The organism is Arcticibacterium sp. SM2516 (assembly GCF_057914865.1).
In genome coordinates this window covers 3,805,339-3,863,009 of record NZ_CP195290.1, presented here as the reverse complement: position 1 = coordinate 3,863,009, position 57,671 = coordinate 3,805,339, and the positions used below count along the sequence as shown (strand labels likewise).

The 57,671-nt window shown below is 38.2% G+C and carries 48 protein-coding genes and 1 tRNA gene (2 of these 49 only partly in view); 16 read left to right on the top strand and 33 right to left on the bottom strand.

Annotated elements, in window-relative coordinates; genetic code table 11:
• Window positions 1–460, top strand: the 3' end of a protein-coding gene (locus ACSBFT_RS16090; protein WP_489601441.1) for a DUF8578 domain-containing protein. 3,143 nt of this gene lie to the left of the window's left edge; 460 of the gene's 3,603 nt are visible here — the last part of the coding sequence; the start codon falls outside the window, past its left edge; it ends in the stop codon at window positions 458–460.
• Here ACSBFT_RS16090 and ACSBFT_RS16085 read toward each other — a convergent pair.
• From ACSBFT_RS16085 to ACSBFT_RS16055, 7 genes are all read right to left on the bottom strand, one after another.
• Window positions 457–1,353 (bottom strand): hypothetical protein, encoded by an 897-nt coding sequence (locus tag ACSBFT_RS16085; protein ID WP_489601440.1) that lies wholly within the window; start codon window positions 1,351–1,353, stop codon window positions 457–459. The genes ACSBFT_RS16090 and ACSBFT_RS16085 overlap by 4 nt on opposite strands.
• A gap of 78 nt (window positions 1,354–1,431) precedes the next feature.
• Window positions 1,432–2,742: a ribosome biogenesis GTPase Der gene (gene der, locus ACSBFT_RS16080; protein WP_489601438.1), complete on the bottom strand. Its 1,311-nt coding sequence runs from the start codon at window positions 2,740–2,742 to the stop codon at window positions 1,432–1,434.
• Between the two features lie 164 nt (window positions 2,743–2,906).
• Window positions 2,907–3,806 (bottom strand): EamA/RhaT family transporter, encoded by a 900-nt coding sequence (locus tag ACSBFT_RS16075; RefSeq protein WP_489601437.1) that lies wholly within the window; start codon window positions 3,804–3,806, stop codon window positions 2,907–2,909.
• A 90-nt stretch (window positions 3,807–3,896) separates the two neighbouring features.
• On the bottom strand, window positions 3,897–4,787 hold the full coding sequence (era, locus tag ACSBFT_RS16070) for a GTPase Era (protein WP_463048289.1): 891 nt from the start codon (window positions 4,785–4,787) through the stop codon (window positions 3,897–3,899).
• 207 nt (window positions 4,788–4,994) lie between these two features.
• Window positions 4,995–6,500, bottom strand: coding sequence for a DUF1501 domain-containing protein (locus ACSBFT_RS16065; RefSeq protein ID WP_489601436.1), 1,506 nt, complete (start codon window positions 6,498–6,500; stop codon window positions 4,995–4,997).
• On the bottom strand, window positions 6,500–8,182 hold the full coding sequence (locus ACSBFT_RS16060) for a DUF1800 domain-containing protein (RefSeq protein WP_489601435.1): 1,683 nt from the start codon (window positions 8,180–8,182) through the stop codon (window positions 6,500–6,502). The genes ACSBFT_RS16065 and ACSBFT_RS16060 overlap by 1 nt, the downstream gene beginning before the upstream one ends.
• Before the next feature lie 384 nt (window positions 8,183–8,566).
• A tRNA-Met gene (locus ACSBFT_RS16055) sits at window positions 8,567–8,639 on the bottom strand.
• A gap of 136 nt (window positions 8,640–8,775) precedes the next feature.
• On the opposite strand from ACSBFT_RS16055, the gene ACSBFT_RS16050 reads away from it, so the two are divergent.
• From ACSBFT_RS16050 to ACSBFT_RS16025, 6 genes are all read left to right on the top strand, one after another.
• Window positions 8,776–10,242 carry an acyl-CoA synthetase gene (locus tag ACSBFT_RS16050; RefSeq protein ID WP_489601433.1) on the top strand — a complete coding sequence of 489 codons (1,467 nt, stop codon included), beginning with the start codon at window positions 8,776–8,778 and terminating at the stop codon, window positions 10,240–10,242.
• 13 nt (window positions 10,243–10,255) lie between these two features.
• On the top strand, window positions 10,256–10,618 hold the full coding sequence (gene madL / locus ACSBFT_RS16045; protein WP_489601432.1) for a malonate transporter subunit MadL: 363 nt from the start codon (window positions 10,256–10,258) through the stop codon (window positions 10,616–10,618).
• Window positions 10,619–10,620: 2 nt separating this feature from the next.
• Window positions 10,621–11,364 (top strand): malonate transporter subunit MadM, encoded by a 744-nt coding sequence (gene madM / locus ACSBFT_RS16040; protein WP_489601431.1) that lies wholly within the window; start codon window positions 10,621–10,623, stop codon window positions 11,362–11,364.
• 81 nt (window positions 11,365–11,445) lie between these two features.
• Window positions 11,446–13,050, top strand: coding sequence for a sodium/sugar symporter (locus ACSBFT_RS16035; protein WP_489601429.1), 1,605 nt, complete (start codon window positions 11,446–11,448; stop codon window positions 13,048–13,050).
• Between the two features lie 364 nt (window positions 13,051–13,414).
• Window positions 13,415–13,873, top strand: a complete 459-nt coding sequence (locus tag ACSBFT_RS16030) for a hypothetical protein (RefSeq protein ID WP_489601428.1) — start codon at window positions 13,415–13,417, stop codon at window positions 13,871–13,873.
• Window positions 13,874–13,945: 72 nt separating this feature from the next.
• Window positions 13,946–14,104, top strand: coding sequence for a hypothetical protein (locus tag ACSBFT_RS16025; protein WP_489601427.1), 159 nt, complete (start codon window positions 13,946–13,948; stop codon window positions 14,102–14,104).
• Between the two features lie 75 nt (window positions 14,105–14,179).
• Here the strand turns inward: ACSBFT_RS16025 and ACSBFT_RS16020 are convergent, their stop codons facing one another.
• From ACSBFT_RS16020 to ACSBFT_RS15990, 7 genes are all read right to left on the bottom strand, one after another.
• Window positions 14,180–15,091 carry a carboxylesterase family protein gene (locus ACSBFT_RS16020; protein WP_489601425.1) on the bottom strand — a complete coding sequence of 304 codons (912 nt, stop codon included), beginning with the start codon at window positions 15,089–15,091 and terminating at the stop codon, window positions 14,180–14,182.
• Window positions 15,092–15,416: 325 nt separating this feature from the next.
• Window positions 15,417–16,964: a long-chain-fatty-acid--CoA ligase gene (locus tag ACSBFT_RS16015; protein ID WP_489601424.1), complete on the bottom strand. Its 1,548-nt coding sequence runs from the start codon at window positions 16,962–16,964 to the stop codon at window positions 15,417–15,419.
• Window positions 16,965–16,968: 4 nt separating this feature from the next.
• The gene (locus ACSBFT_RS16010) at window positions 16,969–18,396 is read right to left on the bottom strand and encodes an aldehyde dehydrogenase family protein (protein ID WP_489601423.1); all 1,428 of its coding nucleotides are present in this window, start codon (window positions 18,394–18,396) and stop codon (window positions 16,969–16,971) included.
• Between the two features lie 26 nt (window positions 18,397–18,422).
• Window positions 18,423–19,487 carry a 3-oxoacyl-ACP synthase III family protein gene (locus ACSBFT_RS16005; RefSeq protein WP_489601420.1) on the bottom strand — a complete coding sequence of 355 codons (1,065 nt, stop codon included), beginning with the start codon at window positions 19,485–19,487 and terminating at the stop codon, window positions 18,423–18,425.
• A 6-nt stretch (window positions 19,488–19,493) separates the two neighbouring features.
• Complete coding sequence (locus tag ACSBFT_RS16000) at window positions 19,494–20,336, bottom strand: sterol desaturase family protein (protein ID WP_463044701.1); 843 nt, start codon at window positions 20,334–20,336, stop codon at window positions 19,494–19,496.
• 122 nt (window positions 20,337–20,458) lie between these two features.
• Window positions 20,459–22,063, bottom strand: coding sequence for a GMC family oxidoreductase (locus ACSBFT_RS15995; RefSeq protein WP_489601418.1), 1,605 nt, complete (start codon window positions 22,061–22,063; stop codon window positions 20,459–20,461).
• 45 nt (window positions 22,064–22,108) lie between these two features.
• The gene (locus ACSBFT_RS15990; RefSeq protein WP_489601416.1) at window positions 22,109–22,561 is read right to left on the bottom strand and encodes a regulatory protein RecX; all 453 of its coding nucleotides are present in this window, start codon (window positions 22,559–22,561) and stop codon (window positions 22,109–22,111) included.
• Window positions 22,562–22,689: 128 nt separating this feature from the next.
• On the opposite strand from ACSBFT_RS15990, the gene sppA reads away from it, so the two are divergent.
• Window positions 22,690–24,444 carry a signal peptide peptidase SppA gene (sppA, locus tag ACSBFT_RS15985; protein ID WP_489601415.1) on the top strand — a complete coding sequence of 585 codons (1,755 nt, stop codon included), beginning with the start codon at window positions 22,690–22,692 and terminating at the stop codon, window positions 24,442–24,444.
• 12 nt (window positions 24,445–24,456) lie between these two features.
• On the opposite strand, the gene ACSBFT_RS15980 is transcribed toward sppA, so the two are convergent.
• From ACSBFT_RS15980 to ACSBFT_RS15955, 6 genes are all read right to left on the bottom strand, one after another.
• Window positions 24,457–25,134 (bottom strand): response regulator transcription factor, encoded by a 678-nt coding sequence (locus ACSBFT_RS15980; RefSeq protein WP_489601414.1) that lies wholly within the window; start codon window positions 25,132–25,134, stop codon window positions 24,457–24,459.
• Between the two features lies 1 nt (window position 25,135).
• Complete coding sequence (locus ACSBFT_RS15975; RefSeq protein ID WP_489601412.1) at window positions 25,136–25,897, bottom strand: sensor histidine kinase; 762 nt, start codon at window positions 25,895–25,897, stop codon at window positions 25,136–25,138.
• The gene (locus ACSBFT_RS15970) at window positions 25,876–26,523 is read right to left on the bottom strand and encodes a hypothetical protein (protein WP_489601410.1); all 648 of its coding nucleotides are present in this window, start codon (window positions 26,521–26,523) and stop codon (window positions 25,876–25,878) included. The genes ACSBFT_RS15975 and ACSBFT_RS15970 overlap by 22 nt, the downstream gene beginning before the upstream one ends.
• Window positions 26,524–26,538: 15 nt before the next feature.
• Window positions 26,539–26,976, bottom strand: coding sequence for a hypothetical protein (locus tag ACSBFT_RS15965; protein ID WP_489601409.1), 438 nt, complete (start codon window positions 26,974–26,976; stop codon window positions 26,539–26,541).
• Window positions 26,977–27,062: 86 nt separating this feature from the next.
• Window positions 27,063–28,391 carry a hypothetical protein gene (locus tag ACSBFT_RS15960; RefSeq protein WP_489601407.1) on the bottom strand — a complete coding sequence of 443 codons (1,329 nt, stop codon included), beginning with the start codon at window positions 28,389–28,391 and terminating at the stop codon, window positions 27,063–27,065.
• 350 nt (window positions 28,392–28,741) lie between these two features.
• Window positions 28,742–29,923 (bottom strand): acyltransferase family protein, encoded by a 1,182-nt coding sequence (locus ACSBFT_RS15955; protein ID WP_489601405.1) that lies wholly within the window; start codon window positions 29,921–29,923, stop codon window positions 28,742–28,744.
• A gap of 162 nt (window positions 29,924–30,085) precedes the next feature.
• Here ACSBFT_RS15955 and gyrB point away from each other — a divergent pair, with 162 nt between their 5' ends.
• Both gyrB and ACSBFT_RS15945 read left to right on the top strand, forming a co-directional pair.
• Window positions 30,086–32,041 carry a DNA topoisomerase (ATP-hydrolyzing) subunit B gene (gene gyrB / locus ACSBFT_RS15950; RefSeq protein ID WP_463044711.1) on the top strand — a complete coding sequence of 652 codons (1,956 nt, stop codon included), beginning with the start codon at window positions 30,086–30,088 and terminating at the stop codon, window positions 32,039–32,041.
• A 234-nt stretch (window positions 32,042–32,275) separates the two neighbouring features.
• Complete coding sequence (locus ACSBFT_RS15945; protein WP_489601403.1) at window positions 32,276–33,988, top strand: AMP-binding protein; 1,713 nt, start codon at window positions 32,276–32,278, stop codon at window positions 33,986–33,988.
• Window positions 33,989–34,067: 79 nt separating this feature from the next.
• Here ACSBFT_RS15945 and ACSBFT_RS15940 read toward each other — a convergent pair whose 3' ends face one another.
• From ACSBFT_RS15940 to fmt, 9 genes are all read right to left on the bottom strand, one after another.
• The gene (locus tag ACSBFT_RS15940) at window positions 34,068–35,585 is read right to left on the bottom strand and encodes a hypothetical protein (RefSeq protein ID WP_489601402.1); all 1,518 of its coding nucleotides are present in this window, start codon (window positions 35,583–35,585) and stop codon (window positions 34,068–34,070) included.
• Window positions 35,586–35,588: 3 nt separating this feature from the next.
• On the bottom strand, window positions 35,589–36,155 hold the full coding sequence (locus ACSBFT_RS15935) for an RNA polymerase sigma factor (RefSeq protein WP_463044714.1): 567 nt from the start codon (window positions 36,153–36,155) through the stop codon (window positions 35,589–35,591).
• Between the two features lie 93 nt (window positions 36,156–36,248).
• Window positions 36,249–37,292 carry a bifunctional diaminohydroxyphosphoribosylaminopyrimidine deaminase/5-amino-6-(5-phosphoribosylamino)uracil reductase RibD gene (gene ribD, locus ACSBFT_RS15930; RefSeq protein ID WP_489601400.1) on the bottom strand — a complete coding sequence of 348 codons (1,044 nt, stop codon included), beginning with the start codon at window positions 37,290–37,292 and terminating at the stop codon, window positions 36,249–36,251.
• A 38-nt stretch (window positions 37,293–37,330) separates the two neighbouring features.
• Window positions 37,331–38,332, bottom strand: a complete 1,002-nt coding sequence (locus tag ACSBFT_RS15925; RefSeq protein WP_463044716.1) for a glycosyltransferase — start codon at window positions 38,330–38,332, stop codon at window positions 37,331–37,333.
• Window positions 38,333–38,340: 8 nt separating this feature from the next.
• Window positions 38,341–39,237: a glycosyltransferase family 2 protein gene (locus ACSBFT_RS15920; RefSeq protein WP_489601399.1), complete on the bottom strand. Its 897-nt coding sequence runs from the start codon at window positions 39,235–39,237 to the stop codon at window positions 38,341–38,343.
• 104 nt (window positions 39,238–39,341) lie between these two features.
• Window positions 39,342–40,574 (bottom strand): glycosyltransferase, encoded by a 1,233-nt coding sequence (locus ACSBFT_RS15915; RefSeq protein WP_489601398.1) that lies wholly within the window; start codon window positions 40,572–40,574, stop codon window positions 39,342–39,344.
• An 8-nt stretch (window positions 40,575–40,582) separates the two neighbouring features.
• Window positions 40,583–41,578, bottom strand: a complete 996-nt coding sequence (locus ACSBFT_RS15910) for a glycosyl transferase (RefSeq protein ID WP_489601396.1) — start codon at window positions 41,576–41,578, stop codon at window positions 40,583–40,585.
• A gap of 152 nt (window positions 41,579–41,730) precedes the next feature.
• Window positions 41,731–43,545 carry a translational GTPase TypA gene (typA, locus tag ACSBFT_RS15905; RefSeq protein WP_463044720.1) on the bottom strand — a complete coding sequence of 605 codons (1,815 nt, stop codon included), beginning with the start codon at window positions 43,543–43,545 and terminating at the stop codon, window positions 41,731–41,733.
• 191 nt (window positions 43,546–43,736) lie between these two features.
• Window positions 43,737–44,681, bottom strand: coding sequence for a methionyl-tRNA formyltransferase (gene fmt / locus ACSBFT_RS15900; RefSeq protein WP_489601395.1), 945 nt, complete (start codon window positions 44,679–44,681; stop codon window positions 43,737–43,739).
• Between the two features lie 279 nt (window positions 44,682–44,960).
• Here fmt and greA point away from each other — a divergent pair, with 279 nt between their 5' ends.
• The 3 genes from greA to ACSBFT_RS15885 all read left to right on the top strand — a co-directional run bounded on the left by greA (window position 44,961) and on the right by ACSBFT_RS15885 (window position 46,108).
• On the top strand, window positions 44,961–45,434 hold the full coding sequence (gene greA / locus ACSBFT_RS15895) for a transcription elongation factor GreA (protein ID WP_463044722.1): 474 nt from the start codon (window positions 44,961–44,963) through the stop codon (window positions 45,432–45,434).
• Window positions 45,435–45,448: 14 nt separating this feature from the next.
• Entirely contained in the window at window positions 45,449–45,838 is a 390-nt protein-coding gene (locus ACSBFT_RS15890; RefSeq protein WP_463044723.1) for an HIT family protein, read from the top strand.
• Window positions 45,839–45,904: 66 nt separating this feature from the next.
• Window positions 45,905–46,108, top strand: coding sequence for a dodecin family protein (locus ACSBFT_RS15885; RefSeq protein ID WP_463044724.1), 204 nt, complete (start codon window positions 45,905–45,907; stop codon window positions 46,106–46,108).
• Window positions 46,109–46,111: 3 nt separating this feature from the next.
• On the opposite strand, the gene ACSBFT_RS15880 is transcribed toward ACSBFT_RS15885, so the two are convergent.
• From ACSBFT_RS15880 to ACSBFT_RS15870, 3 genes are all read right to left on the bottom strand, one after another.
• Complete coding sequence (locus tag ACSBFT_RS15880; RefSeq protein ID WP_489601394.1) at window positions 46,112–47,101, bottom strand: NAD(P)H-dependent glycerol-3-phosphate dehydrogenase; 990 nt, start codon at window positions 47,099–47,101, stop codon at window positions 46,112–46,114.
• A gap of 81 nt (window positions 47,102–47,182) precedes the next feature.
• Entirely contained in the window at window positions 47,183–48,568 is a 1,386-nt protein-coding gene (locus ACSBFT_RS15875) for an efflux RND transporter periplasmic adaptor subunit (RefSeq protein WP_463044726.1), read from the bottom strand.
• A gap of 17 nt (window positions 48,569–48,585) precedes the next feature.
• Window positions 48,586–50,037, bottom strand: coding sequence for a TolC family protein (locus ACSBFT_RS15870; RefSeq protein WP_489601392.1), 1,452 nt, complete (start codon window positions 50,035–50,037; stop codon window positions 48,586–48,588).
• Between the two features lie 197 nt (window positions 50,038–50,234).
• Here ACSBFT_RS15870 and nhaD point away from each other — a divergent pair, with 197 nt between their 5' ends.
• The 3 genes from nhaD (at window position 50,235) to ACSBFT_RS15855 (ending at window position 56,568) form a co-directional block, all read left to right on the top strand.
• Window positions 50,235–51,500, top strand: coding sequence for a sodium:proton antiporter NhaD (gene nhaD / locus ACSBFT_RS15865; protein WP_463044728.1), 1,266 nt, complete (start codon window positions 50,235–50,237; stop codon window positions 51,498–51,500).
• A gap of 335 nt (window positions 51,501–51,835) precedes the next feature.
• On the top strand, window positions 51,836–54,997 hold the full coding sequence (locus ACSBFT_RS15860; RefSeq protein ID WP_489601390.1) for a SusC/RagA family TonB-linked outer membrane protein: 3,162 nt from the start codon (window positions 51,836–51,838) through the stop codon (window positions 54,995–54,997).
• A 20-nt stretch (window positions 54,998–55,017) separates the two neighbouring features.
• Window positions 55,018–56,568, top strand: a complete 1,551-nt coding sequence (locus ACSBFT_RS15855; protein WP_489601389.1) for a SusD/RagB family nutrient-binding outer membrane lipoprotein — start codon at window positions 55,018–55,020, stop codon at window positions 56,566–56,568.
• Between the two features lie 407 nt (window positions 56,569–56,975).
• Here the strand turns inward: ACSBFT_RS15855 and ACSBFT_RS15850 are convergent, their stop codons facing one another.
• Window positions 56,976–57,671 carry the 3' portion of a VCBS repeat-containing protein gene (locus ACSBFT_RS15850; RefSeq protein WP_489601388.1) on the bottom strand. It continues 2,568 nt past the right edge of the window, so only the last 696 of its 3,264 coding nucleotides appear in the window; its start codon lies beyond the right edge, outside the window; the stop codon is at window positions 56,976–56,978.

Below are 57,671 nucleotides of genomic sequence, written 5' to 3'. Positions count from 1 at the left end.
GAAAGATGATGGCATAGGGAAAATGAAGAAGGTGGCAGGTTCAGATAGCAAATGGGAAATCACGATAACACCCAATAAGTATTTTGCAGCAGTGCCTACAAGTGCTACTTGGTATAGAATAGGCATGGTTTTTAGAAATGGAGCTGGAACGCTAGAAGGGAAGAGCAGAGAGAATGCAGATATCTTCATCAATTTCGCAGAAATGGAGAAGGAGTTAATTTTAGCGGCAGAGCCAATTATCCAGAAAATTCTCATTTATCCGAATCCAACCAATGGGGTACTGAAAATAGAATCTAAAGAGAGCATTTACGGGGTCTCATTATATACCTTATCCGGTAATTTGGTAAAGAAGTTTAGCAATACATCAGATTTAAGAATAGACGGTTTAGGAGCGGGAAGCTATCTTTTGGAGGTGTATTCAAAGAGCGGAAAAACGACGAAGAGGATATTTTTGCGTTAGTATTTTTCGTAAAAATATTCGAAAGAAAGATTTCTATAAAGCGGCTTAGTGGTTTCTTGATTGATATGTTCGTATCCAATATTTTTAACTAAAAAGCCATCCGAGTTAAAGCTATTGGTGAGCATTTTCTTGTCAGATAAGATTCTTTCACCGTTGATTGTTTTGTAGGTGACTATCAGTTTTTCTATCCCTTTTCTGTAATCAAAAGCCTTGATTTTTGGAAAGCCCTTGAATTTTGGAAGGGCAGATTGTGGCAAGCCGTTTTTCTCCAGCTTATAATCTTGCTCAAAAACCAATTGGCCATCTTGAAACTTTTCATATCTTTTTAGAAGGAGATTCTGATCTAAATAGGTCTTTTCGTTTTCTTGTGTAAAGATGTATCCATCACTGATTTTTACCAGTTGTTCCGGAACTTCGTCATCGTAGTTTACCACTGTTTTATTTCCGGAGCTTAGGGAAAAGAAAATGGTGGTTAGGAGTCTTCCAGCATTGTCGTATCTATATTCTCTGACATTATTTCCTTGGTTTTCTAAGGATAAAAGGCCGTTCCTATATTCATATGTAGTCGTTGTGGTGGCCGTGAGTCTTATACTTAGAGCGTCTTGTATTTTCTTGATAAGGTAGCCTTCTTTGTCGTAGCTATAAGAAATAGTTGTTTTTACAGGTATTATCTGATTTGAGCTCAAAAGATAGGTCGTATCATTTTGTTTTTCCGCTACTAAATGGTTGGCATCGTTGTATATGTAGGTGCCCGTGTAGACTTCTATTTTATCTGCCTCAGAATGCACATACCTATAGCTTTTAAGTCTTGTGGATTCCCTTTGAGGTACCTCTGATTTCTCACAGGCCCAAAGTGCACAAAGCAATAGAAAAAATGGTAGCGGTCGGCTCATAAAGATGTTGATTATCTCTAAGTTACGTCTTTATGAGCAACAGCTATCTAAAACAATAAAAAATACTAGATCGTCTTCTTACTTCTTTCTAAAAAGAACGGTAATCGTTACACCTTCAAAACCGAAATGCTCTCTAATCTGATTCTTTAAGAATCGTTCGTAAGCCTCACGGATATACTGAGGTAAATTACAGAAGAAAACGAAGGTAGGCGAAGGCGTAGGTAACTGCATCACATATTTAATCTTGATGTATTTACCTTTCAATGCTGGAGGGGGTGTTCTTTCTATAATAGGAAGCATGACCTCATTGATCTTAGAAGTTGGAATTTTCATTCCTCTACCTTCATGAACTTCCATCGCTTTTTCAATCACTTGAAAAATACGCTGTTTGTTTAGTGCCGAGGCAAAAACCATAGGCATATAGTTCATAGGTGCTAACCTTTCCAGAATTTCTTTCTTCATCTGGTCAGCGGTTTTAGAGCTTTTCTCCACCAAATCCCATTTGTTCATCATCAGCACTATGCCTTTCTTGGCATTATGTGCATGAGAAATAATGTGCATATCCTGAGCTTCTAAACCTCTTTCTGCATCCAAAAGAATAATACAAACCTGAGCACTCTCCATGGCCTTCAAGCTTCGAAGGACAGAGTAGAATTCAATACTTTCTTGCACCTTTGCTTTTTTACGAATTCCAGCCGTATCTGTTAAGATAAAGTGGTTTCCATAAAGTTTGTAATGCGTGTCTATGGCGTCTCTGGTAGTTCCAGCAATATCAGTAACTATACTCCTGTCTTTTCCCAAAAGAGCATTCAAGAAAGAAGATTTTCCTGCATTTGGTCGACCTAGAATGGCTATTCTCGGAATGCCTTCATCTGGATTCTCTACGCCGTCATCTTCAAAATGCTTGACCACTTCGTCCAATAACTCACCGGTTCCCGATCCATCTGTAGAAGAGATTGGAAAAACCTCTCCCATACCCAGAGAATAAAATTCAGGGGCTACCAATGATTGTCTTTCAAAAGTTTCCGCTTTGTTGGCGACCACAATGATTGGCTTTTTAGAACGACGTAGCACATTGGCAAAGTCATTGTCTAAGTCTATCAAACCAGTCATGGTATCTACTACAAAAAGCACCACAGTGGCTTCGTCTAATGCTAAGGCTACTTGATCTCTAATGGCTCCTTCGAAAGTATCTTCAGAGCCTACCACGTACCCACCTGTATCTATTACTGTAAAATATTTTTCTGTCCATACAGACTCACCATAATGGCGGTCTCTTGTAACCCCCGATTCGTTATCGGTGATGGCCATACGTTGCTCTATTAACCTGTTGAATAAGGTTGATTTGCCTACATTTGGGCGTCCAACTATTGCTACGATATTTGCCATAATAATTCCTTTACTTTTCTAAAATTAACCCCTTTTTCTCAAAAGGGCTGCAAAGATACTGAAAGAAAGAGTATTATGCTTGGCAATGTCCTTTTTTCGGTATATGGAGCGAATAAAGGTGCAGTGCTATCATCTAATAGTGCAATAAAACCCTTTGTGTTTTCTTAAAACATACTGGAAATCTCTTGGTAAGAGATTAGAAACAAGGCTACTAGGGCCAATACAAAGCCTATTTTGTTGATTTGTTTCAGTTTTTCCTTAAAAAAGAGGGCTGCCACCACGGCAGATAAAACAATGACCCCAATGTTGTAAATAGGGTAAACAAAAGCACCACTATTGCCAAAAGAGGTAAGTGCGAGTATGATCAAGTAAAATGACAGGAAGTTAGGAATGCCCAGAGAAACGGCAGCTAAAGCGTTTTTCCATTGCCACTTTTCTTTGTGTTTTATTAAGCTAAATATCAATAGAATAACGCCTGCTATGGCGGCTCCCAAAACCATAACCAAAGTGACAGGAATCGTTAATTCAGGATTTGGGATAAATGCTAAATTCAGGTAATTGATGGCCGAATTGGTGATTCCATACATCAGAAACACTCCTAATGGCAAATACCAGCTAGATAAAGAAGAACTTAATCCACTTTCAGATTTTTGATAAGTGGCTAAGCCCACCGCCACAATGGCCAAGAAAAGTCCAAAATAATTAAAAATGTCAAAAGCCTTTCCGTAGGTTTCTAAAAGTAGTAAACTGACGAGTACGGGTATAACTAGAGAAACATTATTTGCTAAAGAAGTAATGGTAATTCCTGCTTTCTGCGTAGATAAGCCAGATAAAACAAAAGTAATGATAAAACCGACCCCTAGTGCTAAGCAATACCATGTCCAGTTTTGAGACAAGTCTAGGGTGAAAGATTGACCTTCTGGCATGAGCAACATTCCTGTTGCAAAACAAACGATGTAGTTTAAACAAATGGCATGCAGGGTATTGACTTCAAACCTTGGGAATAGTCTGAAATTAACCAATAACAAAACCGAGAATAGAATGCTTAGAAGAAGGTAAATCATTTTTTAATACTATTGTGTTTCTTTCAGGTTGTAATTGAAATTTTATGACTCCTAAAGACCTACAAGGATATAATTTGGTCATGCCATCTCTTAATACCCAAATCGCTTTATTTTGTCTTTTTTTAGACGCCAGTCTGGTTCCACTTTGATGTACTGCTGAAGGAATACTTTCTTTTCGAAGAATGCCTCCATCTCTTCTCTCCCCTCTGTACCTACTTTCTTAATTCTCTCCCCTTTATGTCCAAGTAAAATTGCTCTCTGTGAAGCTCGCTCCACATAAATCTCGGCATAGATTCTTATGATATCATCGTCTTCCTTAAATTCCGTTATGACCACCTCGCAACTATAAGGAATCTCTTTTTTGTAGTTGGTGAAAATTTTCTCACGCAGTATTTCGGCTGCAAAAAACCTTTCAGGTTTGTCTGTAAGGGCATCTTTTGGGAAATATGGCGGATGAATAGGCAGTAGTTTTACAACCGTTTCAAAAAGTCCTTCCACGCCAATGTTTTCAAGAGCAGAAATACTCAGAATTTCTCTTGGGTTTAGAATGGATTTCCAATGCTCTATTTTCTCTTCTACCTGCTCTTGGGTAGCCAAGTCAATCTTATTGATGATTAAAAGCAGTGGAGCGTCAGATTTTCCTAGTTTTTGGATAACATCTTCTTCGTCGTATTTCTCAAAAATATCTGTGACAAAAAGTACTACGTCTGCGTCTTCTAGCGAGCCATGCACAAATTCCATCATGGTGTTGTGCAGTTCGTACATCGGTTTAATGATACCAGGGGTATCAGAATAAACCAGCTGAAACTCATCGCCATCCATTTCGCCATTAACAATACCCATTATTCTATGACGGGTAGTTTGAGCCTTGGAAGTTATGATAGATAGCTTCTCGCCCACCAATTGGTTCATCAAAGTAGATTTCCCCACGTTTGGTTTACCAATAATACTTATAAAACCAGCTTTGTGTTTTTTTGTCATAGGGCAAAGATAAGGGGTTAAATGCATTATTGGCTTAATAGGAGCCAAGGTAATGCTTGTCAATTTTCTATATATAGTTTTAGATATATCCCAAATCTCCTCTAATCTATAGTTCCATTGTATAAGTTTGCTTAGAATTGTTGTCTTTTACTTAATCCTGTTCGCAGAGTAAGTTGGCTTAGGTGTTTCGGTTCTACGTATTTTAAACTATGGATTACTCGAATTAAAAACAGCACCTGGTTCCGTATCAAAGCCGCCTAAGATTTCAACAAATCCGCAAGTGATATGGTCTGCTGACCTAACGGTGACCGTGTGTTCATTTTGAATGAGAACCTTTTCGGTTAAGTTTGGAACACGACCAAGGTTCCAGGTTGTTGGATTCATCCAGTCGCCAGACTGAATACTTTTTATCGTATCATTTAATACCCTAGTAGGCTCAAAACTGCCATAGGTTATTGGGTCGGCTACACTTGGGCTCAGTCCAAACCAATCTTGTAAAATGTCTTGGTAAACGCGACGGAAATCTATCTGCATTTTCAGGTTGTATTGGCCAGACTCTACAGAAAGATCTGAAAGGTTTGGGTTGGTGCCTATTATCCTTTTCTTTATGGCATTTCCAAAAATAAACATGGGAGCAGCTACACCATGATCGGTGCCCTTGCTTGCATTAGAGTTTACTCTTCTTCCAAACTCCGAATAAGTCATGCCTATTACTTTGTCTGCTATATTTTGTTGTTCAATGTCAGATTGAAAAGCGGCAATAGCATCTGATAATTCACCTAATAGTTTATTGTGAACGCCGGTTGTTGGGTCGTTTTCTACCTGACCACTATGTGTGTCGTAACCACCCTGAGTTACCATGTATACTTTGGTTTTTAAACCTCCGTGAATTAGTCTCGAAACTATTTTTAGTTGGTCTGCCACAGAATTATTGCTGGGATACGTGGCCATATTGGTACCTGCAAGTGCCGCATTCTTTATTTCTGAAGCGTAGGCGATGGAGAGCGTTTGCTGTTTTCTAATAAATGTGACCAAATCTCCTGCTTCGCAACAGGGCAAATCTGCAGGAGGTAAAATACCGCCTTCGCCAATTAACGTTGCGAATTCCTCAGGGTTGCTTACCGCCACAGCCATGGATTGACTTGGCCCAGCCAATAATGTGGAAGTTAAGTATCCTATCTGTAAGGCTATTGGATCTTCCATGGCGGCAGTGGGATAACCATTTGGGTAATTAGGGTATTTCCCATCCAGATATCGACCAATCCAACCCGTGTTTCCTGTGACGTTTGAAGGTGTTCCGGTAATCATTATTTCATCAGACCGATAATGCGAAAAGTTCGGATTAGGATAGGATACCGAGTTTATGATGGACAGTTTACCATTATTGTACAATTGTTGCATGCCGGTCATTGCTGGATGGAAACCCGTAGCAAAGGTGTCATTGAGCGGCAGTACATTGTTTTGTGGAATAGCAATATTACTTCTGAAGCCTTGATACAGGCCGTATTGATCTAATGGAATAACGGTGTTTAACCCGTCGTTTCCTCCATTCATGTTGATAATTACCAAAACCCGGTCTTCCGTTAAAGCATTGTTTTGGAGTAGGTTTTGGACAAATTGAGAATGGTTAGCAAAAGCATGAAAACCTTGACCTTCTAGCATTAAAGGAATTGAAAATAAGCTAGCCTTTTTTATAAAATTTCTTCTTTTCATCAAGTTAGTTGGAATTCAGCCATGCGTAGTAAATATTTCATTAAGTCAGTGATACGAGCGTTCACTGCTGCCAGTTTTGTGGTATTTGCTCCCGGTGGATATTCAAAGGTCCAGTCATTTCGAGGCAAACTCTTCATCATAATGATGTCGGTTAAGAAGTCCTTTTGGCTGGTGTTTAGAGGAATGGCAAATAAATTATCTGTGAATTTTTCAACTACCAGAAGCGGGCTTCCGGAAGTGTTATTCATGGCTTCATGTGTAAGTGCTAATAAGTCTATGCCGAGAAAGTAATTTGAATTGATTTCAAATGTTCCATTGGCTATGTCATCCGTAAATGAACTTCGCTGTGCCAATGATGTGGAGTTAATCCAGTTCCTACCTAAGCCTGTTTGATAGTAAGGTTCATAACCAAAGACGGTTGGCTGTTGGAGAATGGCCATTTGCATATCATTGGTTTTCTCATAAATGTAATTCACATAGTTGTAGAAACTCGTGGAATCGCTAGAGCTGACAAAGGGAGCGGGAAGTTCAAAGAAACGCAATGCTCCAATTATTAAATCTACGGGCGACTTGACAAGAGAGCCAATATTGGAAACATCATAAAAGTGCTGTGATTTTAGCAGTTTTTTAATCACAGGATTGATTTCAAAGTTGCTATTTACAAATAGCGTTGCCAATGGTATAATTACATTGGTTTCAATATCGAGAGTTACGTCTGTGTGAACAAACCATCGGTAAAGTTTACGACATATAAATTTTGGTGATTCTGGATGACTGACCAGCATATCTATCAAGCTATCCAGTTCTATTTGAGCATTGGAATTGCCCGTGATTGATGTGTTTCCGTAGTGTGAAGAAAAAGTTTTGTTCGTAATGTCGTGATTACTTGAGTTGAATAGGTATGAATGGCCATAGTTGGTGAAATTGTCTTTCCAGCCCGTTAAAACCTTTGCCGCTTCTTTAATGTCGTCCTCCACATAATTAGGCTGGTTATTATAGTCTGTTGCCCCTACTACAAATAATTCCTGTAACTCGCGTGCATAGTTTTCGTTGGGTGCTCCTACTATATTTTCGTTGCCATTCAGATACCGTAGCATGGCGGGCGATTTGGTGATACTGTCCACGAATGTTTTGAAGTTACCCAAGGCGTTCTCTCGTATTATTTTCAAATAGTAATAAGTGCCACGGTATTCGTCGACCGTTTCTGTATTGGTAACAAAGTGATTTTGCCAGAACAGGCTCATTTTCTCCAAAATAGAAGGAGCTACAGAGGTGTCAACCATTTTAGCTATCCACCAATATTTGACATATTTCCAGTAGCGAAAATTGTTGCTCAAATCAACCCAGATCTCTACAAATGGTAAGCCGCTTGTGTCAGGAATAGGTTCTGGGCTATATCTGACCGGCCAGATGCTTGCAGGATTCCTAGGCGTGGCATAATTGGTAGGGTCGTTTTCGCATACCGGAGGAGCCTCGCTATAATGATTGTAAGTACAGGCATTGCCTGGAGGGCGGGAAGGTCCAATATTACAGTTGCTAATTAGTAGGTCTACTGCTGCATTGGCCGTCATTCCTGTGAATTGGGTAATCTCGGCTTGTGTGGGGCCCATCGTTGCCCTTCTTAATAAATGAGCAGCTTGCTGGCTACTTAATGTACCAGTGAATAAGTCTAAGTAAGGCATTATTGATTGTATGGATTTAAAAAAATTGCTAAGACGTCGGAAATGTAGGTGAATAGAAAGAAAGGAAAAAATTAAATTATTTTACGGTCAACCCTGCTTTGGGTAAGATATGAGCTACTAGAATACTCCAAACGACAAATATTTAAATTTATACTTTGGCTTATTTATAGTTTTCAGAAAGCTTTGGGCTATATAGATCTTAAGGGGTATAGGAATTTAACCCAGTGTGAAGTGTAAGTACTTTTTGATAAAAATGAAGTTGTGAAGGTGCTTTTGTGGGTTAAGGCTTTTGTGTTCAGTTGGTTATATGCAAGTTGTCTGATTCTGTGAGCCTAAGAATTGGACATAAAAAAAGAGGTCAGAAGACCTCTTTTTCGTTTCGAGTAGCGGGAGTAGGACTCGAACCTACGACCTTTGGGTTATGAGCCCAACGAGCTGCCAACTGCTCCATCCCGCGATATTGGATTGCAAAAGTACAACTTAATTATTAAGATACAAGGGTTGGGGTGTAAAATATTAAAGATTTATTTTCTTTTGGTTTAAATACCCTTCCCATTCCTATATTGCTATACAAACCTATATTGAAAATAGACTTGATTAACATCGTAGAACGAGCTCAGGCTCATTTAGACAGAATAGCTGTCCGCAGTGAAGAGAAAGATTACGCTTATCAGGATCTTTTAAACTCTTCTGAACAAATTTCTTTGGCTTTGCTGAAAGGCAGAGAAGACTTAAATGAAGCTAGAATTGCATTTATTATAAATCCAGGATTTGAATATGTGGCCATACAATGGGGTATTTGGCGAGCCGGCGGAATAGCTGTTCCGCTTTGCATTAAGCATCCTTACGAGTCTTTGAAATATGTGATTGAAGATACGCAAGCGGAAACCATTATTTATTCAGATGAATATGAGCTTTTAGTTTCCAAGTTTGATAAGGACCTATTGTTGAATTTAAATGATATTTCATCAAGCATTGGTATTTTGCCTACAGTAGATGAAAGCCGAAGTGCCATGATCCTTTATACCAGCGGAACTACAGGTTCTCCTAAAGGTGTGGTGAGCACACATGCCAATATTGAAGCCCAGGTTACCTCTTTAGTGGAGGCTTGGGAGTGGAAAAAGGAGGACAGGATTTTGAATGTGCTGCCTTTGCATCATGTGCATGGTATTATAAATGCCACTTGCTGTCCACTGTGGAGCGGAGCTTGTGTGGCGTTTTTATCAAAGTTTAGCCCGGAAGGAATTTTTGATGTTTTCTGTGAAGGAAAGGTGAACCTTTTTATGGCGGTGCCTACCATCTATTATAAGTTGATTACATATTATAATGACATGGAGGAGACTAGGCAAAAGCAAGTTTCTGAAGCCTTACAGAAATTTAGATTTATGGTTTCTGGTTCTGCGGCTTTACCAATTTCTGTTTTGGAACAATGGAGGGTCATTAGTGGTCAAACACTTTTAGAAAGGTACGGCATGACAGAAATGGGGATGGCCATCTCTAATCCATATAAAGGGGAGCGGAAGCCAGGTTATATCGGTCAAGCTCTGCCAAATGTTACGGTTAGGCTTGCCGATGAAAAGGATGAGGAGATTTTAGACGGAACACAAGGAGAAATTCAGATAAAAGGAGCCAACGTCTTCAAGGAATACTGGCAAAAACCAGAAGCTACCACGGAGGCTTTTACGACAGATGGCTGGTTTAAAACCGGCGATATTGCTGTTTTTGAAGACGGTGCTTACAGGATTCTTGGAAGAAATTCGGTGGATATCATTAAGTCGGGAGGTTATAAGATTTCTGCTTTGGAGATTGAGGAGGTTTTAAGAAAGTACCCTGGAATAAAGGATTGTGGCGTAGTGGGCATCCCTGACGATGAGTGGGGAGAGATTATCGCTGCTAGCCTAATTGCTAACGAATATCAAATTGACTTAAAAGCACTTCATACTTGGTTAAAAGAAAAACTACCGAACTATAAAATGCCACGTAAGTATATTTTTCAAGACGACTTGCCTAGAAATGTAATGGGCAAGGTGACCAAAAATGAATTGAAGAAGCTGTTTTAAACCTAATTATCATATGAAGATTTACGGTGTTGCTTTATTGGCATTTTGTTATTTGATGGGCAAGTTAGTGGGCTCTTTTTTAGGTGAAATGATAGGCGTAAATGGTGATGTAGGCGGTGTGGGTTTTGCCATGTTGCTGCTCATTCTGCTTAATGCTTATATGAAAAAGAAAGGTTGGCTGGAAGCAGAAACAGAGAATGGGATTTTGTTTTGGAGCTCTATGTACATTCCCGTCGTGGTGGCTATGGCGTCTATTTTAAATGTAAAAGCAGCCCTTTCGGGTGGCTGGGTTGCGGTGATGGTAGGCGTATTGGTCACCTTGGCTTCGTTTTTTTTAGTCCCTGTCATCTCTAAAATAGGGAAACCGAAAGCCTAATCATGGATTTAATAAAAACCCTAATTGACAAGAATGGATTAGTCTTCGCCTTTTTACTGGTCGGCATCATCATGCTGTTTTCGTTCTGGTTTTCTGGAAAGTTTTTGAGAAAAAAGATACCAGGAGTAGCTATAGCCGTTCTGATAGGCCTTTGGTTGGCCACCTTTGGCGGTGAAAATGGGATTTCTGATGTGCCTTATTTTGCAGGAATGGCTCTTCTTGGTGGTTCTATGCTTAGAGACTTTAGTGTAGTGGCCACAGCCATGGGAGCAGATCTGAACAAAATTAAACACGCTGGCTTGGCAGGGGTGGTGGCACTTTTTGTTGGCGTTATATTTTCATTCTTTCTTGGTGTTATCATAGCGATGGCAATGGGCTACAGCGATGTGATAAGTTTAACCACTATAGGTGCTGGGGCCTGTACTTATATTGTAGGGCCAGTTACCGGTTCGGCTTTAGGGGCAAGCTCTGATGTTATAGCCATAAGTATTGCTATTGGCGTCATAAAAACCGTGGTGACCACCATTTTAACGCCTTTGATTGCGAAAAGAATTGGTTTAGATAATCCACATGCTGCCATCGTTTTTGGAGGTTTATTAGGAACATCAAGTGGTGTTACCGCGGGTTTGGCAGCTACAGATCCTAAACTTGTGCCATACGGAGCTTTAACGGCTACTTTTTACACTGGTTTGGGTTGTTTGCTGTGTCCTTCTTTATTTTATATTATCCTCAACGCACTTGTTTAAGGCTTTTAAATGCATTTTTCCATTGACAATCTTATATTTGTCGCAGTTTGAATTATTACTCTAATCTATATAAATAATTTTATGAATTTCTCAACCTTAGATTATGTCATCTTTGGAGCTTATGCTGTCTTAATCCTTGGGGTTGGACTCTGGGTTTCAAGAAAAGGTGAAAAAACATCTGAAGACTACTTCCTCGCCAGTAAATCACTCCCTTGGTGGGCTATTGGAGCTTCTTTGATAGCAGCCAATATTTCTGCCGAGCAATTTATTGGAATGTCGGGTTCTGGTTTTGCAGGTGGTCTAGCTATTGCTTCTTATGAGTGGATGGCTGCCATTACTTTGCTTATTGTAGGTAAGTATTTCTTGCCTATTTTTATTGAAAAGGGGCTTTATACAATTCCTGAGTTTGTTGAAAAGAGATTTAGCACGCAGCTAAAAACCATTTTAGCCATCTTCTGGATTGGTCTTTACGTTTTCGTTAATCTTAGTTCTGTGCTTTATTTGGGTGCCTTGGCACTGGAGACCATTATGGGTGTACCTATGATGTACGGAGTTGCTGGTTTGGCTCTTTTTGCTACCGCCTATTCTTTATATGGTGGTCTTTCTGCTGTGGCTTGGACAGACGTGGTTCAGGTGGTATTCTTGGTACTTGGTGGTTTATGTACAACATATTTGGCTTTGGATACGCTTTCAGATGGTGCTGGAATAATTGTTGGTTTCAAGCAGGTTTTTGCTGCCGTACCAGAGAATTTTCATATGATTTTAGACCAATCGAATCCGGAGTATCAGAACTTGCCAGGTATTTGGGTATTGGTAGGTGGGCTTTGGGTAGCCAATCTATACTATTGGGGTTTTAATCAATATATCATTCAAAGAACATTGGCAGCAAAGTCGCTTAAAGAGGCTCAAAAAGGTATTGTTTTAGCGGCAGGCTTGAAGTTGTTGATTCCTTTTATTGTGGTCATTCCGGGTATTGCGGCTTACGTTATGGTCAATGACCCAGAGGTGATGGCAAGATTAGGAGCCTTAGGCCAAACGAATTTGCCAAGTTTAAGTCAGGCAGATAAAGCTTACCCATGGTTATTACAATTATTGCCTTCAGGTCTTAAAGGGATAGCTTTTGCAGCTTTAACAGCGGCCATTGTTTCATCATTGGCATCTATGCTTAACTCTACATCTACCATTTTTACAATGGATATTTATAAAGAGTATATCAACAAAAATGCTTCTGAGGGGAAATTGGTTAACGTGGGTAGAATGTCTGCATTTGCCGCTTTAGTTATTGCCTGTATTATGGCTCCACTTTTAGGTGGAATAGACCAAGCATTCCAATTTATTCAGAAATACACAGGAATGGTGAGTCCAGGTATTTTAGCGGTATTTATGTTAGGTCTTTTTTATAAGAAAACGACAAACAAAGGTGCAATTTGGGGAGCTTTATTGTCCATTGTGATTACGGCTTCTTTCAATATCTTTACAGATTTACCATTTATGCATCAAATGGGATTATCTGCCGTATTGGCTGCTTTAGTTATCGTGATTATTAGCCATCTTGATGGCAATGGTGAAGAAGATCCAAAAGGTATAGAATTGACAAAGAAAACTTTTGAAACCAGTGCTACTTTCAATATTTCTGCTTTTGCAATTGGAATAGTGGTGATAGCACTTTATGCCTTGTTCTGGTAGGACTATCTAATTGACGGAAGGATAATTAAATCCGTGTCAGCCGATAGGCTGGCGTGTCAAATCCAAAAAAACCGTGTTCCATCATTAAGATAGAACACGGTTTTTGTTTTTAGATAAGTAGGATTAGATTTCTTTATGAATTAAAACCATTTTCTAAATTGCCGAAGAACTCTTAAGTTTGAATTCTTATAGTAAATTTAAAATGAAACACACCTTTAAATACCTTCTATTGTTTAGTTCAAGCATTTTGATATCAAGTTGTTTAAGTCAAAAGAAGCGGAATTTGAAGAATTATGGTTCCCTTGGTTAGCGTGCTCCCAATACTGTTCTTGTTAATGATACTTTGTTTTGTGACCAAACGGAAATGTCAAATATTGATTGGCTGTTTTATGAGTGGGGAGTTAAGAAGGTTTATGGAGATTCATTAATTCAGCACAAGTTGCTTAAACTTGACAACGATGGAATAGATGGAGCTGAGAAGGGTTATCTAAGAAATCCAATGGTCAGACTTTTTCCTTTAGTTTCAGTTAGTTTAGAACAAGCTAAAGAATTTGCAAAATGGAGGACTAGAGCACTTTTTACGTCCTATACCGAAGCAAGAGGTTTAATACCAAAGGGAACTCTTACTGGAGGAAGGTTAGTAGAAATAAACGAGTTCTTTAATTCACATCCAGAATTGAAGGATAAGCTATACTATTTTGAGTACCGAATACCCACAGAGGAGGAGTGGAGGCTTTCCTTCAAATATGCCATTGAAATAGATTCAAAATATAGGAAAAAGCACAGACAACTTCGTGGCAGAAAGTCAAAGTTGGACGCTTAGGAAATAGAGAACGGATTGTCTAATGTATTAATTGGCAATCAGGTATCTAAGCGAAAAAATCCAATTCTTAAAATGAAGGATAATGTTTCCGAAATTATCCTAGAAGAAGGCTATTCTATGGGAGGTAATTATTATGTGAAAAACGATCAAGGCATTAAGAGTAAGTTTGAAAGCCCTAACGCATGGACGGGTTTCAGATGTGTAGGTTCTTGGAAGAAATGGTGTGAATGAGGACCTTTCAAACTCAATTTACCCTGTATGTGAAGGCGAATAACTGAAAAGTATTCTGGAGTTGTCTAAAATGACCTACTTCTTTTTGTACTGTAACATCCAGTCATAAATGTTCATATCGAATTTGCTATAATTAACGCCAGTCACTGCGAATTGGTTTTCATAGGGTCTTGTCCAGGCGTTATGCCCTGTGTTTAAGAATAGCGTTACTTTTGCTGGAATTATTGGGTTTTGAGCATTTATAGCTTCTACCATGGTTACAGAACCATAATTATTAAATGGGTGCACCAGGCCATCAGTGTCTCCATGAAATGCCCAAATGGGCACGGTTTTAAGGTTTTTAACAAGGTGAATATCCCCGCTAGCACTAATGGGTACTATGGCCGCAGCATAATGATTATCAATTTCACCTACATAATACCAGCTGCCACCACCACCTTGACTTAATCCTGTAACGTAAATTCGTTTCTTGTTGATACGGTATTTTTTAAGCAGATATTTAATGAAATCATGGACTTCATTTGGAGCCCAATATTCAGTTACTAGTTGTGGCGAAGCCACAATGAATGGATAGGAAGGATTCCACCTACCAGCTTCTATTAATTTGGGTGGTCCCCAAGTTTTTACCCTATTTAAGATGCTGGAATCAATCCTACTGTCTCCTCTTTCTCCATAACCGTGCATAAATAATATGAGAGGATAATTAGAGGTATCACTATCATAGCCACTTGGTGTGTAGAGATAATGGCCAAATACAGCGTCTGTCTTACCTAAGGGATATGCCGCATGTTGACCTCCCAGATCTTTAGGTAAATAGAATAAATCTGTAGTGTCAATATTGGCCTTAGGTAATTCAGTACTTATTTCACCTTCAAAAACTTTTTTCGGAATTGCTTCTTGTTTTTCAGTACAAGAAAAAACAATCGCAATTAAAGTTATAAAGAAAGCTGTAAGGGAGCTCGTTGAAATGGATTTTCTAAAATTCATTAAATACAAATTTCGTTTTTTTAGTGTGGTTCTTCAACCCGCTTTATGCATTAGAAAATCTCCCGATAGCTATCGGAACCATAACTAAATTACTTCAAATCAGTTCGTAAACCCATTTAAACGCAATCACCATAGCCCTTCGGCATAAGCTCAGGGTAAACGCTATGCTAATCTCATTTAAATGTCTGATTTATTACACTTTAGCTACTCATTACAATTCTCCAATGCATAAACCGGGTTCAAGCGAATTTAAAATGGCAAATCTGAAAAGAAAAAATCCGTGTTCCATAAATTAATAGCACAAGCATGAGACAGGGATTTTTGCTTAATCCCTAGAAATCTCTTTTTTCAATATTTTACCCGTAGCACTCATAGGAAGTGCATCCATAAATCTGATTTGTCTTGGATATTTATAGGCAGCAATTCGCTCTTTAGTCCAAGCTATTAAAGCCTCTTCGCTGATAGATTGACCAGGTTTTAAAACCACACAAGCTCTTATTTCTTCACCTCTTCTTTCATTTGGTATTCCTATTACGGCTACCATAGAAACCATATCATGCTGCATAATTACTTCCTCCACCTCTCTTGGATAAACATTTAGTCCACCTCTGATAATCATTTCTTTGGTTCGGTCTACAATGAAAAAGAATCCGTCTTCATCTTTTACGGCCACATCTCCAGAGTAAAGCCAGCCATCTTTTAGCGTTTTGGCGTTGGCTTCTGGTTTTTTATAGTAGCCTTTCATGACATTATGACCCCTGTAAATCAGTTCTCCCTTTTCGCCAATTGGCACTTCATTATCTTCGGTATCCACAATTTTGACATCAATTCCCCAAACGGGTTTCCCTACGGAGCCTGGTTTTCTTCCTAATTCTAGTTGATTAAATGTGACCACCGGAGATCCTTCCGACATGCCGTAACCTTCTAAAATATCCACTTTAAATCTGGCTTCAAATTCTTCTAGCACATTAACAGGCAGTGCAGCTCCTCCTGAAGCACAAATCTTCAAATTCGCCGCTATCTGGGGATAGTCAAATTTATTTTCTGTGTAATTTAATAGACCCCAATACATACTCGGGACACCAGCAAAAACGCTCACCTTGTGTTTTTGTAAAAGTGAGAAAACTGCTTCTGCGTCAAATTTTGGTAACAAAATAGATTTAGCTCCTCTGTAAGCGGCAGCGTTCATTAAAACCGTCATGGCGAAAATATGAAACAAAGGCAATACGATGAGCACGGTGTCGTCAGCGTTCATGGTGACCAAATCTGCCGAAAGGATAGCATTTTGAAGCAAATTACTATGTGTCAATTCTGCTCCTTTAGGTTTGCCAGTTGTTCCTGAGGTATAAATAATTACGGCGGTATCTTCTGCACCAGTTTGAATGGTGTCAAACAATGGCGATTGACCGTTCATTAAACTGCCTAAAGTTTGTGTTCCTTCTATAGAAGATGGCATTTCTGGCTTTGGCATGATCATGAAAAAGCTTTCGCAAGAGTTGGCTTGCTGAAAACCATCATAACCCATTTTTCCCATCGGAAGATCCTCTGTTCCTATAAAGCAAAAGTAAGCTTTGGCGTCGCTATCAGATAAATGATAAGCTATTTCGTCTTTCTTTAATAAAACACTCAATGGTACTACTACTGCACCTGCTTTCAAAATGCCAAAATAAATGATAGGGAAAAAAGGTAGGTTTAAGCAGCTCAGGGCTACTTTGTCTCCAGGCTTAATTCCTTTTGCCAGAAGCCCGTTGGCCACTTGATTTGCCGCTCCATTTATTTGAGCAAAATTGAGTTCTGTATCACCAAAAACATAGGCGATCTTGGATGGAAACTTTCGGGCACTTTCTTGAATACAGGTTGATAGATTGAGCATAGTCTTAAAAGTATTTTACAGTGAGTTCTATTAGTTTTCTTTTGAGGTTGGAGTATGGCGGCATTAGAAATTCTAATGCACCGGGTATTATCTGGCGGTAAACGCCTCTGGCATTTGAAAACGCTTCAAAACCAAAAAAGCCATGAGATTTACCTATCCCGCTATTATTGGAGCCACCAAAGGGCAAGTTGTTATTGAAGAAGTGTACCGCACTATTGTTAATACATGTGCCTCCTGCTCTAGTATTATTTTGAATGTGATTAATGTTTTTATTACTACCACTGTAGATATAAAGAGCTAGCGGTATTTCCCCAGCATTTATTTCACCTATGACATCATCAATATTCTTAAAGGTCAATATGGGTAAAACGGGCCCAAATATTTCATTCTGCATTAATGCCGAATCTCTGGGAACATCTATCACTAGGGTAGGGGCTAAATAGCTTTCACTTTCGTTGCTTTGTCCACCAGTTATCACATTTCCACCCTTGCTCACAGCGTCTTGAATATATCCTACGAGTCTACCAGTGTGTTTCTGATTAACTACACGAGCGTAAGAATCGGATGTCTTAGGGTTATCACCAAAGAAATGTTTGATATTCTTGTTCATTTCTTCAATAAACGCATCCTTTTTATCTTCATGAACCATGACATAATCAGGTGCGATGCAAACTTGACCTGTATTAAAGAACTTGGCCCATGTCACTCTTTTTGCCGCAGATTTAATATTAGCGGTTTCGTCAACAATTGTTGGTGATTTTCCACCTAGTTCTAAGGTGACGGAAGTTAAATGTTTGGCGGCTGCCGCCATGACTATTTTTCCTACCTGTGGCGAGCCAGTAAAGAAAATATGATTAAAAGGTAGGTCTAATAAATGGGTGGAAGTTTCTACAGCTCCTTCTACAATGGCGACTTCGTTTTCTTCAAAAACATGTTCCACTATTTTCCGCATCACGGCAGATGAATTAGGGGTCATTTCAGACGGTTTTATGATTACCGTATTTCCAGCCGCCACCGCCGAAATTAAAGGACCAAATGTTAAGTTGATAGGGAAGTTCCAAGGAGAAATGATCAAACAAACGCCTTTGGGTTCGTATTTAATATAAGATTTAGAGCCCATCATAGCCATTGGTGTATCCACAGGCTTGTCTCTCATCCATTGGCCTAAATGATGCAAGGCATGTTTTATTTCCGCGGTTACCACAAAAATCTCACTTAAATCTACATCGGCAGCAGGCTTTTTGAAGTCTGCCATCATAGCGTCTTGAATGTCTTTTCTGAACGTAACTTCAACAGCTTTTTTAAGGGCTTTAAGCTTAGCCTTTCTTTCTTTAACCGTTGTATTACCTATGACATATTGATTGGCTTTTTGAGACTCAAATATTCTATTAATTTGCTCTACACTAGTAGAATCTGCTACCATATTATTCATAATCTTGTGTTTTATTGATGAAGGTTCTAAAACTTATATACCAGAGCGTTGCAATGCATGCCAGCACCTACTGATGCCATTACTACGGTCATTCCTTTCTTTATTTCATAAGCTCCAAGTTGATTTTTCAAAATCAGGGCTAACATAGTGGGCACTGTGGCTACTGATGTATTTCCTGTAAACTGAATGGTAGTAGGTATTTTACCTTCAAACGAAGTGCCTTCCATGCCATACATTTCTGCCAAATTGTTTGCAAAAGCATGCAGCATTTTACCGTTGGCCTGATGAAATAGAAACATATCTACGTCTGCCACGGTTAGTTTGGCTTTATCTAGGGCTTTTTTAATAACCTTTGGTACCCATACGGTGGCATATCTGTAAACATCTTTGCCATTCATTTTGAAAAGGGTAGGGAGGTTTAGCTCAGGATTGTTTGACTTGTCTAAATAAATACACCCTAAATCTTCTTGAGCATGCGAAAAGGTGACGTAAGAAAGTATTCCATTATCTTTTTCATCGGATTTTGAAATAATGGCCGCTCCACAGCCATCTGCCAAAATCATGGAGTCTAAATCATGTGGGTCTAAGAGCCTGGATGCCACCTCTATACCTAAAACCAAAACATTTGTGGCGTCGCCGGCTTCAATGGCCTGTTTAGCTTGAATGATTCCCTGGATCCAGCCTGGGCAGCCAAAAAGTATGTCATAAGCAAAGCACTCGTGATTGCTTATTGCTAATTTATTTTTCAAAATCGCGGCCATATTTGGTACCGTATGAAAACCTGCAGTGCCTTCAAGCATATTTCCAGCATTATGGGCTACTATGATACCATCAATCTCATTTTTATCGAGCCCAGAATCTTTTATGGTTTTCTCAGCAGCGGCTACCATCAATGGAGCAGAGTCACCTTTTTCTGAGATGTATCTTCTTTCTTTTATACCGGTGATGGCTTCCAGCTTTTCTATTATTTCGTGCTGAGGTTTGTTGTTAGGCACACCTTCAGGGCTCATAAATTTATGGTTCAAGAAGAAATCATTTGTGATGACTCTTTCTGGAAGTTCGGTACCGGTTCCTTTTATTATAATGCTCACTTTTATCTATTTTTTTTCAAATTTCGTGTTTTCTGGTATTCTATATTCCCCAAAAGGGATTTTTAAAAGCGTCCCAATATTTTCGTTTTCCGAAGGAGACATATAAGTGTCTATGCCATAAATCAATTCGCTTTTATCTAAACTGCTGTAAGTGCCAAATACTCTGTCCCAAATAGAGAAAATGTTGCCATAATTGGAATCGGTATATGGTTGTGTGTAATGATGATGCACATGATGCATGTTTGGTGTAACAATAATAAAACTTAGCGGCTCATGAAGCCATTTTGGCAATGCAATGTTGGCATGGTTAAACTGAGAAAGCACCACAGAGATAGACTGATACATGAATACCATCCACATAGGAGCTCCTGTAATAACTACGGCAATGGTGGTGAAAACAAACCTAAAAATGCTTTCGCCAGGGTGATGCCTATTGGCAGAAGTGGTGTCTACATTAAGATCAGAATGGTGAATTAAATGGAACATCCACATCCATTTTACTTTATGCTCTAGCCAGTGAATGAAATAGGCACCTATTAAATCCAATAACATAAGTCCTAAAAGTGCGTAGAGCCAAATAGGCATTTCTGGAAGCCAGTTTATGATGCCAAAATGATTGCTTATTGCCCAGTCTGAAGATTTTACCAAAATAAATGCCAATGGGAAATTGACAAGAATGGTGGTGATGGTAAAAAAGATATTTAAGCCAGCATGCTTTCCTTTTTTGTATTGAAAGATAAGGAATGGGTTGACCGACTCCAAAATCCAGAAAAACGCAATGCCACCTACAAGAATGACGGTTCTATGTAAGGTAGGTATGGTCTCGAAGTAGTTAATAATATTTTCCAAAGCGATTTTTTAGATGGGTAATTGATGAAGAAAGTGCAAGTAAATATACAAATATTCATAAAATAAAGTTCTTCAAATAATAATAGTCAGCGTTTTAAAGATTCTTAATTTGAAGGCATCATTTATGAATTCAGAATCATGTCAGCTCCTTTTTCCGCAATCATATATATAGGAGCATTGGTATTGCCTGAAACAATAGTGGGCATAATGGACCCATCAATTACTCTTAGGTTTTCAATGCCATGTACCCTCAGGCTTTGGTCTACCACGGCCATTTCATCCGAACCCATTTTACAAGTTCCCACAGGATGGTAAACGGTTTCTACCTGTTTTAAAATGTGCGTCATAAAAGCATCGTCAGAACTATAGTCTGGTGGCGTTAAGTGGGCTTTCATATGTTTTGAAAGAGCACTTGAATGCAGTATTTCAAAGGCTTTTTTTCCTGCATTCAGCAACAGCATTCTGTCTTCTTCAGCTTCTAGGAAATTTGGCTGAATGATAGCCTTTACGCTGGCGTTTTTACTTGCTAGGCTAACTTCGCCACGACTTTTAGGTCTTAAAAGGGTTGGCAAAATGGTGAAACCGTCTTTTAGAGGAAGCGATTTATGATCATAAAGATCAACCGTGTAATCATTTCCTATGTTTATAGCCGCAAAATGCAGTTGATAATCTACCCTATCTGGACTCGCGGAGGTGCTGCCAAAGGCCACCGATTCTAAAGGTCCTATGGTTAATGCTCCTTTTTTGGTAAATAAATATTGAATAAAATCTTTGGTTTGGTTAAGGAGGCTTAAATGATGGTTTTGTCCTTGCTGGCTTGTGGCTAGTCCGCTTACGCCATAAAATAAATGGTCTTGGAGGTTTTTTCCTACGCCGTTTAGTTCTTTAAAACATGTAATTCCCTGAGATTTTAGCTGCTCCTTTTCGCCTATGCCTGAGAGCATGAGTAGCTGTGGTGAGGCAAAAGAACCCGCAGAAAGGATGACTTCTTTAGTGGCATAGAATTCTTGAATGCTGCTTTTGCCCGTTTGAACAGAAATGCCAATAGCTTTATCATTTTCGATAATGATTTTCTGAGTAAGTGCCTTGGTCAGTATGGTGAGGTTTTTTCTTTTCATGGCGGGCTTTAAAAAAGCCCCAACGGCACTGTGCCTCTTGCCGTTTTTTATGTTGAATTGGAAATCTCCTACACCTTCCTGAGAGGCTCCGTTATAGTCATTATTATGTTTGAAACCTTGTTCTATGGCGGAAGCTATGAAGGCGTCGGAAAATGGCGTGGTAAAACTTTTATTGAAACCTACGTTTAGTTCTCCTTTTTGACCGTGAAATTCGTTTGTGATATCTTCGTTATGTTCAGACTTCTTGAAAAATGGCAACACCTCTTCATATGACCAACCATGGTTACCCATTTTCGCCCAGTCGTTATAATCTTCTTTGTTGCCACGCACGTATGCCATGGCGTTGGTGGAACTACATCCGCCCAACACTTTACCTCTTGGTAAATATATTTCTCTATTTATTATATGTTTTTGGCGTGTTGTCCAATACCCTCCATCTACATGAGTTTTGTGGAGTTTTACGTAACCTGCTGGAATGTGAATCTCTAATTTACTGTCTGGACCTCCCGCTTCTACAAGCAAAACATTATTTCTAGGATCTTCTGACAGTCTATTGGCTAAAACGCAGCCTGCACTGCCAGCACCAACGATGATGTAATCGTATTTCATTATAAGGGTTGATATCTTTATTAAAGATGAAATCTTTCCCTTAATTTAACTATTATTTTTGATGATATCCCATATTAACTCTGACTCAAATCCCTTTTGCATAGCGTATTTAGCTACTTTTTGATTTCTCGAGAATAGATTCGTTTCTAGTCTCAGGCTATGCATTTTTTTGTGAATGAGGGCCTGCAGCACTAAATAGTATTCTTCATCGTCTATTTCTAGCATGCCTTTTTGAATACAATAAGTAGAGAGGTTCCTTTTTTTTAGTTCTTGTTGGATTTTTAGTCGTCCCCATTTCTTTACACGGAATTTGCTGCCCGAAAAAATTTTGGAAAAGCGTTCCTCGTTTAGATAGTTTTCTTGGATAAGCTCCGCAATAATTCCCTCCGCTTCGTCTCCGAAAGCGTACCATTCTTTAAGTTTTTGTCTTACTTCTTCTTGTGTTCTTTCTTGATAAGCACAATAGTTGCAAGCTTTTAGAAATATGCTTCTATCCATTAAAATTGTTCATATGCCGTTTTTTGACCTGCAAAATACCATTTATCAATAAAAACATCTTCTACTACCAATCAATCTTACTTTTGTATCTCTATTTTTGACATTATTACAACTTTAGAATTTGAAATATGCTTCAATTCCTTAAATATGTGCTGGCCACTATAGTTGGTCTTTTTATGTTTTTTGTTCTTTCTCTATTCCTTTTGGTAGGAATAGGGGCTATGTTTTCTGGTTCAGATTCGGTGGTATCGGTGAGCGAGAACTCTGTTTTAGAAATAAACCTGAATCAGATTATTGTAGAAGATGCGGCTACCGAAGACCCATTGGCAATGATTTTTGACGATGGCCCAGGTAAAGTGGGCTTAATAGCGTTGAAGGCCGCTATTAATAATGCAAAATTGGACCCCAATATTAAAGGTATTTATTTGGCCTCTGAGTACCCTCAGGCTAGTTTTAGTACGCTAGAAGAATTAAGAAATGTACTTGAAGATTTTAAATCTTCCGATAAGTTTATCTATGCTTACGGCGAGGTGATGTCTGAGCAGGCGATTTATATTAACTCAGTGGCAGACAGAATTTTCTTAAATACGGCTGGTGGATTAGAGTTCAACGGACTTTTTGCTGAAGTCACTTTTCTTAAAGGTCTTTTTGATAAAATTGGTGTGGAGCCCTTAATATTTAAGGTAGGAGACTATAAAAGTGCGGTGGAGCCTTTTATCAGAACCAACATGTCTGATGCGAACCGTGAGCAGGTCACTTCCTATATCAATTCTATTTCAGACCATGTTTATCATCAAGTAGCGGTATCTAGAGGTTTAACAGATGATGAAATTAGAAGCTTATTGAATGATGCGGTAAGTTCTCCTAAAGAAGCTTTAGAAAGAAAGCTCATTACAGATATCGTATATTTTGACGAGTTTGAGGCAGTTTTACGAGAAAAGCTAGCATTAAAAGAGGATGATGAGATTAACTTCATTTCTGCTGAGAAATATGGTAAGGCAAAGAAGATGATTAAGTCGGGCGACAGGAATAATAGAATAGCGGTTATTATAGGGCAGGGAGATATTGTTTCTGGAAAAGGAGAAGGAGATGTTATAGCTTCAGAATCTTGGATAGAGGAGCTAAGAAAGGCCGTAAAAGATGATAAAATAAAAGCCATAGTGCTAAGAATCAATTCAGGCGGAGGTTCTGCCTTGGCATCAGATGTGATGTGGAGAGAGATTCAAGTAGCAAAAAAAACTAAGCCAGTTTATGCCAGCATGGGAGATTACGCGGCATCTGGCGGGTATTATATGGCGATGGGTTGTGATACCATTTTTGCGAATCCTACGACTGTAACAGGCTCTATTGGTATTTTTGGAATGTTATTTAATGCAGAGAATCTTTTAAATAATAAACTGGGTATCACTTTTGACGGCGTTGAGTCTCATGAACATTCAGACTTTCCTTCAGTGGTAGGCGAAATGTCTGAGGTGGAAAAAATGATGATTCAAAAGAATGTAAATGATGGTTATGAAGAATTTACCTCTAAGGCTGCCCAGGGTAGAAAAATGGATATTGATAAACTAAAGGCCATAGCGGGAGGAAGAGTTTGGACTGGACTTCAGGCTAAGGAAAATGGTTTGGTAGATGTTATCGGCTCCTTAGAGGATGCCATACAGTTGGCGGCAAAAAATCAAGGCATCGAAGATGATTTTCAGGTGAGATATTATCCTAAGGCTAAAAGTGATATAGAGGTCATTATGGAGAAAATATCCGATCAAAGCTCGATTAAATTAGACCAGAGGTTGGGTCTTCTGGCTCCTTATTTAAAAGAGCTAAATCTCATTCAGAAAATGGATAAGATTCAGGCCAGAATGGCTTTTGATATTAAAATAAAGTAATGGCAAAGTCATTTATTTGAGTAATATGGCTGGGTCAAGTAATTGGTTTTTTACCGCATAAATTACTAATCCAGCCGTATTTCTAGCTCCCGTTTTTTCGAGTAGGTTGTTTCTGTGCCCTTCCACCGTTCTTACACTTAAAAAGAGTTCGTCTGCTATTTCCTGACCCGTCTTCTGATGACAAATAAGGCTTAAAACCTCAATTTCTCTTGGTGATAGAATGGAAGGGGAGTCGTTCTGAATAAACATTTTAGACTTCTTGCCATTGATTCTTTTGGCAATAGCAGAAAGTAAAGCTTCATTAAAGTAAAGGTCTTTTATGAGTACCGTTCTTATGCCTTCTATAACTTCTTGCGGTTCAGAATTTTTCAGTAAATAGCCGGAAATGCCCATCTCCATCAAATGGCTTATAAATCTATCTTCACTATAGACAGAAAGAATCAAAACCTTGATTTGAGGATATTTTTTATGAAGCACCTTCATGGTTTCTACCCCATTTAAGACGGGCATAGAAAGGTCTAGTAAAACAACTTCCGGGTTTTCTTGGTCGCTTTCTAAATAATCTAAAAGCTCCTGACCATTTCCGGCTTCTAAAACAAATTTTAAATCCTTCTCATTTTCCAGAATGGATCGCATGCCTTTTCGGAAAAGTACTTGGTCGTCTACAATCGCTATTTTAATAAGACTCATTTTACTTTGGAATTTGCATTTCAAATTTAAAGCCTTTTTCAGGAGCTGTTTCAAATTTTGCTTCTCCACCAAGGGATTTTGCCCTGGCGGTTATGTTTTTTAGACCTAAACTTTTTGCTTTTAGGGCCTTATTAAGCTCAAATCCGATGCCATTATCTTGATAAAACATGTCAAGCGTATTGTCTTTTTCAATAAGTGTGAGGCCTATTGTATCTGCCTGGGCATATTTTATCGAATTATTAATGAGCTCTTGGGCTATCCTATAAATCATAAGCTCTTTACGATGCATGCCTTTTGATAAATTCTCAATTTGATACTCGATGTTAATGTCTGATGCGGTAGTATGGTCTTCGATGAGATTTTCGAGGGCAAACTCAAGTCCAAATTCTTCCAAGCCAATAGGTAGGAGGTCATTTGAAATCCTCCTTACATTATCAATAGTGGTGTCGATGAGAGCTTTTAGGTTGTTTTCTGCATTAGATCCAATGTTTCCAGATATCAATCGCATAGCAGAAAGTGAAGAGCCAATTTCATCGTGAAGCTCTCTGGCTACTCTTTGCCTTTCAATTTCGGTAGCTTCTAGTGTTCCCAAATACATCTCTTTTTGGTGTTCTAGCTCTGTGTTTCTTAGTTCTAAGTCTTTTTCTAGAATTCTTCTTTTATAAGTGATAATGAATGTAACAATAGCCCCAGAAAGAAGTAAGAATGCTAGAGTGCCGCCAATGAGAAGAATGTATAAATCTATTGACGAGTTATTTTCCATAAGCCAATAATAATTAAAGTATGTAAAACGCCTAAAAGGAAGGCGTGCATAGCCCAAGCAGCCATGTTGAGCTCATAGCTCTGTGATTTTATAACATTGCTTAAAACAAAAAGTACGAAGCTTCCAGAAAAGTAAATAAAAAAGGCCGTGTTGAGCCAGAAGTCACTATTCTGTGTAGGGTTTTTTGTTTCTAGTTCAACCAACATCTTATAATAAAGAACGAGTGAAAGAGCCATAATTATTAAACATTCTAAAGGGCGTACATAGGAATTGTAGACATAAAGTCCTTGCACAAAGAAAGCATTAACCGTAGCCCAAGTAGAAAACAATGCAATGATACCTACCAATATCTTTTTGCCCATGAGTGGGACAAGCAGACGATAATAGAATAGACTCACCACCAGAAATTCTAGAAAAGTATAGAGATGCAGATAAGGCAAATTGTTTACTTTTCTACCATAAAGGACTCTTGAAAGGATCTCAAAAAAGACCGCTAGAGCAAGAAATAGAAGTATTTCAGGTTTAGTTTTCTTTATGGTTTTGAACTTTAAAATGCCAATAAATGCGGATACTCCGATCATTAATGGAATAAGCTCTAGAATCCATCTTAAGGTTTCATTGCTCATTGGCTATCGCGGTCTTTAAACATATAAGGGACTGTTGGTGTCACAGGTGGACGGGCAAGGGTGAGAGAAATCATTTACAGGTAGCGTGGTTCCTACCTCAATGTTATCTCCTAGTTTTTTGACTAATTCTTCGTCATGAATTTCTCCTACTAAATCAATGGCTTCAGCAGGAGAGTCTCCAATGGCATTTACCATCAATAAATGAGGTACATTTCCCTTTTCTGATTCTTCTGAGACACTCATGTAAAAACGAACATAATTGGCGTTTTTGGCTTGAGCAAATAAAGCAAGAAGGTCTTTTTTTGCCACTAGAAAAGCCCTAACATCTGAGGTGTCATACTTATCTTCTTCAGATAAATTTGTTTCATTTTGTTTTAGGTCTATCCAATTTTTACACCATTGCTGAGCTTCTTCCAAGGGTATGGCATAAGGGTCTATGCTACTAGAGTTCATAACTATTTTAATTTTAGAGTGATATGCTGATAGATTATTTTATGTGCTAGGCACATAAACAAAATTACCTTTTTTTCACTTCTAGCCTAGTTTTCTACCATGTTTGATTGAATAGACCATGTAAAATCTAGTTGAACTTTATCAATAAAAAAGGAATCTGACATGCTTATATATTGGGCGGTGCTGTAAGGTGTGTTTTTAGAATGGTTGGCTAGTGCGTGGCATGACATGCAATTGGTCTGAACGCCAAACTTAAAGTTTGGGTCAAGGCGATTCTTAAATGTAAAAACGGTACTGTCGAAAGCGGCTTCTAAATAGGGATTGAAACCAATTACGGGTATAACGCCGGAGTTAGTGCCGCTATGTATTGGTTGGTTTGGCATAACCATGGCATAGGATAACGTCATGGCATAATGAGCGGCTTCGTTTTTAAGGGTGTTTGGCATTTTACTGGCAATTCTTCTTGAACTTGGTAAGGGCGGATTGCTAGGGTCTGCTGTCCACCAAAAGCTTTGCCATGTCCAATTGCTTATTTCTTTTGTGCCGACATGCATGGCTACCAAAAGAGCCAAGTCGCCTATCTGAGCTTTTGAATCTATGGTTTTAATATAAGATAAGCTGTTTTTGTCTACTTCAAAGTAAATGAAGTCTTTAAGGTTGTAGGTGGTTTTAGAAGTAGGATTTAGGCTGTCGTTTGAGATAGAACCGTCTCCTTGGCCATTGTTGGTGATGTCCACAAAAACATAGGAATTCCAGTCTTTTTCGCCATAGGATTTTGGGTTAGAGGGTATTCCCGGCCATACAGGGATGGCTGAAATGGCATTTGACTTACTGATAACTTTATACGTGGGTTTACAGGTAATGGCATTGTTTGGGAACTCTGGAATTTTACCAATGGCGTTCTTTTTCTTGTAAGATTCTATGACACTCTTTTTGAAAACTTGGTTTTCAATCGCAAACCTACTGGCTGTTGGGCTATAGGCCACCGTTTCAAATACTTCAGTTACTTGTGGTAAACCAGCATGGGCAAATTGTGTGGGTCTTCTTAAAGGAGTTCTTAGGTGTTTCTCTTTGGTTAGCCCTGTTTTCATTCTTTCTACTAATGCACTGGGACTTTCCCAGGTTTCAAACACCCTTAAATATTGACCTGAAGAGTCTTGTTGTGTGGTTTGGGGGGTGATGGAGGCCCACACACCCCAAGCGTGTTTAATGATTTCATCTTGATTGCCGGTATTAAGCCAGTTGTAAATTACGGTTGAATCTTCTGGGAAATTGAACCCAGGGATTTCTGGGTCAATTGGATCGGTAGGTTGAATAAAGTTGTGGGATTCAGAGTTGTTTCTGTTACCGGATTGGCATTGACTAAAAAGTAATCCTAGGAGGACTAAAATTTGTAAATTATGGTAAACTTTCATGGCTATAAATTGATCTCGAAAGCAAAATTAGAGCCTAGCCATCTCTTTATTATGAGTAAAATTACCTGTTTTAGAAATCGAGTAAAATTGCGAAGAACAGCTTAGTCTATAGACCTGATTAAGAAAACGGGTAGAACTGCTCATGTTTACATTGATATCATATAAGACCTTTGAGGCATCCTTTTCTATAAGAAGAGATTTTGGTAACTGGTCATAGGGGTATGCTTAAGTTACAATGAAGGCTTCCGTATTATCATGCGGAGCCTTTTATTGGTCTTCAAAGGAGAAAAAGTGCCTTATCAAGTTGGATAGCCTGCTTCAAACGGGAATTAAGGTCTTTAGTAACATTTTTAAACTTTAATAAAAACTTTGTGGTCATACATCCACTTAAGAATTAACCATTCCATTAGAAGGATGACACTGCCAGATATCAATGTTTCGTATGAGGTTCCGAAAATTTGGGCATAGTTTTCTCCTAAATGAATCTGAAAACTATTATCAATAAATTCATTAATGGTATGTGCAAGTACGTAAGCTGCTAGGGAGTTCATCCCAATTATTTTTAACCAATTAAAAGGTGTTATAATGCCTTTTAGGTCTGCTAGCCAGTGAAAACCTGCAAGTATTAAGAAGCATGCTCCGCCACTAAAGAGTGTCCATGATGGTGTCCAGATTCTTTTAACTATTGGGTTTATTCCTATGAAATGGCAGATTAAACTGATTGTTATTAGTACTAAGCCTATTTTGACAAAATAAAAATGTTTGGAAGTTTGCTTGCTTAGTAGGACTTGGCCAGCCACCAAACCCAAAACCATAGTTCCGAGCGTAGGAATAAAACTTAAGGTTGAATAACCGCCCGAGTTAAATCGAAATAAAGATTCTCTTGGGAAAATATTCATAAACCATGTGTCAAATGCCCAAGCGAAATTGGCATTTTTGTTCCAGTGGCTGGAGAATCCATTGAAATTGTGAGGCCAATCTGCCGGAACTCCCGTGTGCTCAGGGTTGAGATGACTTTCAGGCATGTTATACAAGGCAAATGCTAACCAATAGAAAAAAAGGATGAGTCCTAGAGCTATCCATAAACTTTTTTGTTTTCTATTACCTAAGAGAAATAGGATGGGGTAGCCAAGGCCAATTTGTGAAAGTGTATCTTCAAATGTCCAATTCGTTATATCAGAATGCATGGACCTTAGAAAAACACCGAGTAAAACCAATATCAATGATCTCTTCAAGACATGCAGGTATAGGTTTTTCGAAGAATTACCTTTTTTAATTCTGGCTTGAACCGAAAAAGGTAGTGCCACACCCACTAAAAAAGTGAAGGATGGTTGAATCAAATCATGTAAAGAGCAACCGGCCCAAGAAACATGAGATTGGTTGAAGGCAAGAAACTTCCAAAATGTGCTTTCGGGTAGACTAGAAGCAATTTTGCTGATGTGCCAAACTTCCGCCATCATTAAAAACATAACTAGACCCCTATAAATGTCTACAGAAAGGATTCTTTTTGGTGCCAACATGTGTTTTCTCATTTAAGTGATTCGTGTGGAAAATTACTCAATCTTTTGAAGAATTCTTTATTCTCATTTACCATAAAAAATAACTACCTTTACGCTATGAATCGCAAGTCCACTTTGTGGGCTTTTTTGTAAAAGAAATATAATCTAAACTACAGAAAACAAACCTTTAGCAATATGTCTGACGGAGCAGAGAATAAGAAAGACTACGGAGCAAATAATATTCAAGTTTTAGAAGGATTGGAGGCTGTTAGGAAAAGGCCTGCCATGTATATTGGAGATGTAGGGTTTAAAGGCCTTCATCACTTGATATGGGAAGTGGTAGATAACTCTATAGATGAATCTATGGCGGGTTATTGTGATACAATTGATGTGACCATTGAAGAAAATAACTCCATTACAGTAAGAGATAACGGTCGTGGAATTCCTACAGGATTTCACGATAAAGAGCAGAAGTCTGCCTTGGAGGTAGTAATGACGGTACTTCATGCAGGAGGAAAATTTGATAAGGATACTTACAAAGTTTCTGGAGGATTGCACGGCGTAGGTGTTTCTTGTGTGAACGCCGTATCTAGCGACTTGAAAGTGGTGGTGTATAGAGATGGAAAGGTACACGAGCAGGAGTACAAAAAAGGTATTCCTCAGTATTCGGTTAGAGAGATTGGAACTACGGAAGAGCATGGAACTTTTGTTCAGTTTCTTCCAGATAGCAGTATTTTTGAAGTTTCAGAATACAAATATGAAACCGTAGCCAACCGTCTACGTGAATTATCTTTCCTAAACAAAGGACTGACCCTTAATCTAACAGATAAAAGGAGAATAGAAGAAGATGGAAGCATAGCTACAGAGAGTTTTCATTCAGAAGGTGGCCTTGCTGAGTTTGTTGAATACATGGATCAGTCGCGTGAGAGACTTATTCCAGCACCTATGTTTATGGAAGGTGAGCGTGATGGTGTACCTGTGGAGGTAGCCATGATTTATAATAGCTCTTATTCGGAAAATGTAGCCTCTTTTGTAAATAACATCAACACCCATGAGGGTGGAACCCACGTTTCGGGTTTCAGAATGGCTCTTACAAGAACACTTAAGGGCTATGCCGAGAAGTCTGGGATGTTGGCCAAAGAGAAAATAGAAATTGCTGGAGACGACTTTCGTGAAGGTTTAACAGCTGTTATTTCTGTAAAGGTTCAGGAGCCTCAATTTGAAGGTCAAACAAAGACTAAGTTGGGTAACTCGGAAGTAACTTCTGCGGTGAGTGGATGTGTACAGGAAATGCTTCAAAACTACTTAGAGGAAAATCCAAAAGAAGCCAAAACCATCGTTGATAAGGTGATTATAGCCGCTAAGGCTAGGATTGCGGCCAAGAAAGCCAGAGAAATGGTTCAGCGTAAGAATGTTTTGACAGGAAGCGGGCTTCCTGGAAAACTGGCTGACTGTGCCAATTCAGACCCAGCGGTTTGTGAGGTATACCTCGTGGAGGGAGACTCTGCAGGTGGTTCTGCAAAACAAGGTAGAGATAGAGCTTTTCAAGCAATTTTGCCTTTAAGAGGTAAGATTCTTAACGTAGAAAAAGCACAAGAATATAGAATCTACGAGAATGATGAAATTAAGAATATCATTACTGCCCTAGGAGTAAGAATGGGTAGAGATGGTGATGAAAGAGCTTTAGATATGGAGAAGCTCCGTTATCACAAAATCATCATTATGACCGATGCTGATATTGACGGAAGTCATATTAGAACCCTTATTTTAACTTTCTTCTATAGGTTTATGAGAGAGTTGATTGAGAAAGGTTATCTGTACATTGCTCAGCCGCCTTTCTATTTGGTTAAAAAAGGGAATAAGTCTGAGTATTGCTGGACAGAAGATCAGCGTCTGGCGGCCATAAAGAGATTGGCTGGAAATGGAAAAGAGGACTCTGTTGGCGTTCAGCGATATAAAGGTCTTGGAGAGATGAACCCTGAGCAGCTGTGGGAAACGACCATGAACCCAGAAGGTCGTACTTTAAAACAAGTGACTATTGAGTCGGCCTCTGAGGCAGATTTATTATTCTCAATGTTAATGGGAGATGAAGTAGCTCCAAGAAGAGAGTTCATTGAGAAGAATGCAAAATATGCCCACGTCGACGTTTAATATTGACTAAGCTTATTGTTATAATAAAAAGAACCGGCTTTTGCCGGTTCTTTTGTTTTTTAGTGTATTCTTAATATAGTTTTAATGGAAATTATAAAATCGGGATTCAAATTCGGAATTAGTTACTACGTTTAATTATTCTAAAAGAGAAGGTTTGAGACTATATTTCGTTTATTTTATCCTTTTAAAACACTAAATTTACTTCTAGAAATACAAACTAAAAACCTCAAAGAAATGACTGATTCTAAACCCTGGCTAAAAAATTATCCTAAAGGGATATCCACAGAAATAAATCCAGATGCTTATACCTCTTTAGTCGAATTAATAGAAGAGGGCTTTAAGAAATATGCAGGGAGAGCGGCATATTCCAATATGGGCAAGGAAGTTAGTTTTGCTGATATTGATAGATTGTCAGAAGACTTCGCAAGCTACCTACAAAGTATTGGCTTACAGAAAGGAGACAGGATAGCTATTCAAATGCCCAACTGTCTACAGTATCCCGTGGTTTTGTTTGGTGCTCTTAGGGCTGGCTTGGTCGTGGTTAATACTAATCCGCTTTATACGCCAAGAGAGATGAAGCATCAGTTCAAAGATTCGGGAGCAAAGGCCATCGTTATTGTAGCAAACTTTGCTCATAATTTAGAGAAAGTACTAGCCGATACGCAGATTGAACATGTCGTATTGACGGAGCTTGGAGACATGCTTGGCTTTCCTAAAAAGCAGCTGGTTAATTTTGTGGTGAAGACCATTAAAAAAATGGTACCTTCTTATTCATTACCCAATTCAGTTAAGTTTTCTACAGCTTTAGAAATAGGAGCTAAACTTAAATATGTTAAGCCAGATGTAAAAAGTTCTGAATTGGCTTTTATACAATATACCGGTGGAACTACAGGCGTCTCAAAAGGAGCCATGCTTTCTCACCGAAACTTGATAGCAAATTTGGAGGCCAACGATGCATGGCAAAGTGTGATCATGGAAGACATTACCGATGATAAGATAGTGGTGGTGGCAGCATTACCGCTTTATCATGTTTATGCTCTTACCGTGAATGCCTTAACAGCATTAAAGACGGGTGTTATGAATCTTTTAATTACTAACCCTAGAGATATGGCTGGTTTTATTAAAGATTTGAAAAAGAATCCACCTCATATTTTTACAGGATTAAATACCCTTTATAATGGTCTTTTAAACCATCCAGACATTGATGGTGTAGATTGGAGCAAGTTGAAAATTACTTCGGCGGGCGGCATGGCCTTGCAAAAGGCGGTAGCTAATGCGTGGAAAGAGAAAACTGGCTGCCTTCCGGTAGAGGGTTATGGATTATCAGAAACATCACCGGTGCTTACTTCAAATCCTATAAAAGGCGACAATAGGATAGGAACTATTGGTGTGCCTTGGCCCAGTACAGATATTAGAATAGTGGACGAAGATGGGAATTGGGTTAAACCTGGTGAGGCTGGAGAGATTTGTGCTTTTGGGCCGCAGGTGATGTCTGGATATTATAACAGAGAGGAAGAAACGGATAAGGTTTTTCTGACAGATCCAGAGGATGGTAGAAAATGGTTTAAAACAGGGGATATAGGTGTGATGAGTGAAGACGGCTACTTTAAAATAGTAGACCGAAAGAAAGACATGATTATAGTTTCTGGTTTTAATGTTTATCCTAATGAGGTTGAAGATGTTATAGTAGAGCATCCAGGTGTTTTAGAGCTGGCTTGTATTGGGGTGGCAGATGCCAAGTCCACAGAGGCGGTAAAAGTTTTTGTGGTCAAGAAAGACCCTAATCTTACTGAGGATCAAGTCAAGGCTTTTGCAAGAGAGAATTTAACGCCGTATAAATGCCCAAAATATGTGGAGTTTAGAGACGAGCTGCCCAAAACCAATGTAGGGAAAATTTTAAGGAGGGCTTTAAAAGAAGAGGAAATAGCAAAGTCCAAATTGGCTTAGAATAAAGTGTAAATACCCCACTGAAAAACTTCGGTGGGGTATTTTTTTGCGTACAGTTTATTAAAAAAGTTTATTGTTTTTATTTGAAACGGTAGCTAACGCCGTAGTTAATGCCTAGATATCTAGGTTTAAATGAGAAACTTTCTGTTTTCTCTACACCAGATGTTAAAGTTTGCTGAAGGCCAGAGCCTAATGAAATTTGCCAATCATCTCTCACCGAATAATTGAATTTCACGCCTGCCAATCCACTCAGATTTAATGGCTTATAGGCAGAGTTTCCTGCGGTAAGTTTACTGCCGCCTTCAGAAATATTATCGAAAACGTTATTAATGATAAAGTCGCCAGATACACCCGTAGTGAAAGATGCTTCTAGTTTTGAGGTCATAGGCAAATGATAGCCCACCTGTACTGGTATCATCAGAAACTTATAATCACTATCTATATCGCCACCAGAAGAGATAACAGTGTTGTCAAAAACACCTGCGTCTTGGCGAATGTAATTAGACTCTAAGAAGCTTTGTACACTTCCGGTATATTGGTTATAAGAATAAACGTTACTGGCCACTAAAGAGTTACCCGCTAAATATCTCACACCACTTTCCACAGACCAGTGCTTCTTTATTCTTTTGCCATAATTAACACTAAGGTTTATGGATCTTCCAGATTTTACGTTGTTATACGGCTGAGAAAGCGGTATGGTAAATGTTTCATTTTTAGAAAGCGGTCCACCCGTATCCCCTACACTGTTAAATTCAAAGGAAGAACGAGGTACGTCACTGGCAGAAACTAATGCGGCTCTCTCAAAGTTGTTAATCTTAAAGTTAGGGTCAAAAGGAGATATGCCTGAAAATAATCCGAACCATGAACGCTTTACGAAAGAGGCTTGATTGTCCGCCAAAAGATTGTCTGGCGTTTCAAAGGATAACTTTTTCCTCTTCATGGTAAACCTATTTCCGTAGTTATCAAACTCTTTTTTAATAAGGAGTTTTAAAGAAGAAATAGATTCATGGATAACGCTTGAAACCTTCTCTTCTTCATTAATCAATGTCTCTAAGATTGTTTTTGAAGAGGATGGGGACTTTGAGTCTAAAACCAAAGTAGCCTTTGATGATCCTAAATTATTCGATAATGTTTTACTGTAATAAGTAGGGCTAAATGCTTTCGAGCTTAAGGTTTTTGAATTCAGTGTTTCTTTAGAATTGTCTTCAGATCCATTATAAGAATCTCCTAGTAGTGCCTTACTCTCTAATAGCGACACATCGGCTTGAAATTTTTCTTTGGACGAGTCTCTGTCAAATGGATTATTAAGCAAAGAGAAACTTAAGGCCAAGAAGACCATCGCGGCAATTGCGGTGGAAGCGTATTTCTGAAACCAAATAACCAAAACTGGCTTTTCTTTATCGAGTTCTTTCTCAATATTAGCCCAGACGGAGGCGTCAGGTGTTTCTGATGCTGATAATAGCGTATGAACTAAAGAGGCTTCAGATATGGCTTCTTCGTCTAACTTTCCCTCAATATTTCTCCAAATATCAATCGGAGGGATTTCCTCGGCATCTTCAAATGCCTTTTTCCATTGATTTTCAAAAAAATTATTCATCACTTATATTTTTGCGGATAGTTTTCCAGCTTCTCTACTATTTTCTTTCGCAAGTTTTTCTTGCAATAAGGCCTTTGCTCTATAGTACTGAGACTTTGAGGTTCCCTCAGTCACTTCTAGCATAGTGGCAATTTCCTGATGTTTAAAGCCTTCTATGGCGTAGAGGTTAAAAATGGTTCTACAACCCTCTGGCAATTCCCCTATCATATTTAACAAATGCTGATAAGACAGATTTTCAAAGCCCAAGTTGCTATAATGTAGTTCTTCAACAATCATATAGTCGCCTTCTAGACTTTGTGTAAGCTTTTTGTCCTTTTTCAAGGCTTTGAGAGCGGTATTAACCACTATTTTTCTCATCCAAGCTTCTAACGGGCTATCAAATCTGAATGTATCTAAATATTTAAATATCTTAATAAAAGAATCTTGCAATACATCTTGAGCATTTTCCCTATCTCTCATATACCTCAAGGCCACAATAAACAGTTTACCTGAATACAGTTCATAGAGCTGTTTCTGGGCATTCCTGTCTTGTTTAAGGCAGTCCTGAATTATTTGAGTTTCATTGGGCATTCTATCTTAAAATTGCAATTATCAGTGATTCTCATCCTGATAATGAAACAATCTCTTAAGATAGGGTCATTAAGCAGGACTCAATAAAGTAAGTTAAGGTTGGAATTCTCTTGAAAAAATCCTTAAATAATCTGTTTTTAAATCAATATTTTGTATCTCTAAAAGATTTTTGGGAATAGAAGCTGAATTTAGCCCTTGCGAGACGATTAACTTTTTACTCTTAAAAACTCTTATTTCGTCGTAAAGGTTGTCTTTAATAAACATTTCATGGAGTTTTGGTCCACCTTCTACGATTAATGACATCACCTTTCTTTCATGAAGTTGTCCTAAAACGAAATCAAGAATATTCGAATTTACGTCAATCTTTATGAATTCCGTATTCCCATCCTTAAGAGAATAATTTTTATTAAGTACGTAGGTTACAACACTTTGGTCTAATACCTTAAAATTGTCGGTAGGTTTTATTTCTGGGAAAAGGATGACTCTAATGGGGTTTTTCCCTTCCCAGTGTCTAGTACTTAGGCTAGGGTTATCTTTAATAACGGTATTGCCGCCTACCATAATGGCATCTTCTGTAGCTCGCCATTTATGAGAATGGATTTGAGCAAACTCTCCACTAATGTTTACTGGATTGCCGTCTTTATCTGCTACGCAACCGTTGGCAGATTCTGCCCATTTTAGAATAATATAAGGTCGTGTTTTTAATTGAGAGGTGAAAAAACGTCTATTAAGAAATGCTCCATTTTCTACTAATAATCCTGTCGAGACCTCAATTCCCGCGTTTTTTAATTTTTGTATTCCGTTGCCATTAACTTTTTCATTAGGGTCGGTGTTACAAACAACTACTTTTTTTAGTCTTTCTTTAATAAGCAAGTCTGCACAGGGTGGTGTTTTACCAAAGTGTGAACAAGGCTCTAAACTCACATATGCTGTGGAAAAGGGAAGGAGGGATTTGTCCTGGACGTTGTTTATAGCATTGACCTCTGCGTGAGCCTCGCCATATTTCATATGCCAGCCTTCGCCAATAATTTTGTCTTCATGAACTATGACACAACCCACCATTGGATTAGGACTTACGTGACCGGCTCCAAGTTTGGCAAGTTCTAGAGCCCTTTCCATGAAATGTTTTTCCTTCATTCCGAAATATAAATTTTATTTCTGGAGATGGAAAACTATTAAAGGTTGCTTAGTTTTTGAAGCTCGTAAAAGGAACTTTCAAATTGTTTCTTTTGAAGTAAAATAGCTTCGCAAAAGGCTTTATTTCTAATTTCTGCGATTTCATAATCTTCTTTAGATATTTTTCCTGTATTTTTTTTAAGTTTCAACAAAGCCAAAGCTACTTTTTTGCCGAGATAGTTAACCCACCATTTCTTCCTAAGTTCATTCAGTAGGCTAGTGTTCCCTTCAGATTTATTATAGATGTAAGTATACGGAAGCACAAAAACATCTGCTTGTCCGAAGCCTGCAGTCATTTCTCTTAAACGCTGCCATGTAAGCCTATCTGGTATGATGAAATGTTGCGTATTGAGTTCGTTAGAGTAGTAAATTTTATAACCTAAAAGTCTAGAAACCAGGGTTAATTCAGAATCTCCACCACCAGATTGTTTTTTGCCAACCCTGTCTGTAAGATATGGTTTCCAGTTTTTTTGATCCAGTTTCTGGAAGATTTCTTTTCTCATGGTCATTCCCGCACCATATACTAATCCTGCACTGGTTACATCTCCAAACTTTAAGTCATAAAGCTTACCCGTGGCAAAAGATAGTTTGTGCCTTTCGTACCATTCTGGGACTGTGAAATCAAATTTACCAATAGAGGTAACGCCAAGAACACCTATGGCAGGGTCTTCAAACACTTGGGATAGATAGTTTATCCAATTTGTAGGAATAAGGTTGTCATCATCTACAAAAGAGATAATGTCATATTTTGATTCCTTTATACCTCGCAGTCTTGCATTTGAAAGCCCAGACTTAGATTCTTTAAATATTTTTAGGTTTGGGTTTTTCTCAAAATTCCAAGAGGACTCAGAGACCTTTGCGGTTTCATCGGTAGAATTATTGTCAATAAGTATTACCTCCCATTCGATTTCTGTTGGTTCTTGCTTTTGGACGTAGTCTAAAGTTTGCTCAATGATTTGAGCACTATTATAACAACAGATGATAAGGCTAATTCCTTTCATTAATTCTTTTAGGACGCTAAAAATGACATTAAACTACTAATGGCCGGACTTACCGCATAAGAAATTTTGGCAGGAAACGGTAGGAGTCCAATAAATCTTTTTTTATTCTCAATACTGCTTTTTCTTAGTTTTTGAACCCAGTAAAAGATAAGTTTTTGTTTTTCAAAAAAACTGAAATGTTGTTTTTCAAAAATATGATTGACTACCTTAAGACCTTCCGAAAATTGTAGCCCTTTAGACTCTGCTTCGAAAGAGACATTGTTTGAATGTCGTCTGAAAAAATTAAGTCTCTTGCTCGTTCTGTTTATTTCTGTGTTGGCCACTAAGTCTACCCAAAATAGCCAGTCTCCACAGTATTTGTACCCAATAACAGCCTTTAATGTTTCCCAAGGAACCAATGATTTTTTAAAGACACATGAGCTGGCATTATAAATTAAATTGCCCTTTATGAAATAGTCTTTAAGCAATGTAGAACCCTGAGCGTATAATTCATATTCATGTTCCGGCTCATGAAAGGTTTTTCCTTTCTCGTCTATCCAAGTGGAGGCCGAGAAAGAAACTCCAAGGCTTTTGTTCGCCTTGAACATTTTCATATGATGTTCAAGAAAGTTTAGTTCGGCTAGGTCGTCGCTTTCGGCTATCCAGATAAACTCACCAGAAGCAAGGACAAGACCCTTTTCCCACTGCTTAAATGTACTTCCCGAGTTTTCTTTATTGATTACAATGTGACTTAGTAATGGATGGTCTTCATAAGACTTAATTATCTCACAACTAATATCAGAGGAGCAGTCATCTAGGATAATCAGCTCAAAATCTTGAAAAGATTGATTTAAGATACTCTCAATTCTGTCTCTAAGGAAATCGGCGTGATTATAATTGGGTAATATGACACTTACTGATGGCATTTATCTCTGCAACGCTCTTATTATTTTTGTGCTATGTTGACAAGTTTGTTTATGGATATCAAACTTACGCAAAGGCTTTAATGGATTAACTATTGACATAGGAATTATTTAAAAGTATTGTAAAGAGCGTTTCGTATTTCTCCGCACTTTTCAATTTGATATTGGTCGGTAATTAATTTTTGAGACTGCGTTATTAATTTTTCGGCCAGTCCTTTTGTTTCTATGAGTTCTAATGTTTTCTGTACAAACTCATCTGCATCATGAGCCAGCATACAGTTTTTGCCATCTACCATAGGTAGGCCTTCCGCTCCAACCACGGTGCTAATAATAGGCATTTTCCATGAAATGGCCTCCAAGATTTTCATTCTCATACCACTCACTATTCTTAGAGGAACGATCATAATAGAACCTTTAAAACTATGGGATAAGTCTTCTACAAAGCCCAAAAAGAATACGTTCTTTTTAGTTTTATGAAGCTTTTTAAATTCATCAGACCATCTTGAAACTATTTGAAGTTTTAGATTTGGATGTTTGGTGATTATTCTTTCCCAGCAGTGCTCCAAGAACCAATTTACACCATCCAAATTAGGATAATGGTTTTCTGGTCCTAAGAAGACGATGTTCCCTTTAAAAGTAAATGGCGAATTAATGTCGGCCATTTTGAAATTTATAGGAAGGGTAGAAGTGAATAATAGTTCCTTTTTAACACCCGCTTCTTCAAGGTATCCTTTATCTGTTTCTGTTACAGATACTACCTTATCATAATGATTTAGTAGAGCTATTTCTAAATCTTTTGTGGCTGAAATATGCCAAAGGTCTGACAGCGTTTTATTTTCTAGGGTGTCGTATTCCATTTGCAACCTCTTAAATCTTAATTCGTGGTGAATGAAGATTTTTGGAAGGTTTTTTGGCAGTAAATGAACGATTCCGGCAAATTCTATAAATTCGACTTGGACTAAATCATAGTTTTCATAGGTTACTTCTTCCTTTACCAATGCTAGAAATCCTGGGAAGTAGAATTTGGATAAATCATTAATGGCCAAGTGGGTTTTAGGATAGAAATAATCTAAAACGGTACCTTTTATGAATTGATTTAGCCTTAAAATGGCTTTATAGGTTTTTAAAGATAAACTCTCACTGCCATTTTTTTTGGTAGTTAAGATTTTAACATTGGGCCATAAATCCTGGAGTTTTTCTTTGTTGACCTGAGCTACATTCGGACAGATGAAAGTTATTTCATGCTTATGTCTTAAATAATCAATCATGTTGAAAGTAGCAGCACCGCCGCCATTGTCAACAGGGTAAGGAAAAACAATAGAAATAATAGCAATCTTCATCTTTATGATTAAATCGGTAGTCTTTCAAAGAAAGCAAAAACTCTGTAGGACGCAGACATCAATACCTTTTTTAGGAAACTTCGGTCATCTACTTTTATATCTCCTTTTGCGTAAACGCAATCAAAGGCTTTAAAATATTTATTAGCGTAGTTTTCTATCTGTGCTCTGTACGATTTGAAAAGAGGAGCTAAGTCTGGTCTGCTATTTAGGTCGAATCTGTTTTGCCATCTTGATATATTGATAGGGTCTGCAGAATTCATGCCACTGTAATGATAAAAGATTAAGGGCTCACCATTTACATAGTACTTTCCGTTTTTTTCGGTAATGGTTCTTTCGTGTAGATTCCAGTAAGCGATGTTATAACCCGGATTTTTTTCAATAACAACATTGTCAAAATAAAGAGGCACCATGTTACAGTACAGCTGATCCACAAACATCCCTTTTTGGATGTCCATGTAGCACTCTGTACGAAGTTTTATCATCCACCAGTTCATAAACTCGTCTACTGATTTCGACCTTTTTACGGCCAAAAACCCTAGATTGTATATACCGTTGACAAACATTTCTTGCTCTGTACGAGAACAATTGTCATAGACTGGTGTATAAAAATGGGGTGTTAAGACAATGTCAGATTCCTCTAATCTGTTTTCTATGCCTTGGAACGTATCAAAGATTTCAATATCAGGGTCTATGTAGTAGAAGTTGATAAGATCTGGGCGACTCTTTAAGAAATAGTTGAAATAGAATGGCTTTACCGCGGTGTTTAATTCTGTGATGTCGTATCGTTCACACATCTCGTCAAAGCCTTCGATACCAATTTTGTGAACTTCTAGAATATTTAAGCCCTCAATTTTTGATGGGTCAATATCTCTACCTTCTATTTTGTCGCATAAGCCTATTACAAATTCAAAATTCGGGTTGGTTCTTTTTAACGACTCTGAAAGTACTTTGGCTTGAGCCAAATAGTTGACAGAGCATATGGTAAAAGCAAGTGTTTTCGACATTAAAAGGAGGGTTCTTCTATTTCAATGATTGACAAAGTTAATAGGAATATTGGTTTTGTAGGAGCGAAACCAAAAAGTGAGATGAGCTTAAATGCAAAACCACCAAAGCAACTGGTATAAGTCAGCTTTGGTGGTTTTTTTTAAGCCTATGATTACGCTAATTCAGTCTGACGACTGTTACGTTTTCTTTCGTTTTCGTCTAAGTATATTTTACGCATTCTTAGAGATTTTGGAGTGATTTCTAAGTACTCGTCTTTTTGGATATATTCCATACAATCTTCTAATGAGAATTGTACTTTGGGAGCAATCTTAACTTGATCATCTGCACCAGAGGATCTCATGTTACTTAATTTTTTAGTAGTTTGTAAGTTAACCACGATGTCATTCTGACGATTGTGCTCACCGACTACCATACCCATGTAAATCTCTTCTCCTGGATCAATAAAGAATACCCCTCTATCTTGAAGTTTATCTAAAGAGTAAGGAATGGCAGGTCCGTTGGCCATTGAAATAAGAGAACCGTTTATTCTTCCTGGTAAAGTTCCTTTATATGGCTCGTAAGACTTGAATCTATGATTCATGATAGCTTCACCTTGTGTGGCTGTAAGTACATTACTTCTTAAGCCGATAAGACCTCTAGATGGAATGTTGAATTCAAGGTGTTGCAAATCGCCTTTAGGCTCCATAATAAGTAACTCACCTTTTTTCTGTGTAGCAAGCTCAATTACTTTACCAGCACTTTCTTCAGGTACATCTACTACTAAGGTTTCAATAGGCTCTAATCTTTCACCGTTCTCTCCTGTTTTGAAGATTACTTGTGGCTGACCTACTTGAAGCTCATAACCTTCTCTACGCATTGTTTCTATCAATACAGAAAGGTGAAGAATACCTCTACCAAATACGATAAATTTATCTTCAGACTCACCTTGCTCTACTTTAAGGGCTAGGTTCTTCTCCATTTCTTTCATCAATCTATCTCTCAAGTGACGAGAAGTGACAAATTTGCCATCTTGTCCAAAGAAAGGAGAGTTGTTAATAGTGAAGAGCATATTCATCGTAGGCTCATCAATAGAAATTCTTGGAAGAGCTTCTGGTTGATCTATATCTGCTACAGTATCTCCAATCTCAAACCCTTCGATACCTGTGATAGCACAGATTTCTCCAGAAGATACTTCTGATACTCTAACTCTACCAAGACCTTCAAAAACATGAAGTTCTTTGATTTTATTTCTTTTCAGTGAGCCATCAGCAGTGCAAAGCATTACATTCTGACCTTCTTTAAGAACGCCTCTAGCTACCAATCCAATGGCAATTCTACCTACGAAAGAAGAATAATCTAAAGAAGTGATTTGCATTTGAGCAGGACCTTCTTGTGTTTTTGCCGCAGGAATATGCTCAATAACCGCATCTAAAAGAGCGATAATGTTATCCGTTGGTTTTTGCCAATCATCACTCATCCAGCCTTGTTTAGAAGAACCGTAAAGTGTAGGGAAATCTAGTTGGTCGTCTGTAGCATTAAGGTTAAACATTAAGTCGAAAACCATTTCGTGAACCTCGTCTGGTCTACAGTTTTCTTTGTCAACTTTATTAACAACTACTATTGGCTTAAGTCCTAAGTCCAACGCTTTACCTAATACGAAACGCGTCTGAGGCATTGGACCTTCAAATGCATCTACTAAAAGGATAACTCCGTCAGCTAATTTCAACACACGCTCCACTTCACCTCCGAAATCGGCGTGACCAGGTGTGTCAATAATATTTATTTTGGTGTTACCATATCTTACAGATACGTTTTTTGAAACGATGGTAATTCCACGTTCTCTTTCTAAATCATTGTTGTCAAGGATTAGATCACCAAATTCCTGATTTTCACGAAATATTTTAGAAGCGTGGATGATCTTATCCACCAAAGTCGTTTTGCCGTGATCTACGTGGGCAATTATCGCGATATTTCTAATGTCTTGCATAATTTTTAATTTTCTAGAGAGAACATTTTGTTAACTAGAAGTTTATGAAAAAGTCCGCAAAAGTAACCATAAATATCCTGAAAGACTATTACAGTATTTTAATATATGATTAATCTACTGATAGTTAAATAATTGATTGGCATTGTGCAATTACTTGTGTATTCACTATCCGTGTAAACTTCTTGCTCTCATTACGATAGCTTAATGTTTGAGGCGTCGTATCCTCTTAAAAGCTCATCAATTTTTAGTCTTTTTTTGCCAGGAATTTGAAGATTGAGGAGCCCTATCCTGCCATCCGCGGTTGAAACTTCTATAAAAGACTTATTGTCGGTATGTATCTGGCCTGATGTTTCTTTGTCGTTACGCTCTATGATGATAGAATCAAATATTTTTAAAGAGCCAATGGTATCGGTTTCGTTGGACTGGAAATTTGTCCAAGCTCCAGGATAGGGGCTAAGGCCACGTATAAAATCATATACTTCTTTAGAAGTCATAGACCAGTCTATTTGGCAGTCTTCTTTAAATATTTTAGGGGCAGACTTCAATTGCTCAAACTCCTCTTGTTCTATCTGTGGGTAGTCATTGTTTTCAATGGCCTTTACGGTTTTTAGCACCAGTTGGCCGCCTAACTGCATAAGTTTATCATGAACGCTGCCTGCATTGTCGTTTGCTGAAATGTCAATGGTCTCTTGGAATATGATTTTTCCGGTATCAATTTCTTTTTCAATAAAAAAGGTGGTGACGCCAGTTTGGGTTTCACCATTAATAACGGCCCAATTTATAGGTGCTGCCCCTCTGTACTGAGGAAGTAAAGAGCCATGTAGGTTAATGGTACCTGATGTCGGCATAGCCCAAACCACTTCAGGAAGCATTCTGAAAGCCACCACAACTTGAAGGTCTGCTTTGTAGCTTTTTAATTCTTCTATAAATTCAGCGTTTTTTAACTTGGGTGGTTGTAGGACTGGAATGTTCTGAGAAAGTGCGTAAGTTTTTACAGGCGATTGCTGTAGTTTTTTCCCTCTTCCTGCGGGTTTGTCGGGTGCTGTTAGCACCGCAACAACCTGAAGATCAGATTCTACTAAAACCTTGAGGCTTTCTACCGCAAAGTCGGGTGTACCCATAAATATGATTCTCATGCTTGTTTTCTTTTGGATAAGTCTACAAAGCTAGAAAAAATGAAATTTGAAATGTGGTCTACCTGTTGATTTACCGAGAATAATTTGTAGTTTTGAAATGAAAATTTTGAAAATGAGGAAAGAACAAAAAATAATAATATTTAAAGAGCGACTCTGAACTAGTTTCCAGAATACAAAATTTGTTTGTTTGGAACGGTAAGATTTACGCCGTTCTTTTTTTTTACCCACCTGTGAAGGCGGGCAATTTTTTTTTAATAACACTAGTAAAATTTTATATATATGTCAAAATATCAATACTATACCAAAGAGGGTTATGAGAACCTTAAGAATAAGCTCGCTTATTTAAAAGGAAAAGGAAGACAAGACATAGCCGCTCAAATTTCTGAAGCAAGAGATAAAGGAGATTTATCTGAGAATGCTGAATATGATGCAGCCAAAGATGCACAGGGTCATATGGAATCTGAGATATCAAAATTGGAAACGCTGATGTCTGTAGCGAGAATTTTGGATGAGTCTACCATTGACAATTCAAAGGTTTCATTATTGAACAAAGTGACCATAAAGAACTTAAAGAATGGGGCCAAAATGACTTACACTTTGGTGGCAGAGGAAGAAGCAGATTTAAAGCAAGGGAAGATTTCTATTAATTCTCCTTTTGCAAAAGGGCTTTTAGGTAAAGCTGTGGGAGATAAAGCAGAGATTCAGGCTCCAGCAGGTGTGGTGGAAGTAGAAGTAGTAGAAATAACCATGTAATCAAGTTATCAACAATGGCGTCTATATTTTCAAAAATTATTAGTGGTGAAATACCTTGTCATAAAATTGCAGAGACGGAAGATTTCTTGGCTTTTTTAGATGTTTTTCCATGTGCTAAAGGTCATACTTTAGTGATTCCTAAAAAGGAGGTAGATTACATTTTTGACCTCGACGATGATTTGTATCTGGGTTTAATGGCTTTTGCGAAGAGTTTGACTTCAGCTCTTAAAGGAGCCGTACCTTGTAAAAGAATAGGAGTGGCGGTGATTGGCCTTGAAGTGCCACATGCACATGTTCATCTAATTCCTTTAAATAGCATGGCGGACATTGATTTTAATCACAAAATAAAGATTTCTGATCAAGAACTTTCTGAGATTTCTGCTTCAATTCGAGGTTTACTTTAACTGGTATTATCCATAGATTATCCTTACCTTTTAGGTCAATAAACAAACTATAAAATTTAAAATATTATGGCAATCGTTAAAGTAATTGAACTCATAGCATCTTCGGAAATAAGCATAGAAGATGCCATTCAAAATGCAGTCACTTCAGCATCAAAATCTATTCATAATATAGATTCAGTTTATGTGCAAGATATTAAAGCACATGTGCAGGATGGTAAAGTGACTACCTACGGATGTATATGCAAACTGTCTTTTAGAGTAGACGCCTAGGCATTAAGAAAGCTTGGTTTTCAATGAATTAAACTCCTTTTTTAGGGAGTTTTTTTCGTATAAGGCAGCGTAGGTAAAATCTACGATGGGCATATAAGCCTTAATTTTTTTGTTGATTTCGTAAATACTTTTGACGGCATAATACCCTTCAGCCACCATATTCATTTCCATTTGAGCGGTTTTTACGCGGTATCCTCTACCAATCATACCTCCAAAGGTTCTGTTTCTACTAAACTGAGAGTAGGCTGTTACTAAAAGATCACCTAGATATGCTGAGGAAATAAGTTCTCTTTCTAATGGGGCAAGTAAACTGACAAAGCGTTTGATTTCCAGCATGGCATTTGACACCATAACCGCTTGGAAATTATCCCCGGCCCCCAGCCCATGTGTGATTCCGCAGGCAAGAGCCACAATGTTTTTCATTACTGCTGAAAGTTCTACCCCGTATAAATCTGTTATAGCTGAGGTATTGACATATCTGCAGGCTAGAATTTCAGCGAACTTCTGACCCACTTCTAAATCTGGTGCAGCTATGGTTAGGTAAGATTGTTTTTCTGAAGCAACTTCCTCTGCATGACAAGGTCCCGCTATAGCACACTGACGAATAAGAGGGATGTCATAGCTGTTGAGTAAGAAATCAGAGATGAGTTCATTGCTTTTTGGAATCATTCCTTTTACGGCAGATACCATATACTTCCCTTCGAAATCACTCTTTTTTACACTAGAAATGGCCTCGGCAAGAAATGCCGCTGGAATGGCTAAAATAACCCACTCAGTATTTTTGAGAGCTTCTTTTAGGTTTATGTACGGCTTTACCTTTGAAGGGTGAAACTCTATACTGCTAAGATATTTAGGATTGTGATGGTGTTTTTTGATATGCTCTACAGCTTCGTGGCTTCTCATCCACCACTTTATCTTGATTTTACTATTCTCACTTAATATTTTAACCAATGCCGTGGCCCAGCTTCCTCCTCCTATGACTGTAACTTTCATAAAGCAAATATATTTCTTAGATAACGAAAAAGAGAAGACTGACGGTCTTCTCTTTTTCAAATTAGCCAATAAGTGACGCTTTTAATCTTCTTTCTTGTCTTGTTTTTTCTTTTCAGTAACGCGGTCTCCTTCTTTCAGGCGTTTAGAAACTTCTACAAAAGGGCCAGAAATGATAATGTCTCCTGCCTTTAGGCCTTCTATTACCTCTATGGTACCTGCTTGGGTATCTGTAATTCCTGTTTTTACTTCTCTTATTTTAGCAACACCATTGTCGTTGATGAAAACAATCTCCTTAAGCTTTTCTTTTGAAGCTATGATTTCTTCTTTAGCTCCTAAGTTCATACCGTTATCTTTATTTTCTTTTTCCTCCGTGTCTTTTTCATCACCACTTCTTGTGGTTACGGCCGAAATGGGCACAGAGATAACATTTGTTTTAGTTTCCGTGATGATATCTACTGTGGCGGTCATACCCGGTTTAAAAGGATATCTACTCCTTGAGAGCAACTCTTTATAAGAAGAGGGTAATATGTTTATTCTTACTTCAAACTCGGTTACTGCTTCCGTAGAATTGGCATTCGCGGCCAGTGAGCCACCAGAGCCATTCGCGGTATTGGCTATGTGCGTTATTACGCCCATAAATTGTTTGTCGTCAGCACTGTAGGCATCTACATCAATCACCACTTTATCTTCTTGACTTACTCTTACAATGTCGTTTTCGTTAACATTGACACGAACCTCCATGTTGTTCAAGTTCGCAATTCTTAGCATTTCTGTCCCTGCCATTTGAGATGTACCCACCACTCTTTCTCCAAGCTCCACCACTAATTTTGAAACTATACCGTTCATTGGGGCATAAATATTGGTTTTTCTAAGGTTTTCAGAAGCATCTTTGAGGTTGGCCTCAGCACTTTTAATACCATACTTAGCGGCTTCATAACTGGCTTTAGCGGCTTCTAAATCTTGTTTTGCCACTCGGAAGTTGGTCTCTGAGATTTCATAGTCTGAGCGAGAGACCACTTTGTCGTCAAACAACTGCTTTTGTCTTTTAAAGTCCAATTCGGCTCTTAAAAGTTGAGACTCGGCTCGTGCTATCTGAGATTTTGACTGTTCTGCAGAAGCTTTAGATTGATTCACCCCAGCCCTAAATCTTTCAACCACAGAAATGTAGTTTTCCGGTTGTATTTTAAGCAGTAACTGTCCTTTTCTGACGGAGTCTCCTTCTTCAATGTACAGGCCAATGATTTCGCCAGGAACATCAGGAGTGATGGAAACTTCTAATTCTGGTTGGATTTTTCCAGAAGCAGAAACGGTTTCTGTCAAATCGGATGTGGTGACTGTAGTAAATTCTACTTCAGTGGGTTTTTCTTGTCCTATCCATCCTTTTTGCTTCGCGAGGAATAGTAAGGCTATAAAAATTAGGGCAATAATCCCTACTATCCACCATATTTTATTCGATTTCTTATTCATTACTTTTCGTTTTTATATCAGAATTCTAGTGGTTTGTTTTGATAAAAATCTAAGATTTTAATCTTAAAAATGTAATCGTATTTAGCTTGTATTTGATTGGCTAAGGCTCTGTCTAAATTGGTTTTGGCTAAATTGTAATCTACAAAATTTGATGCACCGGCATTATAGCTAGCTTCTGCAGCTTCAAATGCTTTTTCAAGAGCGTTTACTTGAACTCTATTGGCACTGTAACTTTTTGACGCGTTGAGCATATTAATGTAGGCTTGGTCTATATTTTGCCTAATGGTCACTTTGGTGATTTCAGTATTGAGTTTAGATTGTAACTTCTGAATTTCGGCGGACTGTGTTTGGTATTTCTTGTTGAATCCATTAAAAATAGGAATCTGAGCAGAAACACCGATGTAGACATTTTGATTGTTGTTTATTTGGTTGAAGTAAGGGATGCTCTCTCTTACAAACCCCTGCTGAGGGAAATTGACGATGAAAGGAATGGTTTGCCCTTCAAATTCTGCCGTAACAGCCGTTGGTTTATAGGTAGTTTCACCTGGTAAGATGTTTTTGGCAATTGTGGAGTAAGAAGACCCCCATCCCAAATTAGCTCTTAAGCTTGGTAAGCCAACGGACTTGGCTATCTGAATATTAACCTCTGCCATTTTTTCTCCCATAACGGATGATTTTACCTCTGGGAGATAATTTATGGCGGCTTCATAAACTTCTGTGGGGGTTTCAGGATATAGCTGTAGTGAAGGACTTGGCAGGTCTACTCTTTCTACCTGAAGCTCTTGGTCTCCTGTTAGGTTCATATTTTGCTTAAGCGTTAGGATGTTAGACTGTCGTGCATTTTCTGCATTGACCAGTTGCAGTTCGTCGTTGGCTAACTGGGCGTTTAGGTTAAACATATTAGTTTCTGGCAATGCCCCTGCTTGTACCAATTTGGAGGTGCGGTCTAATTGAAGCTGGCTGACAATCACGTTTTGACGAGCCACTTCTATCATATCTTCTGAAGACAGTACATTTAGATAGGATACTGCTATTTGAAGAGAGATATTGTTCTTTTGAGTCTCCACGTCCAGTTTGGCAGCCTCCAAGTCCATCTCACTCCTAAGAATAGTATTTTTTAATCTATACCCGTTATAAAGTATCATGCCAGCGGTTGCTCCCAGAGAGTTGGTTCCGATGGTGCTGGTTACTACATCATTTGAAAAAGGGTCAATGTTCCTACCAAAATTGGTGTTGGCGTTAAACTGTCCATTTATGCTTGGAAGAATGTTTGCTTTGGATTGATTTAGCCTAACTATACTGCTTTCTATGGCTAGCTGGTTTTGTCTTAAAGTAATATTATGTTCTAAAGCGTAATCTATGCAGTTATAAAGTGAATAGGTTTTGGAATCATTGGCTCCAGAGAGTTTGGTCTGAGCCTTGGAACTGAACGCTGCTAGTAAAAGAATAAAAAAAAATCTATAATTCATCCGTGTCGTCTGTTTGCAGTGACAATGTTAGTAAACATTGTTTATTCCTATAGGTGGAATAGGATAAGCGGCAGATTGACTAAATGAAAAGGGCAATTTTGAATATTTAGGTTGATGATAATACTCAAAATTTTGTTTGGATAGGCTGTTTTGATGGCTATTTTTGTCACGTTTTGATTTGAACAAATAAATATTCTATGACTACTCTTTTAATTCTAGTTTTTATTATAGGCTATGTAGGAATTGTGCTAGAACACAATATTTCTATAGATAAATCGGCTTCCGCGTTGCTTACGGGAGCACTTTGCTGGACAGTGGTGGCTTTCATGTCTCACGACCCGGTACATTTAAATGAAGAACTTTTACATCACTTAAGTGAGATAGCCAGTATCCTGTTTTTTTTAATGGGAGCCATGACCATTGTGGAGCTTATTGACACCTATGATGGCTTTGATATTATCACCGATAGAATTAATACCAGAAGCCAGACTAAGCTGATGTGGATTATATGTATCCTAACGTTTTTCTTGTCTGCTCTTTTGGATAACCTTACTACTACTATAGTGATGGTGACATTAATGAGGAAGATAATTGACAAGGCTGAAACCAGGATGATTTTTGTGGGTCTTATTGTGGTAGCGGCAAACGCTGGAGGAGCTTGGTCTCCGATGGGTGATGTAACTACCACCATGCTATGGATAGGTGGACAGATTAGTGCGGGTAATATTATTTATAAACTGATTCTGCCAAGTTTAGTTTGTATGCTAGTACCAGTTTTGGCTATTATGCCGTCGCTAAAAGGTGATTTACCTAAGAAGTCCTTTATTTCTGATGGTGAAATTTACCATTCTAAAGGCGAGAAGCTTATTATTTTCTGTGTGGGTATCGGTGGATTACTTTCTGTACCACTTTTTAAAACGGTGACACATCTTCCGCCATTTATGGGTATGATGTTGGCTTTAGGAGTAATTTGGTTAGTTACTGAGCTTATTTTGAAAGATAAGAATGAGCACTTTAGAAAGAATTACTCTGTTTATAAGGCATTAGAAAAAGTAGATATGCCGAGTGTACTCTTTTTCTTGGGAATTCTTTTGGCGGTGTCTGCTTTGCAAACGGAAGGTGTTTTATCAGGTTTAGCGGGTTGGTTAACAGAAACAATAGGAAACCAAACGATAACTGTGGTTCTTATTGGTTTGTTTTCTTCCATTGTAGATAACGTTCCTTTGGTAGCGGCTTCTATGGGAATGTATGATTTGGCTACATACCCAATGGATGATTCTTTCTGGGAGTTATTGGCATACTGTGCAGGTACAGGTGGAAGTGCACTTATTATAGGTTCTGCCGCTGGGGTAGCTGCTATGGGCATGGAGAAAATAAATTTCTTCTGGTATGTAAAGAAAATTTCATGGTTAGCTCTGATAGGATATTTCGCGGGTATTGGTATGTATCTTCTGTTATTTTAGCCTCACGTTTTATTTATAGTCTTTTTTTGATTAAAAGTTAGTATAGGTTAATTAACTATTATATTTATTTAGTAGCTCTTTTTCAGTTGGTTCGTGTATTGAAAACGGATCTTGTCACCTTAGTGATGAGTTCCGTTTTTCTTTTTTGCATGCCTTAGTAATATAATCGGATAAAATAGTGCTAAAATCATTTGTCTGATTAAATGGTACTATAATGCGTTTTTATTTACCTTTGCTGATGTAGGTTTACTTCATAACCCTAACGAAATAAACTACAGTAACCCCTAATTCCTTTTTCTTTATCAAATTTTTCAACTATTTAAAATCTTAATTCTATGAGAAAAAAACTATCTATATGGAAAGTTTTTAGCCTCACCTTGATCTCGTTTTACTCTATGGCTCAGACCGTAAGTATTACAGGGAAAGTGGTGGAGGATGATGGTTCTCCTCTATATGGGGTGAACGTAACTGTAAAAGGTACTACGAATGGTACCGTTACCAATGATGGCGGAAATTATACTATTTCTGTCAAGAAGGGTGAGTTACTTACTTACAGTTATATCGGGTTTGAGTCGCAAAGTATAACCGTGGCTAATTCAAACGTGATCAATGTAACATTAGCACCTGACAACAATGCTTTAGGAGAGGTAGTGGTAACAGCCTTAGGTGTGGCACGTGATAAGAGAGCTCTTCAGTATTCCGTTACAGAAGTAAGTGGAGAGAATTTCACTAAAGCACGTGAAAACAATTTAGGAAATTCACTTTCTGGTAGAATTGCTGGTGTGAACGTTTCTGCACCATCTACTGGTCCTGGAGGTTCTTCTAGAATTATTATTCGAGGAAATAAAACGCTTGGAGGTCAAAACCAGCCGCTTTATGTAATTGATGGTGTACCTATGGATAATAGCCAAAATGGTAATGCTGGTATGTGGGGTGGTTCAGATGGCGGAGATGGTCTGTCTAGCTTAAACCCGGATGACATTGAGTCTATTACGGTATTGAAAGGAGCCAATGCTGCAGCCCTTTATGGTTCTAGAGGTGGTAATGGTGTAATTAACGTAACAACTAAAAAAGGAACCAAAAGAAAAGGCCTTGGTGTTGAATATGGTTTGAATTACGTAGCGGAAGCTATCAACGATCAGTCAGAATTACAAAATCAATTTGGTCAAGGTGCTTATGTAAATGGCGTGGCTACTAAGCCTACTAGTATGCAGCAGGCGAGTGATTGGGGACTTCAAGGCTGGGGTCCTAAATTTGATGGAAGCCAAATTCCTACTGTGTTTGGAGAAACTAGGCCTTACAGCTATGCAGGAAATAACTTTGACAGATTTTATGAAACTGGAGGTGCTTTGACAAATTCTGTTGCTTTAAGTGGCGGAAACGGTCAGCAAAACTTTAGATTATCTTTAGCAGATTTACGTTCAACTAGTATTGTACCTAATGCTGGTTTTGATAGAACTAATATTTCATTTGCTACCAATTCTAAATTTGGCAAAAAATTGACTGTTTCTGGTAAGATTCTTTACTCTAAAGAGAATGCAAAGAATAGACCTAAAGTATCAGATTCGCCTGGTAACTCTAATGAGGCTGTTTGGAGACTTCCTGGTAATGTTAACATAGAAGACACTAAAGGAGACCCGAATAAGCCGGGTGCACTACCTGATGGTTTAGCGGCCAATGTTTATTCTGCCGGCGGAAGAGAGGCTGGCGATGAAATGCTGTCAAACTATTCTAATTTCTGGGGTTCCAATGCGTATTGGTCGGCTTATCAATATAATAATACTACGGTAAGAGATCGTGTAACGGCCTCTGGTCAGGTAAGATATGACATTACAGATTTCTTGTATGTTCAAGGTAGGTTAAGCACTGACTTTTATTATACAAAAGGCGAAGGTTTAACTCCTCAAGGAACTGGATACGCTCAAGGTGGTAGTATTGGTGAGTCTTTCCAAAATCGCCAAGAAAATAACATTGATGCCATGATTGGTTATGATGATGTTTTTGGAAAAATATCCGTAAACGCTTTTGTTGGTGGAAATAAGCAGTATAGTAAGTACGAGCAAATCAGTGCTAGTGGAAACGGTTTCTCAGTACCTTTCTTCCATTCTTTGAATTCCGCTAATAACAGAAACTTTGGTTACGGATTCTCAGAGTCTGGTATTAATTCTGTTTTTGGTTCTGCGGAAGTTGGATACGATAATTATTTGTTCTTAACAGCTACAGCTAGACAAGATAAGTTCTCTATCTTAAATGGTAAGGATATTCTTTATCCTTCTGTAGGAGGTAGTTTTGTGTTTAGTGATGCATTTGTGGATGCAATGCCTTCTTGGATGAGTTTTGGAAAATTGAGAGCTTCTTGGGCTCAGGTAGGTTTAACAGGTTCTTTAGGGGCTTATCAAACCACTCAACCTTATGGATTGAGTAGTAATCCTCACTTGGAAAGAAACATGGCGAGGTTTGCAAATAGTGGAACTATTGCTAACCCATTTGTTAATCCAGCTTTATCTACTGAAATGGAAGTTGGTTTAGATTTACGTTTTCTTAATGGGCGTTTTGGTTTAGATCTAGGTTATTATGACCAAAAGACAACCAATGATATCCTTAATGCGTCAATTGCAACATCTTCTGGATTTAATTCTACGACTGTGAACGTTGGTGAGTTGACAAATAAAGGATTTGAATTCTTATTTACAGCTTCGCCAATTAGAAAAACTGATTTTTCTTGGGATATTTCATTGAATTTTGCAACAAATAAAAATGAGGTTGTGAGTTTAATTGAAGGTTCTACGGAGCTATCTTTTGAGGAGTCTAGAACGCAAACTTCTCGTATCAAGCACATCGTAGGACAGCCTTATGGTGTAATTACTGGTATAACGCAAAAAATGATAAATGGACAACCTGTATTTACAGCCGAAGGACTTCCTGTAAGAGATGATGTTTATAATGAAATTGGCCAATCTGTTGCTAAATTAACTGGAGGTCTTAATAATAACTTTGCGTATAAAGGCTTCAATTTAAGTTTCTTAATTGACACTAAAATTGGGGGTGAGATTCATTCTGGAACCAACCAATCTCTGGATCAGTGGGGTTTCTCTCAGAATTCTCTTCAAGGAAGAGAAGGTCAAGCTCCTCTTACGGTTTCTGGTGTTACTCAAAATGGAGAGCCTTTGAATTTAACATTGACGCCACAGCAAGCAAGTGCTTATTGGAATAATTTGGGAAGTAGAAATGCTCTGGCATATATATATGATGCAAGTTTTGTGAAACTTCGTCAATTGGTATTTGGATATAAATTACCAAGAGAAGTGATATCTAAGACTCCATTTCAAGCCATTAGTCTTTCTTTTGTTGGTAGAAATTTGGCTGTTCTTTATAAGAACATACCTAATATAGACCCAGAATCTAGTTATTCAAGTGTAGGTGGTGCTCAAGGGCTAGAGTATTTTGCTCTTCCTGCCACTAGAACTTACGGTGTAAGTTTGAACATTACGTATTAATCTAAAACTTTGAAAATAAGATGAAAAAAATAGTATTATGCTTCTTTTCACTTCTTTTGATTAACACAAGTTGTAATCAAGATGATTTGGTGAAATTAAATATCAACCCACAAGCAATAAACGAGATCGACATGAACTTCTTGTTTACATCAGCTCAGTTGGGTACTGCTTCTGGCGGAGACCGAGGTGATAATAGATATATTGACTGGCGTACCAACATGGGAATGTTTGCCCATGCCATACAGCAAATTGCCAATGTTGGCGGTGGTATAGCTCCAGGTGATAAATACACCGACAACGCTGAGGTAAATTCTGCACCTTGGGATTTTCTTTATAATGGACCTTTACAAAATCTGGGTGAGATTATAATTCAAACGGGGCCTGGAGGTTTTCAGGAAGGTCAAAGAGCAAATCTGCATCAAGCGGCTAGAATTCTGAAGGCGTATAACTTCATGAGATTGACTGATTATTATGGAAATATTCCTTATTCTGAGGCTTCAAAAGGCAAGTCGGCCGGAATCTTCTTTCCTAAATTTGATAAGCAGGAAACTATTTATGCGGATCTCTTGAAAGAGGTTTCTGAGGCTACTACCGCTTTAAGTGCAAGTGCACCAGATGCCGGTTTCGCAAAAGCAGATTTGTTTTATGATGGAGACATTGCTAAATGGAAGAAATTTGGAAACTCTCTATTATTAAGAATGGCGATGCGTGTTTCTAATGTAGACGCGGCTGCCACTACCAAATACGCTACACAAGCGATAGCTGGTGGTCTTATGACGTCTAATTCTGACAGAGCTAGAATACATACCGCTTTAGGACCAAGTGAATGGACTAATCAAAATGGTATTTCTAGAGCTTTTGCAGATGGTGATGGTGGTCAGCCCTCTCCTTTGAGTGCAAGGTTGGTTAACTGGTTAAAGACCAAAAATGACCCACGTTTGATGATTTTAAGTGGAGGAGTTGGAAAGGCAGGAGCAAGAAATAAGGAAGCTGCGGCACAAAAAGGTCTACCTAATGGATTAGATACAGGTACGCTTCAAGATTTCTTAGGAAAGACGGGAGCAAATCCAATGGAAGAGTTTTCTGTTATTAATCCTTTATTGTTACAAGATGATGAGGATTATGTTTTCATGAACTATTCTGAAGTAGAGTTTTTGCTTGCAGAAGCTGCTGCGAGAGGAATTGCTGGTGCTACTGATGCTGCAGGACATTATGCTAAAGGAGTAAAAGCTGCTATTCAGCAGTATGATCATTATGATGCTTCATTTGTAGTTTCTGATGCTGCGGCAAATGCTTATGTAGTGGCTAACCCTTATAATGGTTTAGAGTCTATAGGTGAGCAAATGTGGGTAAGTAAATTCTTCAACTGGTGGGAAGCATGGGCGGACTGGAAAAGAACTGGTTTCCCTAAATTAACTCCGGTGAACTATCTAGGTAACATTACTAATGGAACGATTCCTCGTAAATTGAGAATTCCAAATAGTGAATTATCTACCAACGCAGATAATTTCCAATCAGGTGCTACACTACCAAATGAGTATACTACTCGTGTTTGGTGGGATGTTAAGTAAGTTTTAAATTTTGATAAATTTCGAAAAGGGGGCCATTACTTGGCTCCCTTTTTGTTTTATTTTCAGAGTATTCTTACACCTAACCTTTTAGGTAAAGTTGAAACAGAGTTAAACCCGCTTTATGCATTAGAAACTCTCCAGATAGCTATCGGGACCGTAGCTAAATTGCTTAAAATCATTTCGTAAATCCATTTAAACTCAATCACTAGAACCCTTCGACAAAAAGCTCAGGGTAAACGCTATGCTAATTTCGTTTAAATGTCTGCTTTATTCCACTTTAACTACTCATTACGATTCTCCAATGCACAAACCGGGTTAAATTTGAGAGAGGTTGAAAGGTAAGATAATGACGATATCTAGAGACTAAATGGCTTTAGTTTTGCTGTTTTATTTAACTTGAATTAGACTTAAAACGAATAAGCTTTGACTCCAGCATTGTTTCTGGCTACAATCATTTTATTACCGAAAGTTAATACATCACGGATTTGACCTTTTATGTCAATTCCTGCTTCTTGGTTGGTCATAGGAAGGAAAGTCTTATTACCCATACCTTTGAGTAAAACGCCACGGCTGGCATCGTGACGACCGAGCTGCGGTTTTAAACCGTAAAAATTACCTCCGAGCCAAATGTCCATTATGCCATCATGGTTAAAGTCGGCAACGGAAATACCAAAAACGGGTGAAACTTGGGCTTCTAAAGGCAATGCTTGAAATTTAAACTGACCATTTTCATTCCAAAGGATGCCTGTCTTTAGGTTTTCCGCTTTTAAGGAGAGCTTGCTGTTATGGTCTGGATTTGTGACAAAATCCGCATATTTCATATTGGCAAATGCCGCGAACTTGATGTTCTTTTTCTTTAAGGAAGGAATCTGAGTGGTGATTTCCATCTTTGAGGCAAACGGATATAGTTCGTTATTTCCAGGAGCTTTCCAGTTAATGATAAAATCTGTTTTCCCATTGCCGTCCAAATCATCCACTTGTAGGTCTATTGGAAGTTGAGACGATGTTTGGAATTTGGTGTTAAGGCCCCAGTTTCCGAGAACGAAATCTAAGTCTCCGTCATTGTCTAAATCTTTTGATTCTATTCTTTGCCACCAGCCTGT

Coding starts and splice junctions, on each gene's coding strand:
- ACSBFT_RS16085 (WP_489601440.1), bottom strand. CDS start 1,353: ATGAGCCGACCGCTACCATTTTTTCTATTGCTTTGTGCACTTTGGGCC.
- der (WP_489601438.1), bottom strand. CDS start 2,742: ATGGCAAATATCGTAGCAATAGTTGGACGCCCAAATGTAGGCAAATCA.
- ACSBFT_RS16075 (WP_489601437.1), bottom strand. CDS start 3,806: ATGATTTACCTTCTTCTAAGCATTCTATTCTCGGTTTTGTTATTGGTT.
- era (WP_463048289.1), bottom strand. CDS start 4,787: ATGACAAAAAAACACAAAGCTGGTTTTATAAGTATTATTGGTAAACCA.
- ACSBFT_RS16065 (WP_489601436.1), bottom strand. CDS start 6,500: ATGAAAAGAAGAAATTTTATAAAAAAGGCTAGCTTATTTTCAATTCCT.
- ACSBFT_RS16060 (WP_489601435.1), bottom strand. CDS start 8,182: ATGCCTTACTTAGACTTATTCACTGGTACATTAAGTAGCCAGCAAGCT.
- madL (WP_489601432.1), top strand. CDS start 10,256: ATGAAGATTTACGGTGTTGCTTTATTGGCATTTTGTTATTTGATGGGC.
- madM (WP_489601431.1), top strand. CDS start 10,621: ATGGATTTAATAAAAACCCTAATTGACAAGAATGGATTAGTCTTCGCC.
- ACSBFT_RS16035 (WP_489601429.1), top strand. CDS start 11,446: ATGAATTTCTCAACCTTAGATTATGTCATCTTTGGAGCTTATGCTGTC.
- ACSBFT_RS16030 (WP_489601428.1), top strand. CDS start 13,415: ATGTCAAATATTGATTGGCTGTTTTATGAGTGGGGAGTTAAGAAGGTT.
- ACSBFT_RS16025 (WP_489601427.1), top strand. CDS start 13,946: ATGAAGGATAATGTTTCCGAAATTATCCTAGAAGAAGGCTATTCTATG.
- ACSBFT_RS16020 (WP_489601425.1), bottom strand. CDS start 15,091: ATGAATTTTAGAAAATCCATTTCAACGAGCTCCCTTACAGCTTTCTTT.
- ACSBFT_RS16015 (WP_489601424.1), bottom strand. CDS start 16,964: ATGCTCAATCTATCAACCTGTATTCAAGAAAGTGCCCGAAAGTTTCCA.
- ACSBFT_RS16010 (WP_489601423.1), bottom strand. CDS start 18,396: ATGAATAATATGGTAGCAGATTCTACTAGTGTAGAGCAAATTAATAGA.
- ACSBFT_RS15995 (WP_489601418.1), bottom strand. CDS start 22,063: ATGAAATACGATTACATCATCGTTGGTGCTGGCAGTGCAGGCTGCGTT.
- ACSBFT_RS15990 (WP_489601416.1), bottom strand. CDS start 22,561: ATGGATAGAAGCATATTTCTAAAAGCTTGCAACTATTGTGCTTATCAA.
- sppA (WP_489601415.1), top strand. CDS start 22,690: ATGCTTCAATTCCTTAAATATGTGCTGGCCACTATAGTTGGTCTTTTT.
- ACSBFT_RS15980 (WP_489601414.1), bottom strand. CDS start 25,134: ATGAGTCTTATTAAAATAGCGATTGTAGACGACCAAGTACTTTTCCGA.
- ACSBFT_RS15975 (WP_489601412.1), bottom strand. CDS start 25,897: ATGGAAAATAACTCGTCAATAGATTTATACATTCTTCTCATTGGCGGC.
- ACSBFT_RS15970 (WP_489601410.1), bottom strand. CDS start 26,523: ATGAGCAATGAAACCTTAAGATGGATTCTAGAGCTTATTCCATTAATG.
- ACSBFT_RS15965 (WP_489601409.1), bottom strand. CDS start 26,976: ATGAACTCTAGTAGCATAGACCCTTATGCCATACCCTTGGAAGAAGCT.
- ACSBFT_RS15960 (WP_489601407.1), bottom strand. CDS start 28,391: ATGAAAGTTTACCATAATTTACAAATTTTAGTCCTCCTAGGATTACTT.
- ACSBFT_RS15955 (WP_489601405.1), bottom strand. CDS start 29,923: ATGAGAAAACACATGTTGGCACCAAAAAGAATCCTTTCTGTAGACATT.
- gyrB (WP_463044711.1), top strand. CDS start 30,086: ATGTCTGACGGAGCAGAGAATAAGAAAGACTACGGAGCAAATAATATT.
- ACSBFT_RS15945 (WP_489601403.1), top strand. CDS start 32,276: ATGACTGATTCTAAACCCTGGCTAAAAAATTATCCTAAAGGGATATCC.
- ACSBFT_RS15940 (WP_489601402.1), bottom strand. CDS start 35,585: ATGAATAATTTTTTTGAAAATCAATGGAAAAAGGCATTTGAAGATGCC.
- ACSBFT_RS15935 (WP_463044714.1), bottom strand. CDS start 36,155: ATGCCCAATGAAACTCAAATAATTCAGGACTGCCTTAAACAAGACAGG.
- ribD (WP_489601400.1), bottom strand. CDS start 37,292: ATGAAGGAAAAACATTTCATGGAAAGGGCTCTAGAACTTGCCAAACTT.
- ACSBFT_RS15925 (WP_463044716.1), bottom strand. CDS start 38,332: ATGAAAGGAATTAGCCTTATCATCTGTTGTTATAATAGTGCTCAAATC.
- ACSBFT_RS15920 (WP_489601399.1), bottom strand. CDS start 39,237: ATGCCATCAGTAAGTGTCATATTACCCAATTATAATCACGCCGATTTC.
- ACSBFT_RS15915 (WP_489601398.1), bottom strand. CDS start 40,574: ATGAAGATTGCTATTATTTCTATTGTTTTTCCTTACCCTGTTGACAAT.
- ACSBFT_RS15910 (WP_489601396.1), bottom strand. CDS start 41,578: ATGTCGAAAACACTTGCTTTTACCATATGCTCTGTCAACTATTTGGCT.
- typA (WP_463044720.1), bottom strand. CDS start 43,545: ATGCAAGACATTAGAAATATCGCGATAATTGCCCACGTAGATCACGGC.
- fmt (WP_489601395.1), bottom strand. CDS start 44,681: ATGAGAATCATATTTATGGGTACACCCGACTTTGCGGTAGAAAGCCTC.
- greA (WP_463044722.1), top strand. CDS start 44,961: ATGTCAAAATATCAATACTATACCAAAGAGGGTTATGAGAACCTTAAG.
- ACSBFT_RS15890 (WP_463044723.1), top strand. CDS start 45,449: ATGGCGTCTATATTTTCAAAAATTATTAGTGGTGAAATACCTTGTCAT.
- ACSBFT_RS15885 (WP_463044724.1), top strand. CDS start 45,905: ATGGCAATCGTTAAAGTAATTGAACTCATAGCATCTTCGGAAATAAGC.
- ACSBFT_RS15880 (WP_489601394.1), bottom strand. CDS start 47,101: ATGAAAGTTACAGTCATAGGAGGAGGAAGCTGGGCCACGGCATTGGTT.
- ACSBFT_RS15875 (WP_463044726.1), bottom strand. CDS start 48,568: ATGAATAAGAAATCGAATAAAATATGGTGGATAGTAGGGATTATTGCC.
- ACSBFT_RS15870 (WP_489601392.1), bottom strand. CDS start 50,037: ATGAATTATAGATTTTTTTTTATTCTTTTACTAGCAGCGTTCAGTTCC.
- nhaD (WP_463044728.1), top strand. CDS start 50,235: ATGACTACTCTTTTAATTCTAGTTTTTATTATAGGCTATGTAGGAATT.
- ACSBFT_RS15860 (WP_489601390.1), top strand. CDS start 51,836: ATGAGAAAAAAACTATCTATATGGAAAGTTTTTAGCCTCACCTTGATC.
- ACSBFT_RS15855 (WP_489601389.1), top strand. CDS start 55,018: ATGAAAAAAATAGTATTATGCTTCTTTTCACTTCTTTTGATTAACACA.